The organism is Streptomyces mayonensis, assembly GCF_018982965.1.
Classification (GTDB): Bacteria; Actinomycetota; Actinomycetes; order Streptomycetales; family Streptomycetaceae; genus Streptomyces; species Streptomyces mayonensis.
Genome location: NZ_JACBYP010000001.1, coordinates 115344 through 172895, shown reverse-complemented (window position 1 = coordinate 172895; position 57552 = coordinate 115344). Strand labels below are relative to the sequence as shown.

Here is a 57552-nt window from a genome sequence, read left to right as displayed (position 1 = left end):
TGCACGCGGCGCACCGAAGGGTCAGCGCTTCTCATGTCAGGGGCAACGCGGTCGAGGACCGTTGCCCACTCCCCCACGATCGTCGCGACGAGCTCGGCCTCCTGCTCTTCCTTGGTGTCGTACGAACACCGGTGGAGCGCTCGGTGGATCGCATCCGCCTTGAGTCCGGGAAGAAGTGCCTCCCATACGTCGGTGCCAGGCGGTCCCGGATGGTCGGCCAGGATATGCCCGAGTTCGTGCAGGACGATGTGGTCCTGATGATGCGGAGTCGTCTCCTTCTGGAACACGATCACATCGCTCGCCGCCATCTCGAGCCACGCGCCGAGCGGCCCGCCGCTCTGCAGCGAAAAGGCCCGGAGTTCGATAGGCCGGCCCCGGCGACGAGAGAGCGCCGCACACAGATCTGGCACGCTCAACGGCGGCTGCACATCAAGCGAGCGCAGCAGTCGACGAATTCGCCGCTCCAGGACACGGCCTCGGACGCTCCCCTCGGGGTGCCGCTGCAGCTGCCGCAGGCCAGGGAGTGATCGCGCCGAACTACCGCCCTCCGAGCCCTGCCTGTCGGGCAGACTCTGCTGCGAATCGGTTCTGGCTGTACGCCACCACATGGACATGGCCGGTCAGGCTCCCTCACTCACGCTGCTTTGCATAAGTAATCCTGCACAGCCACTTCCGCCACTAGCGGTGGCGCTACCGAAAGCACCCATCCCCGCGATGACCTACGCGCGCTCGGGATGTCGCTCTCCGCATATGCCAGCCCGCACAGATAATTGGACATAGCACTCATATATGTCCGTTCGAGAGGTAGGAAACACCAGCACGTGAGTGACGCAGCCCACACACGTAAGCATTCGCTGTCCCCCGAGCTCGGCCCCTTGCTCCGCCGCTGGCGCGAACGCCTGGACCACCGTCGCATTCCCGGTATCGATTCGACGCGCAGGCGCTTGAAACCGGGTTTGACCCAGGATGAGGTAGCTTCCCTCACCGGCGTCGCGAGCTCTTGGTATCGCCAGCTGGAGGGCGGCAGCCCACGCCCCGTGTCGGAGCAGTTCGTGCAGCGTCTGGCCATGACGCTGAGGCTCGAAGATGCCGAGCGAGTGGTTCTCTACCAGCTGGCACTGGGACACGCTCCGCCTCCGCCCGAGGCCGGCCCTGACCAGCAATCCGACATCCACTTGCAGGCGGTGCTGGATTCGCTGCTTCCACACCCTGCTTACGTCTCGAATCTCTGTTGGGACATCGTCGCGCACAACCAGCCGCAGGAGGACTGGTTCCCATGGCTCCCCTATGAGCGCAACCTGATGCGCTTCGCATTCCTGTACCCAGAGGCACGAGACCAGCTCGTCAACTGGCGCGAGGACTGGGCCATTCCCTTTCTCGCGCAGATCCGGTTCGCCATTGCAACACACCCCGACAACCCGGAACTCCCCCGGCTCCGCGACGACATCCTTGAAGGGAACACCGAAGCACGCGAAATCTGGTCCACCCATCAGGCGCAGGCTCACCCCGATGGCGATGAACGAAGATTCTCCCTGCCCTACCACGCTGGCAGGGAGATCACCGTTCGCATCATGGCGTTTGCTCCAATGAGCAAGCAGGACCAACGTCTTGTCGTGCTGTTGCGCCTGTAGGACAACCCGCAGAGCCTCCGTCGCACGCCTGTCGCACCATTCCAGGCCGGATGTGGCACCGGCTTGGGTCGCCACCGAAACCGTCGGAGCTGATCGGACTGGGTCGATGTATTTCGCACTAGCCCCGAACGGGGCACGCTGCGGCGACAGCGTCTTTGGCTGCCGAGTACCCGGCGCACCCACCTTGCCCGGATTACGCACAGCTCCCCCGACGATGGGCAGGGGCGAACGACCGCCACAGAACAGCGACGTCATGTTCCCCTGTCAACGATCGGCAGGGTCGAACGTGGAGGCAGCGGCGAGTGTCCGCGTCGCGCCGATGTGCGCCACCGTCGCTGCCCGGCTGGCTGCCATCCAGCCGAGGGCATCGGAGAAGATCTCGACGCAGACGTACAGGGTCGAGATCGAGGGAGCGCGGCCAAGAGGCCGACGAGATCACCGGCCCCGGGGCCTGAGAGGAGCCGGTGATGGCGTGATTCCTCGCGGATGTCGGGCCCTACTGGGAAGCGGATGTCGTTGAGCTGTAGGGAGACCACTCTGGCCAACTCGAGCTCACGCAGGGCGTCGTGTGGGGTATCGGCGCGAAAGACCTGCGAGGCGTCCATGGCGAGCCCAAGATGGGGTGCCCGACTCGTATGACGAGGTCGACAGCGTGGCCGAGGTGGCTTTGTTCACGAGTTGTGGCTCTTCTGGCTCAACTTCTGGGCTCTGTTGCTGATTTGGGGGCAGTGGCGGGCTGATCATGGCGAAAGCAGAATGCAGCGTCGCAGCAGGTCGAAATTGGCCCGCCCGTACATCTGTCTCTTCAGCAACTTGATCCTGGTGACGCTGCCTTCGACCGCGCCCGAGGTATGGGTGGTGGTGAGGGCCGCGAGGGCGGCGGCCCGCTCGCGCGGGGTGAGCGCCGCACACCGGGGCGGCGTCGGCGATGACACGTGCGTCGCGGGCGTCGGTCTTGCCGGAGCCGGGGTGCAGGTCGGCCAGCCGCCGCATGGACAGGCCCGGCAGATAGGCCACTTCGCAGCCGCTCGCGCGGGCAACGGTGACCGTCAGGGTGCCGATGGAGGCCGGCTGGTCGACCACGACCAGGACCTTCCCCTTGCGCTGCAGGCGGGCGAACAGCTCGCGCGACTTCGGCTCGCCGTTAGGCAGTGGCTTGTCGAACGTGGTGCGGCCGTCCCGCAGCAGGGCCGTGCCGTGATGTTCCGTCTTGCCCACGTCCAGCGCGCAGAACACATCGATCGAGGCGAAGTCGTTGCTGGTCACCGGGTGTTCTCCTTCCCCGGAGTGGCAGCCGGTGGCCCACCGGGCACCGGCGATCGGCAGCCACATTACGCAGCCCTGCCCGAAGGCGGACATGCTTCCATCAGCGACCCACCGGTGCCGCCAGGACCGGCGACAGCACCCCCCGGATCATCAACAACAGGGGCAACGAGCCATACCGACCCCGGAGGCCACAAACCCGAACCGGGCTCTACTTGGAAGGTAATGGGCACGGGGGTCCTTCTCAGGTGAGGATGCGGGGATCCGCGTGCGTGCCGTGGCACGGGTCCCCCGGCGGCTGGTGCGGGCATGAGACGGTGGGGGCGCGGTAGCCGCCGAACCTGCCCTGGTAGAAGACCCGGGGCTCGGCGGGTCCCACGTCCATGCGCAGGGCGCGGCCGATGACGATGGTGTGGTCGGTCGCCGCCGTCAAGCTCCTGCTCGATCTGCCCCAGGCGGCACAGCCGAACAACTGCGGGGAGCCCTAGGGCGAGGCCACCGTCTCGACGGCCTCGAACTTGTCGCCGGACTTGCGCGAGAGCGCCCTGCACACGTCGCCCTGGTGCTCGCCGAGGACGGAGGCGCTGAGGACACCGTCGCTCTGCGCACCTGTCGCTCCCGCGAGCGCGATGATCTTCTTGTCGCTCATGGCAGTTCTACCTCTCCGTACGGATGACGCATCACCCGGCGCGCACATGAGTTGACGCATCATCCTTTTGGCGATGAGTCACGTACGCCGAAGTGGACCGAAACCGTGGGCGCCGGCGCACCCTCAATACGCCGGCGCCCACTCACCCCCTGTCCGGGGCGGCTTTACTCGGAACGGCTCAGTTGTGGGCGCCCCGAATCCGGTCCATGACGCGTACGGGCTCCAGCGGAGCGGTGTCTCCACGCCAGGCGACATGCTGGTCAGGGCGGATGAGAACGAGGTCGCGCTCGTACAGCGCACGGGTGTGTACGTCACGCACGTCGACGACCTCCAGCGGCACGCCCCGCTCGGCGGCGGCGGCGGTGAGCGCGGTGACGTCGTGGTCGGCGAACCGCAGCAGGGTGAATCCATGGTGGTGGAAGAGGTCGAACAGAGCCCGTCCGTCCTGGAGAAGAACGCTCGGGGGGCGGGCCCCCGGCCAGGTGCTGGGTGTGTACTCGTCCATCGTCTGGCGCGGGGGTCGGCTTGCGGTCTCATGCCACATGACGGGTGAGGTGTCGTAGCGATAGCCGAGTTCGATGCCGAGGGCCTCGTTCTCCAGGTTCCCGAGGTCTCTGATCTCCCGCCCGAGCTGCCTGCGGGCACGGGCCCCGACCCAGCGTTCGCTGTGCACGTCGGTCCTGTACGCGGCCTTGACCGCTCCCCGTATGACACTGTGCCGGGCGGCGGCCGTGCGGTTGCGCAGCGCCACCCCTCGCCGCTCGTGTTCGTAGGCGCGCAGCAGACCGGGGGTGCCCCAGCCCTGGAGCACCGCGGCGAGTGCCCAGCCGAGCCCGATCGCGTCGCCGACACCGGTGTTCATTCCGTAGCCCCCGGTGGGGGGCACCTGATGCACTGCGTCGCCGGCGAGCCATACCCGGCCGCTGCCGTACGCGTCGGCCACGGTGAGACGCGGTGTCCAGGCGTTGGCGACCAGGACGTTCATCTCGAAGCGGCGGCCGATGCGTTCGTAGACGAACTCGCGGGGGTCGATGCGGTCGGCGTCGATGCCCATGCCGAGCGGGGCGTGCAGGGTGAAGGTGTCGCCGTCGTTCTGCGAGATCACCGTCCAGCCCTCCGGAGACTGGAGGTGCCAGACGTTTCCGAATCGCCGGAAGATCTCGGGTTCGGGCGTCGTGAAGTGCACGAGGTAGATGCGGCCGTCCATCGGCCGCTCCCCCGTCGCTCTGAAGGAGCGGGCCAGCATCGCGGCGGTGCGCGGAAGTCCGAGTTCCTTGATGAGCATGCGGCGCAGATCGGTCTCGTCCAGGCTGATGCCGAGCTGTCTGCGGGTGCGGCTGCCGGCGCCGTCGCATCCGGCGAGATACTGCGCCCGGACCGTACGCCGACGGCTGCCGTCATCGGACATCAGGTGGGCGGTGACCCCTTCAGTGTCCTGCTCGAAGCTCTCCAGCGTCCAGCCGTACTGCACCCTGACGTGTTTCGCGCGGGCTTCCAGTACTTCCCTCAGCGCCGGCTCCAGGACGACCTGGGATACTCGCATCCAGGGTTCCAGTGGGAGGGTGCCGTCGTTGCACTCGCGGATCGTCTCGCGCATCTCGTCGACACAGGGGTAGTCGAAGGAGGCGAGCTTCCACCCCACCGCGCTCGTCGCCCACGTCACGCTGGTGGGGTGGTCAGCCGGGATGGCGATCTTGCGGAGCTCGTCGGCGACTCCGAGCCGCCGGTACAGCTCCATGCTGCGCCCGTTGGTGACGTCCATCTTCGGGTGCCGGGTTGTGGAGAGGTTCCTCTCCACAAGCAGGGCCTCCACGCCGTGATGTTCGAGTTCCATGGCCAGCGTCAGGCCGACAGGGCCGGCGCCGACCACCAGCACCGACGTTGTCTCGACCGTCTCGGCTTCGGGTGCCTGCCCTCGTTTCGGGGGTGCCTGCTTGCTCATCTTGCGGCCCATTTCTCGTACGACTGTCTTCTACGGCGATGATCTAGAGGAGGACGACCAGGTAGCCCGCTACCAAGGCGGCCGAGACAACCACCGGCGCCACGCCGAGCACTCGGTCCCCGGCACGCAAGTGCGCCAGGGCCGCACCGGCGAGCAGCAACAGGAATCCCGCCGCGGCGGCGATGCCGACGCCCGTCACCGCCCATCCGGCGAACAGGCCGATCACACCGATGAGTTCGAGCAGGCCGATGCCCCTGTAGGCGCCGACGCTGAACCCGACATGACCCGCTCGCTCGGCCATCGCGGGGATGGCCAGGACCTTTGCGGCGCCCATCAGTCCGAACCAGACAGCCAGGACGAGGGTGAGGATGGTGAGTGACATGTCAGGCGTCTCCTGGTTGCTTTGTGACGATGCGGCAGGGCACGGTGTAATCCACCACCCTGCGTTCCACTTCGGCGGTGGTGAGGGCCGACGCCGAGGCGCGCAGCCTCACCGTGGCTGTCACCGCACCTGATTCGGCCTCGGCGATGACCTGCTCGACGTCGTCGATGTCCCGCAGGACGTCGGCCAGCACACGGCGTGTGGCATCAGCGCGGAGCGGAAGCTTGTACGGCTTGCCCACGGCGGTGAGAGGCAGGGTGTCCTGGACGCGGACCGCTTTGGGGGCGGCTGCCGCCTCGCTGACGTGTGCGGCGGCCCAGGCGCGGAGTTCGTCCTCCGTTACATCGCGGTCCGCGACGGTCACGTACGCCACCGGCACCTCACCCGCCCGACGGTCCGGCTGGCCCACCGCTTGTGCTCCGGTGACCGCAGGGTGCGTGAGCAGGGCGTCCTCGATCACCCGGGGGTCCATGTTGTGGCCCCCGCGGATGATGAGGTCTTTCGCCCGCCCGGTGAGGTGGAGAAAGCCCTCCTTGTCGAGGTAGCCCAGGTCGCCGGTGTCGAGCCATCCGTCTACGACCTTTCCCAGGCTGTCGATGTGGTATCCATGCTCGTCACGGCCCTGGACGTAGCCGGGAAAGACGGTGGGGCCGCTGATGAGGACCGTGCCGACCTCGCCGGCCGGCAGCTCGGCGGCCAGGACGCCGGGCACGGCGTCGACGTCGACGATCTTGATGTGCTGGTACGGCATCCGCTGCCCGACCGAGCCGGGCCGTCGCACGTCCAGGAAGCCGCGGACGCTGGCGCACGTCGCCTCGGTCAGTCCGTACCCTTCGAGGAGCGGGATCCCGGTCGCCGCCTCGAAGCTGTTCCGTACGCCCTCCGGGAGCGCGGAGGCGCCGACGACCAGGTAGCGCATCGAGCTGATGTCGGCTCCGTCGACCGGACACGTGGCCAGGGCCGCGTACACGGTCGGCACGGCGCTCATCGTGGCGACGCGGTAGTGCTCGACGATGCGCCAGAAGTCCTTGAACAGCGGGATGTCGCGGTAGCCCAGCGGTCCCGCCCACACCACCTGCTGTCCCTTCAGCAGCGGTGAGAGGAGCGTGACCACGAGGGCGTTGACGTGAAACAGCGGCAACGCGGCGAAGACGACCGAGTCCTCGTCCGCCGCGGTGTTGGCGCCGATCATCCAGGCGTCGCTGACCTCGTTGGTGTGGGTGTGCGCCGCGAGTTTCGGCAGTCCGGTGGTACCACCGGTGTGGAAGACGGCCGCGATGTCGTCGGCGGTGGGCGCTGTCCCGAGGAACTCCTCGCCCGGGAACGGCTCCGCCGCTTCGGACAGGTAGCCGACCACGACACCCTCGATGGACGGCAGCGGCGGCGCCGCGCCGTCCGCTCCGGTGGGCCGCAGGGCGACCAGGGCACGCACCGCTCCGCCACGCGCCAGCTCAAGGGCCGCCGCCCACAGCGCCTCGTCGAGCTCGGGGCCGGCGGCCACCAGAACCCGGGCGCCCGAGAGCCGTAGCAGCTCCCGCACGTGGGCCGGGTTGAGCGCGCCGTTGACGGGGGCCGCGACACCGGCGGTTTCGGCCGCCAGCGTCGCGACGATCAGGTCCTGGCAGTTGGGGGACAGGAGTGCGACGGCGTCCTCGCGCCGGACGCCGAGGCCGTAGAAGAGGTTCGCGACACGGTTGACGTGTGCGTGGAGCTCGGCGAACGTCACCGTGACGGGCTCGCGCCAGCGCGCGGCCTCGGGCATCACCGAGAGGGCCGTGCGCTCCGGCCAAAGGCCGGCGGCGCGGCTCAGCACGTCGTATGTCGTGGCAGGCAGGCCGCGGGCAGCCAGAGGTACCGCTTCGATCGCGGCCAGGTCCTCGGGGCGGTCGTACCGTTCGGGCCAGAACTCGGTCACAGTGAAGCCTTTCGGTAGCCGTACCAAGCCCACGTCGCGTTGAGCGCGTCCCAGGCACCGAAGACCAGCAGTCCGGCCGGCAGCCAGTCCGCGATCACGATGACGGTGGCGAAGCAGAAGAAGAGGTAGCGCGAGTAGATGCACCAGCGCACGAAGGCCGCGGGCAGGTCACGGGCCATCGGGAAGTAGACGAGGCCGAGGTTGAGGATCAGGGCTCCGAAGACACGGATCCAGTTGTCCTCGATGTCGGGGAAGCCGAACAGGCCGATGAGCTGGTTCGGCACCAGGAAGAGCAGTGCCCCGACGGTCATCATGTAGCAGCCCCAGACCCTCAGGGACAGGCGCAGCGGTCTCGGGTCGCCCTGGGCGGTCTGTGCGGTGTGCGCGGTCGTCGACATGGTGTTTCCTTCGGTGCTGCCGCTCAGGTGAACCGAACGACGGTGTGCTGGGTGCCGAGGTCGATGGCGCCGTCGTCGGTGGCGACTCCGGCCTCGATGACGTCACCGTCATGGAGATAGCGCGGGTTGCCGGCCTGGCGCTTGAAGAAGGCCTTCCACTTCAGGTGAGCGGGCAGGAGCGAGGCGATGAACTGCACCGCCTTGGGCGGAGCGCCGAGTGCGGTCCCGATGGGCGTACCAGTCAGGAGCAGATCGCCTGCGTCGAGACGCTGGAAGCGGGTGAGGGCCTGTAGTGCCTCAAGCGGCTGGAACACCATGTCCCCGGCGACCATGGCGTCCTGACGGACCTCCCCGTTGACCTTGAGACGAAGCCTGAGGTCGGTGAACCGCTTGAGTTCGTCGGCGTCGAGAAGGACGATCTCCGGTCCGACTGGGGTGAACGTCGGATAGGACTTGGCCTCGAAGAACTGGGTCTTGGGCAGCTGCACGTCGCGGGCGCTGACGTCGTTCGTGACCACCAGGCCCGCGACGTAGTCCGCGATGTTCTCCGCCATGATCCTCGTGCCGACCGGCATCGACCGGCCGAAGACGATGCCGATCTCGACCTCGTAGTCGAGGAACTGGACGTGGGCCGGCTTGACGACGTCGTCGAACGGTCCGGAGATCGAGCCCGACGTCTTGCGGAAGAACGTCAGCGGCACGGTGTCGGGGTTCATGCCGGCGTCCGCGATGTGTGACCGGAAGTTGGTCATCTGAGCGACGACCCGGCACGGCGCGGTGACGGGGGAGACGAGACCGAGGCGCTCGACAGGGACCGTCCCCTCGCTCGCCGCGGCCTTGTCGATCGCCGCACGGTCGGCGAGGAGCTCTCCGGTGGTGGCGGCGCTCGTTTCGATCTTCGCCGCGCCGGTGGGCGTACGCACCCACCATGCGTCGTTGGTACGCAGGACGGAAATGCTCATGACGTAGCCACTTTCAGCAGGCCGCGCAGGCGCGACAGGTCGAACTCGTTGTCTTCACGGAGAGCGGTCACCATCGAGCGCAGCTCGCGCAGGGACTCCCGGCCGGGGTTTATGCCCAGGAAGTCCTTGGTGGCGGGAGGGCCCCACTGCGCCAGGCGGGATGCCGTCATCGGCGCCCAGCCGGGCTCCAGAGTGCTGTCGAACATGTCACCGTCGGTGAAGTGCTCGACGAGGAAGCCGTCGGGGTCGCGCCAGTAGTCGAAGATCTGGCTGCCCTGGTTGTGTCGGCCGATGCCCCAGGAGCGGAAGTACCCCTGATCGAGCAGGTACTGGCCGCCGGCCGCCAGCACGTCGAGGTCGGTCACCTCGTAGGCCGAGTGGACGTAGCGGTTGGACGGCCCCAGGGTCAGGGCCAGGGTGTGGTGGTCGGTCAGAGTGTCGCCCCGGTCGCAGCGGACGAAACTCATGGTCGGGCCTCGATCGCGCTGCCCCTCGTAATAGAGGAAGTCGCTGACGATGAGGCCGAGGTGCTCCAGGTACCAGTTCAGCGTCCCCATGTAGGTCGTCGACTGCAGAACCACATGCCCCAGGCGCCTGACGCCCGCCGGCTCGCGGGGCGGCCGCTGGATGCCGTTGATCCGGTCGAGCTCGCCGCCGAAGTTGAAGCGCAGCGGCTCCTGCGCCGAGAGGGCGGGGAGCTCATCCGTGTCGGCGACGACCCGGACCCGTAGACCGTTGGGGTCGAGCAGATCCACGACAGAACCGCCCAGCGTCTTGGGCAGGGCCTGCACCCGGGTACCGAGGGTGTCGCCGAGCCGCAGCAGATCGCGGGTGTCGGCGGCGCGGAAGGCCGGACCGAGGAACCGCGACCTGCGCCCCTTGTGGATGATCACGCACGGGGCCCCCGCCTGCGTCCCCCGCAGATGCAGTTCGCGCCCGTCACGGTACGACGTGACGAAGCCGAACGCCCGGCCGAAGGCCTCGGCCCGGTCCAGGTCGGGCTTGACGAACTCCAGCCACGCGATGTCGTGAACCTTGATTACCGGGTTCGCCGCCCGGCCGGGATGCTCCCCGACCAGGGCACCCCGCTCGGAGTGCAGGTCATTGTGCGTGCCGTGATGGCCGTCGTGCGTACCGGCTCCGGCGCTGGGGTGAACAGCCATGGTCACCACCTCCTGAAGAAATATTCACTAACGAAGCTGACGTCAGTCAATAGAACTGAAGAAATATTCAAAAAACAAGTCGCAGCGGCTAGAGTGCAGTCAGAGCACGTACGGGTGGGATGGAGGACGCGATATGGCCGACAAGACCGTGGCCGAGAAGAGCGCACCCCGGCGCATCGACCGGCGCCGGGCACGGACACGACAGGCACTGGTGTGCGCGGCCCAGCGCATGCTGGCCGAGGGACGAACCGACGTCCCCATCCTGGAGATCACCGAACTCGCCGACATAGGAGTCGGTTCCTTCTACAACCACTTCGACAGCAAGGAGGAGCTCTTCCGCGTCGCGGTCGAGGAGGCACTGGAGTGGTGGGGTTCCCTCATGGACCGTCTCACGGCCGATGTCGACGATCCCGCGGTCTCGTACGCGCAGAGCTTCCGCATGACGGGCCGCCTGCACCGCCGCCACCAAGAGCTGAGCAAGGTCCTCCTCAATCACGGGCTTGAGCTGGCCCACTCCAACCGGGGCCTGGCTCCACGCGCCCTCAACGACATCCGTGCCGCGGTGGACGCCCGACGATTCGAGGTGGAGGACCTGGACCTCGCGCTGGCGATTACGGCGGGCGCCGCGCTGGCGCTGGGCGCACTGTTGCACGCACAACCGGACCGGGACGACGGCAAGTCCGCGGATCGGGTCGCCCGCGGCCTGCTGCTCCAGTTCGGCATGCCCGCCGACGAGGCCGAGCGGATCTGCTCGCTCGACCTGCCGGATTTCGATCTTGTCGACACCATGGTCCGCTGACCGAAGCGCCCGCCGGACCGGCAAGCGCTGTCGCCACCCCGGCGGCGATCCACGGTCGGCCCACCGTCTGCACGGACTGGAGATACACAGCTATGACCAGGGGGCTTACGGACCGGAAGCAACGCGCCAACGGCGCGGAGTCCCGTCGCCGCATTCTCGATGCCGCGGTGGAGATCGCGGGCGAGCGCGGCTACGACGGCACGTCCATCGCGGCCGTGAGCGCCAAGTGCGGACTACCCGCGAGCTCGATCTATTGGCACTTCAGGGACAAGGACGACCTGATCGCGGCAGTGATCGAACGCGGCTTCAAGAGCTGGCTCGCGGCCGTCGCACTGCCTGGAGAGGAGACCGGGACACCACTGGAGCGGGTCACCGCCATGGCCACGAACGTGGCGAAGGCGCTCGCCGACTCACCCGACTTCCTGCGCCTCGGCCTCATGCTCGCCCTCGAACGCCGCCCCACCGAGCCTCGCGGCCGAACCGTGTTCCTGCAGGTCCGCGAGATCGCCCACCGGAGAACCGTCGATGTGGTCAGGACTCTCTTCCCCGACCTGGCCGACGACGCCTCCGAGACCCTGACCACCTACGCCATCGCCGGCGCCGACGGCCTGTTCGCACACCGGGAGATCACCGGTGACACCGTCGACCTGGTGACGTTGTTCGAGCTGCATGCGCGACTGGTCTACGACGCGGCGACCCGCATGGCGGAGAGGGCACAACCCTGCAGCTGACCCAGCGCGCTCGACCACCGCCTCGATCCTCAGCTCGCGGTAACCGGCCTCGCCAAGCTCGGCAATGGTCGCGTCGATGACAGCCCGGCCGACCCGCGCGGTTCGCCCTCCGGGCCGAACCGTCGCGCTGTCAGCGCGCATGTGATCGAACTGTCGCCTCCGCGAGTCCGTAGCCACACCCCAACGATAAGTGGGGCAGCAACACTAATGCGACACACCGATGCCTTGGGTTCGCGAGCCCCGCGGCGCTCCAGGATGCCGCGCAGCAGACCTACAACGTGGACGCGATCTGTCCGTCGACCGTGAGGCGCCAAGCCCGCACGACCGCCAGCACGGACATCGAGCGGCGGGCTGGCCCGGGACATACGAACACGCCGCACTGGGGTCCTCTGTCTCGGGCCCCCTGCCCGTCACCCATGAAGCGCACGGTAGGCGGCAAGCGCCCCGGGGTGCAGTGCGACGCCACCCGTGCCGATCAGGCTGCGGACGTCGAGGAACTGGGCGCCGACGGCGTTGCCGGGTACGAGTGAGGTGGCGCGCATCACGAGCAGACGGGTGACCGCTTCGGCGACATCGTGACGGAGGGTGGGGCGGCACACCAGAAGGTTGGAGACGCCAATGGTAGCGACACCGCCCGCCATGCGGTACGCGCCCTGCGGCAGCGACACCTGTTCCAGACCCGCTCCGGCGCGGCTTTCCCGACCGCCAAGGCGAGGCAGCAGCTCGGCCAGCGGCAGAAAGTGAAGTCCGGGGCGCTCGTCGAGTTCCTTCAGCGCAGGCAGAGGGACGCCGCCCGCCACGAGCAGTCCGTCGACGGTGCCGGCCGCCATGGCGCTCGCCCCCTCGTTCAGCGGCAGATGACGCACTCGGACATCGGAGCGGGACGACAAGCCGGCCGCGCGCAGCAGCCGTTGCCCGAACACGGCCGCCCCGGAACCCGGCGGGCCCAGCGAGACTACGTGTCCGCGCAGGTCGGCCACCGTTCGCACGCCTGCGTCTGCGCGCACGGCGAACTGGAGGTACGTCTCGTAGACCCGACCAATCGCCCGCAGCGGTACGGGCCGGGGGAACACGTCGGTGTCGGCGGCGTCCCGGGCAGTGGCGGTGAGCGTGAGAGCGAGGTCGGCCTGGTGGGCACGGAGCAGTTCGATGTTGTCGACGCTGCCCGCGGTGGTTCGGACGCGGCAACGCAGGCCAGGGTTCGCCGACGCGAGCTCATCGGCCAGGAGATGGCCGAAAGCCTCATAGAACGCGCTCGGTTCCCCGGTTGCCAGGCGGAGCACGCCGCTGAGTCCGGCGGCCTGCCCAAAGCCGTCCCGCGCGAGCGCGCCTCCGAGCGCGACGGCAGCCGCAGTGCCGAATCCAGCGCGCAGTGCGGTACGGCGGTTCACCGGGCCACGTCCGTTTCGGCGAGCCGAGGCAGGATCGCACGCGCACACAGCCCGCGCGGCCGAGCGGGGCGCAGTTCCAGCCGGCCCCCGCGCCCCGCGAGGAGTTGTTCGGCGATTGCGAGGCCGAGGCCGGTGCCGATGGTCGTGCCGGTCTGGCTGCCCGAGCGCCAAAACCGTTCGGTGGCCCGGGTGAGTTCCTCCGCCTCCAGACCGGGGCCATCGTCGGTCACCGTGAGAACAGCGTGCGGGCCCACGGCTGCGCAGCGGAGTGTGATCTCGGCGGACCGACCACCACTGGCCGCGTATTTGATGGCGTTGTCGAGGAGGACATCGGTGACCTGGGCGAGTTCGTGCTCGGTGCAGGCCGCCATCGCCGGAGCGTCAGCCCGGAGGGTGAGGCGTGCCCCCACCCGGCGGGCCACCGGCTCCCAGCGCCGGTGTTGGTCGGCCGCGACCGCCGCCGCGTCGCAGGCCGCGAACTCGTCACCTGCCATGGTCAGTTCACCGGCGCGGTGTTCCGCCGTCGCGAGGGCCAGCATGTCGTCGAGCAGCGTTTCCAGGCGATCGAGTTCCGTGGTGACCCCGGTGTACGTGCGTTCCGCCGATGCCGGCAGGTGGCTGTGCAGGGCGTCCACGCGGAGCCTGAGCGCCGCCATGGGATTGCGCATCTGGTGCGAGGTGTCGGCGACGAGCCGCCGCTGCTGTTCCAGGGCTGCGGTGACCGTGCTCGCCATCCGATTGAAGCCGATGGCCAGCTGCCGCAGTTCGGGCGGTCCCGAGGCCCGAGTGTGCTCCGGTGGCAGCCCCGCGGCAAGCTGGCCGACGGCGCGGTCGAGGAGGCGCAGCGGCCGGACCACCCAGCGGGTGACCGCGCGTGCCAGGGTGGTGCAGGCGAGGGCGACCAGTGCCGCGGCGGCGAGGACGGCGGCCCAGCGCCACGTGATGTCACCGGCCGCCGTGCTCACGGAGGCCCGCAGTACGACGGCGCCGGAGACCCGCGTGCCGGTGCCCGCGGGCTCGGCGAACATCCGGTGCCCACGCGACCACGGGGTCAACGAACCCTTCGGATGTGCGGTCTGGTTGCGCAGGGCCGCATCGATCAGGTGGGACACCGCCGGGTCGGCGGCCCGCATGCCGCCGGTCTCGACGACGGGCCGGTGGCGTGTGTCGGTGACCACGAGCGCCTCCCCGTACAACCGCGTGTAGCGGCGTGCCTCGGCCACCACTGCGGAGGTGTCACCCGTCGTCGCGGCCTGGTCCATGAGCGAGCCGAAACGGTCGAGGTCGGAGCTGCGGGCCAGCACCAGCTCCTGCGTGCGGTCCGACGCGGTGACGACCAGCAGCGGCACGGCGAACGCCGCGACGGCGAGCACCACGAACGCAAGGAGTGCTGCCTGGACCCGGTTGCGCACGAGGTGGCTCCTCAGCCCGTCGCGTCGCCGAACCGGTAGCCGAAGCCCCGGATCGTGGTGAGCAGGTCGGGGCGGCTCAGCTTGGCGCGGAGCTGGGTGAGGTGCACGTCTAGGGAGCGGGACACCCCGTGGTGGGCGTCGCCCCACACCTCGTCGAGGACCTGCTCGCGGCTGACGGCGATGCCGGTGCGCGCGGCGAGTACCGCGAGGATGTCGAACTCCTTCGCGGTCAGCTCGATGCCGGTGCCCCCGGCGGTGACACGGCGTGCGTCGAGGTCGATCTCGACGTCCCCCACAGTGACCTTGCGTGCCTCGGGTGCGCTCAGTGCCGCCGACCGGCGGGTGACTACCTCGATCCGAGCGAGCAGTTCGGCGAGACGTACCGGTTTGACCAGGTAGTCGTCGGCTCCGATTCGCAGCCCTCGCACGACTGAGCGTTCGTCTCCCCGGGCGGTCAGCACCACCACCGGCATGTCGCTCACCGCCCGGAGGGAGCGAAGTACCTCCAGCCCGTCGACATCGGGCAGTCCGAGATCGAGGAGCAGCAGGTCGGAGCTGCGGTGGTAGGTCAGTACGTCCTTGCCGTGCGTGATGCGCCTGGTGACATGGCCGTGGTCGTACAGGACCTCGAGGAGCGCGCCGGCCACCCCGTCGTCGTCCTCGGCCAGCAGTATCTGCACGTTTCACACCTCCCATCAGCGGTGTCTGCGCGGATACCGCCCGCCTCCGAATGTAGACCACATCCCTGTGACACCTACCTGGGGTGATCGCCGAGGGCGAATGTTAAGGGATGGTTAGTTCCGTGCACGGGCCGCTCGGCTGGTGCACGGGTGGGGTGAGGCTGCAGCCGTCGACGACGAGCCGCACCTCGAAGGACCTCACCATGATCATCGACTGTCACGGCCACTACACGACCGCACCGCCGGCGCTCGCTGCCTGGCGCGAGCGGCAGATCGCCTCGCTCACCGATCCCACTCTGGCTCCCGCCCGCGCGGACCTCAGGATCAGCGACGACGAGCTGCGAGACACCATCGAGCCGAACCAGCTGCGGCTCATGGACGAGCGCGGCATCGACCTGACGGTCTTCTCGCCGCGCGCCTCCTTCATGGCGCATCACGTCGGTGACTTCGCCACCTCCGCGGCATGGGCATCGATCTGCAACGAACTCTGCTACCGGGTGAGTCGGTTGTACCCGAAGCGCTTCGCCCCCGCGGCGATGCTGCCGCAGTCCCCGGGCGTCGACCCGGCCACCTGCGTCCCCGAACTCACCCGCTGCGTGGAGGAGTTCGGGGCAGTCGCGCTGAACCTCAACCCGGATCCTTCGGGTGGCCACTGGACGGCGCCGCCGCTCACCGACCGCTCCTGGTACCCCGTCTACGAGAAGATGGTGGAGTACGACATCCCGGCGATGGTGCATGTCAGTACGAGCGTGAACCCGGCCTTCCACACCACCGGCGCGCACTACCTCAACGCGGACACCACGGCGTTCATGCAGCTCGTCCAGGGCGACCTGTTCACCGACTTTCCCACGCTGCGGCTGGTCATCCCGCACGGCGGCGGCGCCGTTCCCTACCACTGGGGTCGCTTCCGCGGCCTGGCGATGGCGCTCGGCAAGCCACCACTGGAGGAGCACGTCCTCGGCAACGTCTTCTTCGACACCTGCGTGTACCACCAGCCGGGCTCGGACCTCCTGTACGACGTCGTCCCGACCCGGAACATCCTCTTCGCCTCCGAGATGATCGGCGCCGTCCGCGACATCGACCCGTGCACCGGCCACCACTTCGACGACACACGCCGGTACGCGGAGGCGGCACGGCTGCCCGCGCAGGATCTGGCAGCCGTCCAGGAGCACAACGCCCGCGCCGTGTACCCGCGCCTGGACGCGCTGTTGAAGCGCCAGGGCCGCTGACCACCGCACACCCGGGAGACGAGATCGTGCACACCCTTTCCCCCAAGACACCCGGCTGGCTCGACTGGTACCGGAACCCGTCCACACCCGCCTTCCGGCTGCCCGCGGGCGCCGTGGACACCCACTGCCATGTCTTCGGCCCCCAGGCCGCCTTCCCCTTCGCCCCGGAACGCAAGTACACGCCCTGCGACGGGGGCAAGGAAGAACTGTTCGCCCTGCGCGACCGGTTGGGCGTCGCCCGCAATGTCATCGTGCAGGCCACGTGCCACGGCGCGGACAACTCCGCCATGGTCGACGCCGTGCGCTCCGCGGGCGGCAGGGCACGCGGCATCGCCACCGTCCGCCCCGACATCACCGAGGCCGAGCTGCGCGAGCTCGACGCCGCAGGGGTGCGCGGCGTGCGCTTCAACTTCGTACGCCGACTGGTGGACGCGGCGCCCACGGAAGCACTCACCACGATCGCACGGAAGATCGCCCCGCTGGGCTGGCACATCGTCCTCTACTTCGAGGCCACCGACCTGCCCGACCTGGAGGACTTCTTCGGCTCGCTGCCCACTGCCCTGGTCATCGACCACATGGGGCGTCCGGACGTGCGTGAGCCCGTGAACGGCCCGGAGTTCAGCCGCTTCCTGCGCTTCGTCGACCGCAACGACGCGTGGGTGAAGGTGACCTGCCCCGAGCGCCTCACGGTGACCGGCCCCGCCGCGCTCAACGGGGAGCGGCGGCCGTACACGGATGTCGTCCCCTTCGGCCGCCGCGTGATCGAGGAGTTCGGCCACCGCGCACTGTGGGGCACGGACTGGCCGCACCCCAACCTCACCGACCACATGCCCGACGACGGCCTCCTGGTCGACCACGTGCCGCACGTGGCGGTGACCGAGGAGGAGCAGCGCAGGCTCCTGGTCGACAACCCGATGCGCCTGTACTGGCCGGACGAGCCCCGCTGACCCCCGTACCGCTCGTGAATCCACTCATCTGACGAAGGCGTCACATGTCCCCCTCCAACGCACTCAACCGGATCGACAGGCTGCCGATATCCCGGTTCCACAAACTCACCCTGCTCGCCGTGTCGTTCGCCTACTTCTTCGAGTTCGCCGACATCAACAGCTTCGCCACCACGGCACCGAAACTCGTAGACGTATGGGGCGTGACGGTCAATCAGATCGCCTATGTCACCTCCCTCTCCTTCGTCGGCATGTTCATCGGCTCCGTCGTCGGTGGCGCCGTCGCGGACCGGTGGGGACGCAAACGGGCGCTCGTGCAGACCACGCTGTTCTTCGCGTTCTTCTCGTTCACCTCGGTGTTCGCCTGGGACCTGGTGTCCCTCGGCGTGTTCCGCGTCCTGACATCGGCCGGCCTGTCCGCGATGACGGTGGTCGCCGTCGTCTACGTCAACGAGATGTATCCGGCGGCGGTGCGCGGCAAGTACCAGGCCTACGCGATCGTCATCGGCATCTGCGGAACCCCGGTCACCAACCTCATCGCCAGCGCCGTCGTCCCGCTCAGCGACTGGTCGTGGCGCCTGGTCTACCTGTGGGGTTCGCTCGGCATCCTGCTGGTCCTGTTCACCCGCCACCTCAAGGAGTCGCCGCGCTGGCTGGAGAGCCGGGGCGAGCACGCGGCGGCGGACCGGGTGCTGCGCGAGATCGAGGAGCGGGTCGCCGCGGAGAAGGGCCCGCTCCCTGAGCCCGCCCCGCCCGTTGCGGAAGTCCCGGCCCAGAAGGCCCCGTTGAAGCTGTTCCTCCAGAAGAAGTACCTCCTGCCCACCCTCCTCCTGACGGTCCTGTGGGTGACGCAGACCATCGGCTTCTTCGGCTATTCGAGCTGGGCGCCGACGCTGCTCGCCAAGGAAGGCATGAGCGTCGAGAAGTCCGTGTTCTACGTGGCGCTCACCACGGTCGGCGCACCGCTCGGCTCGTACCTGGCGTCGCTGGTCACGGACCGTTTCGAGCGCAAGTGGTCGCTGACGGTGTTCGGCACGGTCATCGCGGTGTGCGGTCTGCTGTACGGGCTCACGTTCAGCCCGGTCTTCATCGTCGTGTTCGGCTTCCTGGTGAACTTCTTCGAGCGCGGCTACACGGCGCTGGCGTACGCCTACTCCCCCGAACTCTTCGACACCCGCGGCCGCTCCCTGGGGACAAGCGTCTCCTACGGTCTGGGACGGCTGTCGAACGCCGCGGGGCCGCTCATCGTCGCAGCGCTCTACAACAGCCACGGCTACCGGAGCGTCTTCTACTTCATCGCCGGTACGTGGATGGTGGGCGCAGTCGCCCTGGCAGTATTCGGCCCCCGCACTCGCCAGGCTCGCCTCGCCTTGGCCGAAGCACGCGGCGAGGCCGCCACTTCCGGCTCGCGAAAAGAGGTCAACACTTAGAGTCCCCTCTCGTCCCCGGATGCAATTCCATCACTCACGCATTCCCTACCGCCTCGGTTTACACGACGCCACCGCCCTCCAGCCCCGGACCACTCCCGTGCCCGGCGGACAGGGGCGGCGGCGACCCAGCCGCAGGACTTCGCGCGCCCATGCCCAGAGGCGAAGTCTTAAGCACGGGTTAGATCTGCCCACGAAGCCTTGGTTGCCCGGCGGACAATCGGTCAAGCTGCCTGCGAACTGCGGTGATGCGGGATCACTTCAGGAACCCACACCAAACAGACGGGAGAGCTCTGTGTCCACGACAGGCGCGCGGGCCGCTACACGCAGTCCGTGGAAAGCCATCATCGGTGGCTCGGTCGGCAACATGATCGAGTGGTACGACTGGTTCGTCTACTCGACCTTCTCCGTCTATTTCGCTTCGGCGTTCTTCCCCGAAGGTGACGCGACGTCCCAACTCCTGCACACCGCGGGCATCTTCGCGGTCGGCTTCTTCATGCGTCCAGTCGGCGGCTGGCTGCTCGGACGCCTAGGCGACCGCAAGGGGCGCAAGACCGCTCTGAACGTCACTGTTCTCCTGATGTCGCTCAGTGCCCTCCTCATAGCCGCCGCCCCCACACACGGCCAGATCGGCTACTGGGGCGCGGTCATCCTGCTGCTGGCACGGATGCTCCAGGGTTTGTCCGTGGGTGGGGAGTACGCGGCCAGCGCGACATACCTGAGCGAGGCGGCCCCGGACCATCGTCGCGGCTTCTTTTGCAGCTTCCAGATGGTGTCGATGAAGGTCGGCCAGCTGATCGGGCTGAGCCTGCAGATCGTGCTCCAACGGACCATGTCGGACGAGACGCTGTCCTCCTGGGGCTGGCGCATCCCCTTCATCCTCGGCGCTCTGGGCGCCGCGGCCGTGTTCTACCTCCGCCGCAGTCTGGTCGAGACCGAGTCCTTCGAGCAGGCCGTCGAGGAGACGGGCCGGGAGAAGGAGCGCGGCACGCTGCGCGGCCTGTGGGAGTACCGGCGCACGGTGGCGCTCGTCGTCGGGTTCAGCATGGGCGGCACTCTGGCTGACTACACGTACTCGACGTACATGACGAAGTACCTGTCCAACAGTGCCGGGCTGAGCAGGACCGAGGCCTCCCTCGTGAGCTTCGTCGCGATCCTGGTCTTCATCGGGGTCCAGCCGCTGGCCGGCGCCCTGTCGGACCGGATCGGCCGTCGGCCGCTGCTGATCACCTTCGGTGTCGGCGCGATGCTGTTCACCGTCCCGCTCATGACGGCGCTGGGGCATGTCTCGACGATGAGCGGCGCACTGCTGCTGATGATCGCCGGGTTGCTCATCATCAGCGGCTACACCTCGATCAGCGCCCTGGTGAAGGCCGAGTTGTTCCCGGCACGTATTCGCTCGCTGGGTGTTGCCCTGCCCTACGCACTGGCCAACGCGCTGTTCGGCGGCACGGCGGAGTATGTGGCGCTGTGGTTCAAGAACGCCGGCATGGAGTCCGGATTCTTCTGGTACGTGACCGGCTGCGCCGCCATCTCACTGGTCGTGTATCTCACCATCCGCGAGACGAAGGGGGTTTCGTTCTCCAAGGCCGAGGATCCCGGGTCCCGTACGGCTGAAGTCGCGGCATAGCCTGGTCGCCATGCGTGTGCGTGTGCTGCTGATCGAGGACGACGAGCGGCTCGCCGACGCCCTCTCCTTGGCCCTCTTCGAGCGCGGCTACCTGGTCGAGCGGGTGGTACGCGCCGAAGAGGGCCTGCGCCGCAAGGACATGGCGGATTTCGTGCTCCTCGACCTCGGGCTTCCCGACATGAACGGCCTGGACATGCTCAGAAGACTGCGCCGTGTCTCGTCCATTCCCGTGATCGTGCTGACCGCGCGAGGTGACGAACGGACCGTGTTGCAGGGCCTGAGTTCCGGGGCCGACGACTACCTCACCAAGCCGTTCCGCGTGAAGGAACTCCTCGCCCGCATGGAGGCGGTCCGCCGCCGCATCCGGCAGGCTCCGCCGACCGTGCAGGAGGCCGAACCTCAGACGGTGGAGGTGGGGGACGTCCTGATCGACCTGGCAGCCCGTACCGTCACCGTGGCGCATCAGGGTGTTCCGCTGACGGCCCGTGAGTTCGACGTGCTCGCGCTGCTGGCCCGCGCCCCCGGAGTGGCCCGGGGCCGCGAGGAGATCATGGATGCCGTCTGGGGCGACGCCTTCCTCGCCGCCTCGCGTTCGCTGGACGTCCATGTGTGGGGCATCCGCACCAAGACGGGCCGGCCCGATCTGATCGAGACGCTGCGGGGCGTCGGCTACCGCCTGGCACAGTGATGCGTCGTCGGCTCCTGGTCACCTATCTCACCCTCATCGGCGGGGTGCTGCTCGCCCTGGTCCTGCCGTTCGGCCTGGCCTACGCCCAGGAACGCACCGCCGAGGTGCTGCTCTCGAGGCGCGCGGACGCCACGCGCATCGCCGACCTGGCCGAGCAGGCCATTCAGGAAAGCGACACGACCGTACTGCGGTCCGAGGTCTCCCGGTACACGGCGCTCTACGACGCTCCGGTCGAGGTCCGCCGCGGCAACGGCGGCGTCCTGGTCGAAGCGGGCGGAGGCGTGGCCGACAGTGCGGGGCCGTTCCGGCGAGCGCTGGCCGGCCGGACCACCGAACACCTCCCGCTGATCACGTTGTTCGGACCGGGCCGGGTAGTGATCGCCGAGCCGGTGGGCAGCGACGCACGGGTGACCGGCGTGCTGTTGCTGGCCGCGCCGACCTCCGATGCACGGTACGACGTGGCCCGTGTCTGGCTGCTGCTGGCGGGCGGCATGTTGACGGCCTTCGCGGTGGCCGTCGAGGCCGCCCGTCGGCTCGCGCGCTGGACGCTGCGGCCGGTCGCCGAACTCGACGCTGCCACCGAGGCCATCGCGCGCGGGCGCATGACCGCACGCGCCTCCGGCTCCGGTGGCGGACCGTCCGAACTGCGCCGCCTGGAGAACCGTTTCAACGACATGGCCGATGCCGTGGCCGCCGCCATGGAAAAGCAGCGCGCGTTCGTCGCCGACGCGTCCCACGAGCTGCGGACACCTCTGGCCGTGCTGTCACTGCGTCTGGAAAATCTGCGGGCGCACGTGGCCGCCTCCGGTGCCGAGCGCTACGACCAGGTGATGCTGGAGATGAACCGGCTCGAGATCCTCCTGGAGGATCTGCTCACACTCGGACGGATCGAAGCGAACGGGCCGGCGCAGGCCGGGCATGGGGAACTCGTGGCCGACCTTGAACGCCGACTCGACGTATGGCAGGAGGTGGCTGACGCCCGCGGACTGAGTCTGCGGACCGAACTGCCGAGCGCGCTCCATCGCCGTGGCCCGGCCGAGACCCTGGGACGGATCACCGACATCGCCGTCGACAACGCGATCAAGTTCGTTCCTCGCGGCGGGCACGTCAGCGTCACCCTGCGGGCCGGAACCGCCGCCCACGGGGAGTTGGTACTCACGGTGGCAGACGACGGGCCGGGGCTCGATGAAGAGGAGCTCACGACCGCGCGGAACCGCTTCTGGCGCTCCTCACGGCACGGCGGCATCGACGGCAGCGGACTGGGCCTGGCGATCGCCGACGAACTGGCCCGCGCGGCAGGCGGCACCCTGGACCTGTTTCCGGCCCAGCCCCAGGGCCTGGTAGTCCGGTTTCGGCTCCCTGGCCGCCTCGACTGAGCGGACATCAGCCGTAGACGGCGCGGAAGTAACGCGCCGCACCCGCGTGCAGCGCCACCGGAGTGGTACCGATGGCATACCTCTCGTCCAGATAGGCACCGGGCACCTCGGGCCCGGGCAGCGTCAGCCGCGCAGCGAACATCGCTCTGGTGACACGGTAGGCCACCTCGGCCGGCAGACCGGCCCGGGCCATCAGATAGGTGGCCACCCCGACCGTCGGAACTTCCGTACGCTGCCCGTAGGTTTCTGCGGGCACGGACACGTCGACGTAGGCCGGCCCGTGCTCGTGTCGCAGGACCCTGGCCAGCCCGCCGAGCGGCACGAGCACGCCGCGCCGTTCGGCAGCCAGATCGCGCACCGCGCGCGCAGGCACCGCACAGGATGCGAAGAACGCGTCGATCTCCCCGTGCCGCAGGGCACCGGCCGAGTCGTCGAGCCCCAGATAGCACAGTTCCCGGGGCTCGACACCGGCTGCCGACAGGACCCGCTGCGCGACCGTGACGGTGCCCGATCCCCTCACGCCGACCGACACCCTCAGTCCGGCGAGGTCGGACACGGTGCCGACCCCTGCACGCGTATCAGCCACTAGATGGGTGTAGTTGAGGTAGAGCCGGGCCAGCGCCGAGACGGGTTCCGCCACAGGGAAGGCGCCCGCCCCCTCGAAGGCATCCACGGCGCTGTCGCCGAGGGCCAGCGCCAGATCGGCGTCGCCGGTGCCGAGCAGCCGTAGGTTGTCGATGCTCGCGGATGTATTGCGGACGCGAAGGTCCAGGGACCGGTCGTGCGCGTTGATTTCCCGCGTCAGGCGCCTGCCGAAGACTCCGTAAGGCGCGCCCGTCACCCCCGTGGCCATGACGATCGGGCGCCGACCGTGCCACGAGGGCCGTACGGCAGGAATGGACGCGGCACCCACTGCCGCCAGGACAAGCAGCGAGCGCCGGGCTGTCGGGGAACGAGCGGTCACGCGGTGAGCGTAGCCCTGCGAACCGGTGCCCTCCCCCTGTGGGTGCCGAATATTACGTCGATGCAGTTCAGCCCTGCTATCGCGCCGACGACAGCGGTCGGCAATGGTCTCTGCCCATGCTCGTACGCCTGGCCTGCATCGCCGTCTCCCACGCCTTCACCGCCCTGCGGCTGATCCCGATGAACGACCACGACAAGGACATCGAGATCCTCGCGCTGCGTCACCAGCTCGCCCCACTGCCACGAACCGCCCTGCGCCGGCTACACAAGGTCCTCGACACCCTGCAGGACCTCCTGAGGTGATGGACCGGTACCTGCACCACCTGCGGCCAACCACTCACCAGAGCAAGAACCTAACGAAGCACTACTTAGGCCCGACACCGCGCAGCTTCAAGATCTTCACGGCAGTACCCACCCGCAGCAATCAAGCACGCACCCACAGAGTGCAAACAAAATCGTTGACAATTCTGTTCGCCTAGATTTAGCGTCGACACGCACTCACTCAGGGAGGGCACATGCCGGAGGAAGCCCGTCCGGGCTCCGGGGAGCAGGCCAAGCAGTACGCGCTCGATCAACTGCGGAAGGCGATTCTGCGCGGCGAGATGTCACCGGCCCAGCGGCTGGTGGAGAACGAACTCGCCGAGCAGTACGACGTGACGCGGGCGAGCATCCGGGCGGCGCTGCTCGAACTGGCCTCGGAGGGCCTGGTCGAGCGGATCCGCAACCGCGGCTCGCGGGTCCGGGTCGTCACGGTCGAGGAGGCCGTGGAGATCACCGAGTGCCGCATGGCGCTCGAAGGGCTGTGCGCGGCCAAGGCGGCTCAGGAGGCCACCGACGCGCAGCTCGACGAGCTCACCGGGCTCGGGGACGCCATGTCCAAGGCGGTGGAGAACGGTGACCCGCTCACCTACTCCGACCTCAACCACGAGTTGCACGCCCGCATCCGGGAGATCTCCGGCCAGCACACGGCCGTAGGGCTCCTGGAGCGGCTGAACGCCCAACTGGTGCGGCACCGCTTCCAGTTGGCGCTGCGGCCGGGGCGTTCGCAGCAGTCCCTGGGTGAACACCTGGCCATGATCGAGGCGATCAGGGCCAGGGACCCGCAGGCGGCCGAGGCGGCCGTCCGCGCCCACCTCCGCAGTGTGATCGACGTGTTGAGCGCCGACTGACGCTGCATCGGGGGCGGGTGCACACCTGTCACCAAGGAGATGCAGCATGACCAACGGCCACGCGCCCGCCACCGGGACACCACGATCGACCCTGGTGGTCACCGCGCACGCCGGGGACTTCGTGTGGCGGGCCGGCGGCGCCATCGCGCTCGCCGCCGCCCGCGGCGAGAAGGTGACCATCGCGTGCCTGACGTTCGGGGAGCGCGGCGAGTCCGCCAAGGCCTGGCGCGAGGGCAGGAAGCTCGACGAGATCAAGGCGCTGCGCCGCGACGAGGCGGAGCGCGCCGCCGCCGCCCTCGGCGCCGAGGTCCGCTTCTTCGACGCGGGCGACTACCCCCTCGTCGAGACCGCCGAGCTGACCGACCAGCTGGTCACCGTCTACCGAGACACCCAGCCCGACGTCGTCCTCACCCACCCCGCCGAGGACCCGTACAACGGCGACCATCCGGCCGCCCACCGCATGGCACTCCAGGCCCGCATCCTCGCGCAGGCCATCGGCTACCCCGGCGAGGGCGAGATCATCGGCGCCCCGCCCGTCTTCTACTTCGAGCCGCACCAGCCCGAGATGAGCGGCTTCAGGCCCGAGGTCCTCCTCGACATCACCGAGGTCTGGGACACCAAGCGCAAGGCCATGGAGTGCCTGGGTGCCCAGCAGCACCTGTGGGAGTACTACACCGACCTCGCCGTACGCCGGGGTGTGCAGCTCAAGCGCAACGCCGGGCCCAACCTCGGGCTCGCCCACACGACCATGGCCGAGGCGTACATGCGCCCGTACCCGCAGATCGCGAAGGAGCTCGCCTGATGCCCGGCGTCATCGTTACCGGCCCGCCCAAGGCCGAGCCCAAGGACGTCGAGGCGCTCGCCGGGTACGGGGTCGCCACGATCCACGAGGCGATGGGCCGCACCGGCCTGCTCGGCCACCACCTGCGCCCGAACCAGCAGGACACACGTATCGCCGGCACCGCGGTCACCGTGCTGTCCTGGCCCGGCGACAACCTCATGATCCATGCGGCCGTGGAGCAGTGCGGGGAGGGTGACATCCTCGTGGTCACCACCACATCCCCGTCCACGGACGGCATGTTCGGCGAACTGTTCGCGACCGCGCTCCAGTACCGGGGTGTGCGCGGTGTCGTCACCAACGCCGGGATCAGGGACACCGCCGAGCTGCGCGAGATGGGCTTCCATGCCTGGTCGGCGGCCGTGTCCGCGCAGGGCACGGTGAAGGCGACCGGCGGCAGTGTCAACGTTCCCGTCGTCATCGGGAGCCAGACGATCCGGCCCGGTGATGTCATCGTCGCGGACGACGACGGTGTCGTGGTCGTGCCGCGCGAGCGCACCGCCGAGGCCGCCGAGAAGTCGCGGGCCCGCGAGGAGAAGGAGGCCGCCACCCGTGCCGCCTTCCTGGAGGGCCAACTGGGCCTCGACCGCTACGGGTTGCGCGACACGCTCGAGCGGCTCGGCGTCGAGTACCGCACGTACGAGGAGCACACCTCGTGACCAGGACCGAGCGCCTGCGCTGCATGCTGATGCGCGGCGGCACCTCCAAGGGGGCGTACTTCCTCGCCGACGACCTGCCCGCCGACCCGGCCGCCCGCGACGAGCTGCTGCTGCGCGTGATGGGCAGCCCCGATCCGCGCCAGATCGACGGCATCGGAGGCGCCCACCCGCTCACCAGCAAGGTCGGCATCGTCAGCGCCTCGCAGGACCCGGCCGCCGACGTCGACTACCTCTTCCTCCAAGTCGGCCTCGACGAGGCCGTGGTGTCGGGGCGTCAGAACTGCGGCAACATCCTCGCCGGCATCGGCCCGTTCGCGGTCGAACGTGGCCTGGTGCCCGCGGACCAGGACAAGACCTCGGTCCGTATCCGCATGGTCAACTCCGGTGACCTCGCCACGGCCACCTTCCCGACGCCCGGCGGCCGGGTCGAGTACCGCGGCGACGCGGAGATCTCCGGCGTGCCCGGCACGGCGTCCGCGGTGGTCATCGAATTCCCGCCGGGCGAGGGCGCGCTGCTGCCCACCGGGAACGTCCGCGACATCCTCGCCGGTGTCGAAGTGACCTGCGTGGACAACGGCATGCCGACTGTGCTCGTCCCCGCCCGATCCCTGAAGGTCACCGGCGACGAGGACCCCAAGGAGCTGGAGGCGGACGAGGAGCTGGCCGCCCGGCTGCGCGAGATCCGGCTCGCGGCAGGGAAGTCGATGGGCCTCGGCGACGTTTCCGACGCCACCGTGCCCAAGCTGACCCTGCTCGCCGCACCCCGGGACGGCGGCGCCGTCACCACCCGCACCTTCATCCCCGTGCGCTGCCACACCTCCATCGGTGTGCTCGGCGCGGCCAGCGTCGCGGCGGGCCTGCGGATCGAGGGCAGCGTGGCGGACGGCATCGCGAGCGCGCCCGAGAACACCGACCGGCTGCGCATCGAGCACCCCACCGGCTTCACGGACATCGAGACCAGCCTCACCACGGGCCCCGACGGGCTGCCCACGCCGCGGCGCACGGCCGTCGTCCGCACGGCCCGCAAGCTCTTCGACGGCACGGTCTTCCCGCGCTCCGTCGACACTGCACCCCTCCCCGCACAGAACTCAGGAGGTCCCCGATGACTCCGCCGCTCGGCGACATCGCGCACATCGGCCACGCCCAGCTGTTCACCCCGGACCTGGACGCCAGCGTCGGCTTCTTCACGGACTTCCTGGGCCTGACCGTCTGCGGCCGAAACGGTGACAGCGTCTACCTGCGCACCTTCGACGACTACGAGCACCACAGCCTCGTCCTCACCGCCCGCGACCAGCCCGGCCTCGGCCGGATCGCGCTGCGCACCTCCAGCGCGGACGCGCTTCAGCGCCGCGTCAAGGCCGTCGAGGACGCCGGCGGCACCGGCCACTGGGTCGAGGACGAGCCCGGCATCGGCAAGCTCTACGTGACCACCGACCCGGACGGCCACGAACACGCCCTGTACTGGGAGAGCGAGCACTACCGGGCCCCCGACGAGCTGAAGCCGGCCCTGAAGAACCAGCCGCAGGCCAAGCCCAACCGTGGTGTCGGCGTGCGCCGCCTGGACCACATCAACTTCCTGGCCTCCGACGTCCTCGCCAACGCCGAGTTCCAGCAGCAGATCCTCGGCGCCCGGCCCACCGAGCAGATCCGCCTCGACACCGGCCGCGTCGCGGCCCGCTGGCTGACCTTCACCAACAAGTCGTACGACGTCGTCTACACCGAGGACTGGACCGGCGCCAACGGCCGCCTGCACCACATCGCCTTCGCGACCGACAACCGCGAGGACATCCTGCGCGCCGCCGACCTCGCCATCGACAGCGGCGTGTTCATCGAGACGGGCCCGCACAAGCACGCCATCCAGCAGACGTTCTTCCTCTACGTCTACGAGCCCGGCGGCAACCGCATCGAGCTGTGCAACCCGCTCACCCGCCTCGTCCTCGCCCCCGACTGGCCGCTCATCACCTGGACCGAGGAAGAGCGCAAGAAGGGCCAGGCCTGGGGCCTGAAGACCATCGAGTCCTTCCACACCCACGGCACCCCGCCGATCAAGCCCTGACCCGAGCCTTGGCCCCAGGGGCGGTGGCTGACTGCCCCTGGGGCCAAATCGTTGCCGAGATTGTCAACAAAACCGTTGACGAAGCGGTCGTGGCTTCCTAACGTCTACGCCACAGCGAGCTCGAGGCTCCCAGCGGAGTCAGCAGCTCAGGGGCACGCTCCGGCCGTCTCGCATCCGGCCGCGCGAGCCGCACCGCCACGCTCCCTACGCCCTTGCAGCCTGGGACCAGGCCTCGTCCTGCCGTCCCGCACGAGAGGAAACAACGATGTCCTCCTCCGCCACCTCCCCGCTCGCCCAGGCGAGCAGGCCAACGGCCCGCCGAAGCCGAAACGCTGTCGTCGCCCTGTGCTGGGGACTCGTCCTCCTGGACGGCATCGACACGTTCATCTATGGCTCCGTACTCCCCAAGATGCTCGGCAGCCACAGCCTCGGGCTCGCACCCGACGTCGCAGGCACGATCGGCAGTTGGTCCAATTTCGGCATGCTGCTCGGCACGATCCTGTCGGGTATGGCGTCGAACTGGATCGGGCGTCGCGTCACCGTTTTCGCCAGCGTCGCAATTTTCACTCTGGCCACGCTCGGCACCGGCTGGTCACAGTCCACCGGCCAGTTTGGCTTCTTCCGCTTTGTGTGCGGCTTCGGCCTCGGCGCGCTGCTGCCGATCGCGATCTCGTACGGCATGGAGTTCACCTCGCGCGGCCGCCGCGCCCTCGCCACCGGCATCATCATGACCGCACACCAGACCGGCGGAGCCCTGGCCCCGCTGATCGCACTGTGGCTGGTCGAAGACTTCGGCTGGCGCTCGGCCTTCATCGCCTCCGCGATCCCGGCCCTGATCCTGCTGCCGATCGCCTACAAGATGCTGCCCGAGTCGCCCACCAACCTGCTCACCCGCGGCCGTCACGCCGAAGCCGGGCAGCTCGCCGCCGACTTCGGCACCGAGCTGCCCGAGCCGAAGGAGCGCAGCACCGACAAGCTCGACGCCCTGAAGAATCTGTTCCGCGGCGGCCAGTGGACTACGACGCTCTGCTTCTGGCTCACGTCCTTCGCGGGCCTTCTCCTGGTCTACGGGGTCGGCCAGTGGCTGCCGAAGATCATGGTCGACCTCGGCTACGACACCGGTGACTCGCTCCTCTTCTCCACGTTCCTGAACGTCGGCGGCATCTGCGGCATGCTCATCGCGGGCCGCACAGCCGACAAGATCGGCCCGCGCAAGGTCGTCATCGCCTGGTTCATCCTGACCGCGGTCTTCGTCTACCTCATGGGCGTCAAGATGTCGATCGGCCTCCTGTACATGGTCGTCTTCTTCGCCGGGCTGCTGCTCTTTTCCGGCCAGACCATGGTCTACGCGACGGTCGGCACCCACCACAACGACGAGGACCGCCCCACCGCCCTCGGCTGGGTCTCCGGAATGGGGCGCTTCGGTGCCATCTTCGGCCCGTGGATCGGCGGTGCGCTGATCGCGGCGGGCAACGCCGACATCGGCTTCACGATGTACGCCTGCGCCGCTCTGATCGGCGCTGTGATGATGGCGCTGGCCGCCCTCACAATCAGGACGCGCTCGGCGCAGCGCTGACGCCGCATGGCGGGCCGCGTCACTTCAGCGATCCACCCGACGGAGCCCGCAGCGCCCGCTCAAAACCAGTGAGACCGCTGCCGCAGATGCCCTATCCGGAACCTCCGCAAAGCCGCCCCGGATCGTCGAATCCGTGGTCGAACCCTCGCGATGCGAACCGGTCGGCGGCGACGCGCCCCTGAGCCGACCGCGCCCCCTTGAACAGGCGTCGTCGAACGCGAGCGCTCGGCCACTGACGCCGACAGCACAGGTTGCGCCCGCCACACCACCTCCCGTCCGGGTACGCCGGAGGGCAGTCGGTCCACCTCGATTCGAGGTGAGGTCGGGTTTGAGTGCGGCCAGACGGTGCCGTCGGCGTCCCGCCGTTTCAGATTGCCGGCCCAGCCCGGCATCACCCCTCATCACGATCGCCACCTCCACCGTCTGCAGACGCGGCGAGGGGAGCCCCTCGGCCAGGTCTCCTCGCCCCTCGGTATCGCGACCTCATCGGCCTTCCTGAGAATGTAAGCACAATTGTTGTGCAGATTGTTAACAAAGCTATAGCGTGCACGACGCCTTGCACCCGAGGCATCCGGCGAACCACTCGCTACTCAATGAGGAGACTCCATGCGGCGGCTCTCCGCGTCCCCACGACGCACCGCTCTTGCCCGCACAAGACGTCAGGAGGGGCACACTCCGACCCGCAAGCGCCGCCTGCGCGGTATGGCGATCGTCGGCTCGCTCGCGCTGACGACACTCGCGACGCCGGCCTCCCTCGCGGTCGCGTCCGACTCGCACGAGCGCGGCCATGTCGTGGACTCACAGGACGCGGCGCTGGCGTTCGACAGGAGCGCCTACACGACGATCACCGTCACGGTCGACGACCAGCCGGTGAAGGTGCGTTGGTACAAGGAGCTCTGCTACGTCGACAACCCGGTCGCCGCCGCAGCGCAGCAGCCCGGGATGGGCGGTACCACCACCATCAGCAACACCCGTTGCGGCTACGAGAGCATGAACGTGTTCGTGCCGGAGAGCGCCTTCAGCAACCAGCGGGCGCCGATCTACTTCGCAGTGAACAACAGCGGCTGGATGGCCAGTTACGTCAAGTCGAGCGTGACCGCAGGCGCCACCTATAACAGCTCGACCAGCAACGTCGGTGCGGCGCTGAAGGCCGGCTACGTCTTCGTCGACGTGGCGAACCGCAGCCGCGGCCTCGTGGGCGCGGATGGTTCGTCGCCGGGCAAGGCACCGGCGGCTGCGGTCGACGCGAAGGCCGCGGTGCGCTATCTGCGGCTCAACGACGCCGCGATGCCGGGCAGCGCCGAACGGATCGTCGTCAACGGCACCAGCGGCGGCGGCGCCCTCTCCTCCATCCTGGGCGCCTCCGGCAACGACACCGAGTACGACTCCTACCTCAAGGCGATCGGTGCGGCCGGCATCGACTCCAAGGGGAACAGCACGCTGCGCGACGACGTGTTCGCGGTCAACGCGTACTGCCCCATCACCGACCTCGGCAACGCCGACGTCGCCTACGAGTGGCTCTACAACATTCTCGGCAGCCGCGACGCGACCGGCTCGAACGCGCACCCGGCCGACGCGGCGTCGATCGCGGCCAAGTTCCCCGCGTACGAGAAGAGCCTCGGTCTGCGCAACCCGGACGGCTCGAAGCTGTCGGCCGGCACGATGCTGGACACCATTGAGAAGGAAGTCGTCCGCTCGGCGGAGACATATCTGAAGGCCGACCCGGCCCACACCATCCCGGCGCTGGGCGAGAACTTCGTCATCACCTCCGGCGGCCCGGGCGGGTCCACCACGAAGTCGTACGTCAACGACTGGCTGGACGTCGACAACGCCGCGAACAAGGTGCGTTCCGTCGACATGACGAAGTACCTGAAGTTCGTAGCCACCCAGGCCACGCTGAAGTCGACGCCCGCGTTCGACGCGGTGGGCGTGTACGGCGACACCACGAGCGGCACCGAGACCAACCTGTTCGGCTCGTACGCCCAGAAGTACATGAACTACACCGAGTTCAGCTGGGACCACAACAACGTCCCGGGCGACGGCAGCGGCCTGGACGACACCGGACTGACCTGGAAGCAGTACACCGCCAAGAAGTCCACCACCGTGGACGATCAGATCCACCTGATCAACCCGATGGACTTCATCGGCACCAAGAACGCCGACACGGCGCCGCACTGGTATGTCCGCAACGGCACGCGGGACCGCGACACCTCGTTCATCATCGGCATCAACCTGGACCGCGCGCTCAATGCGGACCCGCAGGTCGGGGATGTGGACTTCCAACTCGCCTGGAACCAGCCGCACGCCGGCAACTACGACGTGCCCGAGGCCATGGCCTGGATCGACAAGGTCGTGAAGAAGGCCGGCGACCCGCTGACCGACGGGCACCGCGGGTAGGACCGGTGCTCGGCCGGGGAACCGGCCGAGCACCTCTCGTCCCGTCAGGCGTCGGTCCAATCGGGCAGGAACCGTGTGACGTCGACGTCCTGGAACGGGGCGCGGACGAACTTGTCGCGCAGTTCCCAGGGCACGGTGCAGTCGAAGATGACCTTCGTCGAGATGCCGTGGTCGGCGTTGGTCCACAGGAACTCCGGGTCCGCCGACGGATCCAGTGGATGGCAGCGGACGCCGGGGATCGGGATGACGGAGCGCTCGGCCTGGAACCGCGTCGTCATCGCCCACAGGACGTCGTCGGTGTCGAAGATGTCGACGTCGTCGTCGACCAGGATGACGTGTTTCATCTCCGGGAACGCCCCGAACGCCACGATGGCGGCCTGGCGTTCGCGGCCCTGGTCATTGTGGTCGCGCTTGTGGATCTGCAGGATCCCGACGTACTTGCCGCCGCCGGCGGGGTGGGCGTACACGTTCTTGACGAGGCCGGGCAGGGCGTCGTCGAGGGCCTGGGTCAGGGATCCCTCGGTCGGGATGCCGGCCAGGCTTACGTGCTCCTCGCCGGGGCCGACCAGCGTCTGCAGGATCGGGTCGGTGCGGGTGGTCACGGCCTTGACCTTGACGACGGGCAGCGAGGGATTGGCCACCCCGTCGTAGCCGGGGAACTCGGGCATCGCGAAGCCGGTGCCGGAGTGCTGGTCCTCCGCGACGCGGCGGCCGGGAAGGATCTCGCCCTCGATGACGATCTCGGCGGACGCGAGGGCGTACTCCTCGACCGTCCTGGCCTTGACCAGTTCGACGGGCGAGCCCTTCAGGCCGCCAGCGAACTCGAGCTCGTCGAACCCGTACGGCGTCGACGGCGGCTCGAACGAGATCGCCATGTACTCGACCGGCGAAATGCCCATCGAGATGGTGATCGGCATCGGCTTGTCCATCGCCTCGTACTTCTCGTACATGAAGCCGATGTGGCGCCCGGTCTGCATGAAGACCGACAGCTCGTCCTTGTCCTGCACGCACAGCCGGTGGATCGTCACGTCGTGCTTGCCGGTCTCGGGGTCCGTTCCGCGCAGCACCGCCATGCAGAAGTACGGGCCGGAGTCCTCGGGGGTGTTGGTGGGCGCGGGCAGGAGTGTACGGATGTCGAAGCCGGGGTCGGAGGCGAGGTGGACCTGTTCCTGGCACGGGGCCTCGTCGACGATGAGTGGGTCCTTCGCGTGCTGCATCGCATGGAGCATGTGCCGTCCGAGCTGTTTCACGTCCGCGCCCAGGAACGTGGCGATGCGTTGGCGCGCGGCGAGCACGCCGACGATCACGGGGATGTCGTAGCCCTTGACGTTCTCGAACAGCATGGCCGGGCCGACCCTGGTGGGGCGGGTCACCGTGCCGCCCGCGCCGACCTTCTTGTAGACGCCGGCGAGTTCGGCGGTGGGGTCGACCTCGACGGAGGTGGAGACGAACTGGCCCGGCTGCCGCTTCAGCAGCTCGATGCCCTCACGCAGGTCCTTGATCGGTGCCTTCGGCGCGGGCGCGGTCCTGTCGCTCATGCGTCCAGCCTTTCCGTGAGAGAGGTCAACTGGTCGAAGAGCGTGGCAAGTTCGCCGTCGCGCCGTTCCAGGGGTGCGAGGGCGTCCTCCGCGAAGTCGGTGAAGAGCGAGAGCGCCACGCAGGCGCGGACGTCGAGCATCTGAAAGTTGGCCACGATCTGACGCCACTGCTCCACCGCGCGCACGCCGGCATCGGCGCCGTACGAGACGAAGCCGACCGTCTTGCCTGCCCACTCCGAGCCGAGCGAGTCGAACGCGTTCTTGAACGACCCCGGCACCCCGTGGTTGTACTCCGGAGTGATGAATACGAAGCCGTCGCATGCGTCCACCGCCCGGCTCCACCGGGTCACGTGGGGGTCGTCATACTGCTTGTTCGCCGCACCGGGAACCGTCGCCGAGGTGAGCGGCGGGACGCCGAACTCCTTGAGGTCGAGGAGTTCGTACTCCGCGTCGGCGCGCTGGGTGACATGCGCCTGGACCCAGTCGGCAACCGTCTTGCCCCTGCGTCCTTCGCGGACGGAACCGATGATGATCCCGATCTTCATGCGTCCTCCCCCGCGGGCTCGCCCTGCGGGCCGCTCCTTCGGGCGCTGTCCCGCAGGTCCTGGTCCCAGCGCGGGAAGACGTCAGTGCGCAGACCGAACTGGTCGAGGGCACGGCCCACGGTGTGGTCGACGATCTCCTCGATCGTCGACGGCCTGGAGTAGAAGGCCGGGACCGGCGGGAAGACGGTCGCTCCGGCCTCGGTCACGGCCGTCATGTTGCGCAGGTGGATCAGGTTGAGCGGCGACTCCCTGACGAGCAGGATCAGCGGTCGTCGTTCCTTCAGCGTCACGTCGGCGGCGCGCGACACCAGCGACGACGTCACCCCCGAGGCGATCTCCCCCAGGGTGCGCATCGAGGTCGGGGCGATCAGCATCCCCGACGTCTGGAAGGACCCCGACGACAGCGGCGCACCGACGTCCGTGTGGTGGTGGACGACGTCCGCACGTCCTTCGAGGTCGTCCTTGCTCAGGTCCGTCTCGTAGGCCCGCGTCAGCGCGGCCGACTTCGACACGACCAGGTGGGACTCGATGCCCAGCTCACGCAGGATGTCGAGCGCCCGCACGGCGTAGACGATGCCCGTGGCGCCGGTGACACCGACTACCAATCGGGTGGGTTCCTCGGTCCTGGCCACCATGCGGCGCTCCGTTCTCGCTGGGTCGGGCGGCGTCCACCGCACCGGGGCGAGGAGCGGAATCAGCCACACCCACCTTGTCCATATTTACCCCACTTCTTCAAGGCGGGCGTGCGGGCATGTACGGAGCGGGGAGCTCCCGAAGGGTCAGATTCCGGCCGACCCCGCGCACGAAGCACCGCCGCTCCCCCTGCCTCCGGGTACGGCGGTGGGGTCGGCGAGGATCCGCGCGCGACCCGCGGCGATGGCACCGTGCAGCGCCGCATCGGGGCCGAAGACGCCGGGCGAGACGGCCACGGGAAGCGTGGGGAACGCGGCGCGGCGGGGATCCATGCGGACCTTGATGCCCGGCAACAGCCAAGGCAGCCACTCGGCGAGGTGACCGCCGAGGACAATGCGCTCGGCGTCGACCATGCCGATGATCGACTGAATCGCGGCACCCAGGGCACGCCCTGCCCGATCCAGAGCGGCCAATGCCCGAGGCTCTGCGGATTGCAGGCGTCGGCCGAGTTCAGCCAGGGCGGCGCCACTGTCGTGCGGTGCGGCAAGGTCGCCGAGCCCGGCGGCATCGAGGACGGCGCGCGTACTGATGTATGTCGTCAGGCAGCCGGTCGCGCCACACCGGCAGGCAGGCCCGTCGAGGGTGACCGGGATGTGGCCGAGCTCCCCTGCCAGGCCATAACTGCCGTGATGAATACGTCCGTTGATGATCAGGGCCCCTGCGACACCGGCGTCGGACTTGACATAGGCGACAGTGCCGCCGGGATCGTCGCCCGCCGCAGCGAGGGCGTGCTGCTCGGCCAATGCCGCCATGTTGGCGTCATTGACCACATCGACGGGGCAGGACTGCCCGGACAGCCGGTCTGCGACGAGCGCGGCCAGCTCCGGCGCGTGCCAGCCGCGGCCGGGGTCGTCAGCGCGTGCATCCGTGACCGGCCCTGCCATGGCGATCACCAGGCGACCGTGGTGCACACCGGGGGCCGCGGGCACGGACTCCGTGACAGCGGCAGCGATGGCGTCGGCCATCCCCTCGCGCGGCCCGAACGGCCCCTGGTGATGCGCCAGCTGTCGAGCGCCGCCGGGCGAGCCCGCGAGGCCCGCCGTCATTACGGTGATGTGCTCCCAGGTCACGTGAACAGCCGTAGTCCGTACCCTTTCGGGCACCAGGCGCAGCAGTCGGCGCGGCCGACCCCGGGCGCCCGTGACGGCAGCACCCACCTCCTCCACCAGCCCGCGTGCGACGAGGTCGGCGACGAGCGCGGTCACCGAGGCGTGCACCAGGCCGGTGCCGGCCGCGACCTCGGTGCGCGCGCAGGGGCCGTGGTCGGCGATGTGCCGCAGGACCAGGGCGAGATTGCCGCGGCGGACGGCCGCGGAGTCGGCGGGGATGTTCACGTCCTCGATTCTGCCTGCTCGCGGCGGGCGCGCGTACCTTCATCGTCTTCTAATTTTTCAACCATTGAAAATAATGGGCTAGGTTCCGCACACTCGACTGGGACGGGCTCAGTACCTCCGTCCCGGCCGCACATCGTCCGACCCATGTGACCCCCGCACACGCAGCAACGCGTTTGCCGCGATGAGGAGACAACCGTGAAGCACAGGGCAGTGAACCGCAGGACCGTCGTCATGGGGATCGGCGCCACCGCCGGTGTCGCAGCCATCGGCGGTTTCGCCCTGAACGCGCAGGCGGAGAACAGCGACACCGCGAGCGGATCCGACGCCTCGGGGGCGTCGGACGCGCTGGTCTTCGACAAGGATGACTACACCGAGAAGACCGAGACCATCGCCGACGCCTCCGGCACGGACCGCGAGGTGACCTACCGCTTCTACAAGCCGCGCAACTACGTCGCCCATCCGGTCGACGACACCCACCAGAGCCTGTGTGTCAGCGTTCCGGTGAAGGTCGACGGCAAAGCCGTCGACGCGAGTCACGCACCCATCGTCCTCGCGAACGCGGTGGGCGCCTACATGTCCTCCAGTGTCGCCGAGGCGACCGGCGTGGGGCAGAACGCGTTGGAGATGACCGGCATGGGCGGCTCGTCCGGCGGGATGCCGAGCGGTATGCCCAGCGGGATGCCGTCCGACGGTGCCGGCGGCGGTCCGGGCGGCGGCGCCGGGGCCGTCAACGGCATGGTCAACCTCGCCAAGCTGGCCCTCACGGCCGGCTACGTCGTCGTCGAGCCCGGCGCCCGCGGTCGCAGCCTGACCACGTCGGACGGCACGTACTACGGAACCGCGCCGGCCGCCATCGTCGACCTCAAGGCCGCCGTGCGCTACGTACGCTTCAACAAGGGCCGCATCCCCGGGAACACCGACCGGATCGTGTCCACCGGCACCAGTGCGGGCGGCGCCCTGTCCGCGCTGCTCGGCGCCTCCGGCGACAGCAAGCTCTACGACAAGTACCTCAAGGACCTCGGCGCGGCCCGCTCCTCCGACGCGATCTATGCGACGGGCGCGTGGTGCCCGATCACCGACCTGGAGCACGCGGACGGCGCCTACGAGTGGAACTGGGGCAGCAACGCCACCCAGTCCACCGGCAAGGCCGTCGACCAGACCGTCTCCAAGCAGTTGCAGTCCCAGTTCGCCGAGTACCAGGCGTCGCTGAAGCTGCACGGCCTGCACGGCTACGGCCCGCTGACGGCCCGCAACTACGAGGACTACCTGCTCAACCAGTACATCCAGCCCTCAGCCACGGCGTACCTGGAGGGCCTGTCCGGCTCCGACCGTGCCACGTACCTCGCCAAGAACACCTTCATCACCTGGAAGAACACCAAGGCGACGTTCACGTGGCAGGACTTCCTCACGCACGTGGGAGCGCGCAAGAAGACCGCGCCGGCCTTCGACGCCTTCGACCTGTCCGCCGGTGAGAACAACGAGTTCGGCTCGAACACCACCGAGTCCCGCCACTTCACCGCCTACAGCCAGAAGAACGACACCACCGGGCTCACCGCCAAGCGCGTCGACAGCGACATCCCGGCGCTGCTCGATCTGATGAACCCGATGCACCACCTCGGGAAGAGGAACCCGGGCCGCTCCAAGCACTGGTGGATCCGGCTGGGCACGAGCGACACCGACACCGCGTTCACGGTGTCCGCCAACCTGGCCGCCGCCGCGGCAGGCCTCGGCGACACCGTCGACCACTCCTTCTACTGGGACAAGGGCCACGCCACCAATGAAGACCCGGGAGACTTCCTCACCTGGGTCGCCCAAGTGACCGGCTACCAGGGCTGACCTGGGTACGGGTCAGGCTTCGCCGAACGACCGAGCGATCACCAGGGCCGACCGCACCGCATGCGCCACGCTCGTGAGCGTGGGGTTGCCGGCGGTCGGCGTCGGGATGACGCCATTGCCTCCCACGAAGAGGTTGTCGAAGCCCCAGACACGGCAGGAGGGGTCGCACACCGACGTGCCGTCCTCGGCGACACCCATGCGGAACGTGCCCTGGTAGTGCAACGAGGACCCCGGAGGCATGAGCATGGGCTCGCGCCCCGGCGCGAACCGGCCGAGCGCGTCGGCGACGCGTTGCTGCACGGCCGTGACGCGCGCGATGTCGGCGTGGTCCTTCTTGGTGAGGGTGTATTCGGTGTGCACCTGCGGGAGCCCGAAGCGGTCGGTCTCCGTCTCAGAGAACACCAGCCGATCGTCGGCCGAGATGTCCTTCGGCACGAAATAGCCCATGCCGATGACCTGCGTGCCGTCGTCCTTCGCCCCGTCCGCGAGCGCGATCGGCGAGAGGTCCATCTGCATGAGCTGCCCGTGGTACGGGTGTGCCTCCGAGTACGGAACCCAGTGCACGCCGACCAGCGGATCGGTCACGCGGTTCGCCGCGTAGGCGCCCGGTACCTTCTCCGGGTCGAGTGCCACCCCCGCCATGACTTGCGTGTGGTCGTTCAGATAGCGGCCCAGCGCTTCCGGGCGGATACCCGAAGCCCACAGCAACTGAGGGGTTCGGATGCCGTCACAGGCGACGACCACCACCTTCGCCTCTTGCGAGTAGGTCTCCCCCGTGCGCAGGTCCTTCAGGCGCGCACCGGTCACCCGGCCTTCCTCGACGAGGAGGGAGCGGCACAGTGTCTCGCTGCGCAGTTCGAAGGTGCTGGGCGGGTCGGTCGCGAGGCGGTCAAGCACGATGTCCGTGCCCGTCCAGTACAGCGTCCCGTCGGGCTTGACCGTCACGGCCAGTGGCATGGGCTGCACCCGGCGGTCGAGGGGCAGTTCGGCGTCGAACTCCTTGGCGAGCGCGGAGCACACCGCCTCGCCCACGGGGCTGGTGGCGAAGGCGTCCTGGGTCACCTGCAGGATGTGTTGGGCCCGCTCCAACGCGGTGTCCCATTCCTGCGGGTCGATGAACTCGGGCATTTCTGTCCCCTGCGGCCACGGGCACGCGCCGGTCCAGTGCGCGGCCATCCCGCCGACGCACGTCGACATGGCGGCGGCGTGCATCGCGGTCGGCGGCATCGCGGCGGCCGCACTCGGATCGAGATAGGCGGTGCCAGGACGGGCTGTGTCGGGCGTCGGCGGTTTGCCCTCCGTGGCGATGATGCGCGCAGTCTCCGCCTCATCGGCGTGCTCGGACTGGGACATGGCCTGCGCCCGACGGCGCCGTTCGATCCCGGCGATGTTCTTCACGTGCACGCCGGGCACGGACGTGAGCTGCGGACCGGCGTCCACGAGCAGGATCGAGAGATCCGGGTTCTCCTCCGTGAGCACGCGGGCATAGGTCGATCCGATGGGACCGCTGCCGATGATGAGTACGTCCGGCATGAGGCTTCTCTCTGTCCGACGGGTGAAGGGGACTGTTGCAAGTTCAGGCACGCAGCAGCCCGCGCATGAGGGCGTGGTGGCGACGTACTTGCTCGCAACTGTCGACCTCGAAGGCGTCCTGGATGAGGCGCTGGCCCTCGTACTCGCTGTCGAGTGAGCCCGTGTAGCCGCTCGCGGCGATCGTGGACAGCACGTCGGCGTACGGAATCGCCGCCTCCGCCCCGTCCTCGATCTCGTAGAACTTCGCGTGAACATTGCCGACGTAGGGCATCAACGCCGTCAGGTCCGCGACCGAGTTGGTGCGCGGGCCGAACGCGCCGGAGTGACCGGCGAGGGTCAGCGCCACCTCGGTGCCGCCCATCTCCCGTACCCGCGCGACGACTTCGCCGGTGGGTCGTGTCTCGGCGAACGCACCGGTGATGTAGTCGAGGATCTCCTCGCCGACCCCGCGGCGGCGCGCCTGGGCGAGCAGCGCCTGCGGCATCCGCTGGCAGAACACGCCGAGGTCGAGCGTGAAGCCGAGGTGCTTCGTGCCGGTCTTCTCTATGAGGTCGACATAGGACGTCGTGAGCGGGCCGCCGAGTCGTACCGGTGCGTGGATCTCCGGGAGGATGCGGATGTCGAGGCGTTCCGCGTCCGGCAGCGCGGCGCGCACGAGTTCCGGCGCGGCGTCCTCGACCGGCCCGGTCGTCGGACGGATGGCCCGGAACCCGAGCCGCTTCGCGAGTTCCATCTGGGTCACGAGCCGGCCAACCGCCTCCTCGTGCGGGAGTGCGCGGTGACCGGCTTGGGCCACGTCGACGAAAGTGTCCATGACGGTCGGGGTGAGGCCGTGCAGCTCGATCAGCCGATGCCACTCGTCGACCCACGCGGTCGACGGCTGCGGGTAGCCGGGCATCATCTGCTCAGGCAGCAACTGCACGCCCGTGGCGCCGATCGCGGCGACCTCCGCGACGGCATCCGCGAGCGTCATCCGGCCAAGGAAGTACTCGTACTGGTAGCTGTAGAGGCTCACCCCGAGGCGCTGGGTGGTCGGCTCCTGCACGGGGTCGACGATCGTCATCGTCCGCTCGCCGTGACTGACGAACCCGGGGGCCGGCATGTAGGAGGGGAACACCGTCTCCGACAGACGGATGTCGTGCGGTCCGGGCGGGAGCGCCGTGCCGCTGAGCACACTGATCGTGGCCCGCGCGCCGTACTCCCAGCGCACCTGCTCCTCGCCCGCCATCTCATCGAGGGTGTACTCGCGGCCGTCGACGGTGAACCGGATGTCCTCGCGGCGGCACGGCTCTCCGTCGACGCTGACCGCCAGGTTGCTGACGATCGTCAGCGGCACGCCGCGGTAGTAGCCAATCCGGGCCTCGAAGGCAAAGCCGACCACGCGTCCGTCGCGCGTGACCGGGCGGAAGCCCCGGGTCTCGATGAGGTGGTTCTCGTTCATTTTCGGCTCCTGGTGAGTGTGTCGGCTCTCCGTGCCTCCGCGGACGACCTGCGCTACACGTCGTCGCCCGCAGAGGCACGCATCGCTTCGAGCCGGGCGGTGTTGGCGTCGTTGCGGTCCTCGCTGATGCGGTAGAACGCGAGCGGGACCACGGCGAGGATGAAGGCCGCGGCGGGGAACACGTTCGCGACGACGTTGATGCCGTCCAGCACTTCCGCTGTGGGATGCGCGCCCGCGGCGTAACCGAACGCGCCGAGCAGAGCGACGCCGACGGACGCGCCGACCGCGGTTCCGACCTTCTGCGCGAAGCTCACGCTCGCGTAGCCGGTGCCGTCGCTGCGGATGCCCGTGCGCACCTCACCGTCGTCGATCGTGTCGGGCACCATGCTCATCATGATCGCGATGCTGAAGTTCGCGATGCCGTAGACAGCCGACAGGATGACGACCACCCACAGGTTCGACCAGCCGACGACCGTGAGCAGCAACAGTGCCGCGGCCGATCCCAGCGAACCGATGATCGCGAGGCGCTTCTTGCCGACGCGGCGAGCGATGGCGGGATTGGCGAAGGCGACGATGCCAACCACGCCGGCCAGCGACGGCACCATCATGAGTGGGCCGATGAGGTCGGGCCTGCCCACGTTGTTGATGAGGTAGTAGATCACCGTCGACATGCGGCCGAAGAAGCCCAGCATGACGAGGAGGAAGGCGACGGCGAGCGCCAGCAGCGAGCGGTTGCTCATCAATGCCGTCAACGTGGACTTCGGCGTCGCGCGTTCGCGGCGTACCGGCGTGACGACTTCCTTCGTGCGGAAGAACAGCGCAAGGAACAGCACGAGCGAGAGCACGCCCATGACGAGCGCGGTCAGCGTGTAGCCCCTGACCGTCATCGCCCCGCCCTTGCCACTGAATTGGATGATGAGCGGCGCCGAAACGAGAGAGATAAGCACCGCTCCGACGTTCGTCCCGATGAGCCGGACCGAGTTGAGGGCGACACGGTCCCGCGTGGACGGTGAGAGCACCATCGAGAGCGAGCCGTAGGGCACGTTGACGACGCTGTACACGACACCGAGCACCATGTACGTCCCGATCGCCCACCCGAAGCCGGCTCCGCCGTTGCCGAACGGTGCCGTGAAGGTCAGCACGACCATGACGGCGAGCACTGGCGAACCGAACAGGATCCACGGGCGGAAACGCCCGAACCTGCTGCGGGTGCGCTCCGAGAGCCCGCCGATCAGGGGGTCGACGACGGCGTCCAGAATGCGCGCCGCGAGCATGAGGACGGCCACCGCGCCCGTGGCCAGGCCGACCGAGTCCGTGTAGAAGACCGTGAGGTAGCTCGTGCCCAACGACCACGCGAGCTGGCTCGCGACGTCACCCAGCCCGTAGATGGCCTTGGTGCCGAAACCTAGATATGCCCGGTCGTTCACATCTGTTGAAACTCGGCCTTCGTCGGCCTGGCTTTCAATGGTCATTGACCTCACCCCATTGTGGTCGCGTTACCGGTTTCGGACGCGTAACTGTCAATTCCGATGTCTCGCCCGGGCCTGGACGCAGGACGAATCCGCGATCCATCCGGGCGCCTTCCGGCATGCCGAGGAGAACGGCATGCGGAACAAGGCCGGGATTCCGGCACACGCATTTGGTGGATTTCCGCCGACGGCGGGCTATCGCCGGGCTTCGATCAGGCTGAGTTGTTCGAGTATCGATCCTGGTCTTTTGCGCCCCATGAGGCGCTGTAGGAACGAGGTGCGGTCGAGGATCAGGTCCCGGAACGGCCGCAGCGGGGCAGACGTGTGATGAAACAGGCGCCCGTTGCGGTAGGCCAGTTCGGTCTGCCACGCAGTGTGCGCCTTGCGGGGTTCCTCGTACTCCGTGAGCGCCGCCGCCACCTGTGCGAGGTCGGTCAGGTTGCGGCCCGCGAGAGCCCTTCCGAGGAAGTAGCCGTCCTCGATGCCCATGCCCGCGCCGTAGGCGGCGTACGGAGAGGTGGGATGTGCGGCGTCCCCGACGAGCGTGACGCGGCCGAGCGACCATGTGGGGATCGGTGGCCGGTCACGGAGCAGCCACGTCTGCACGCACGTGCTGTCCGTGGAGGCGACGAGCTCCGGCATCGGACCGGGGAAGTTGCTCATCAGCCGCGCGGCGTGGCCCTTCAGGTCCGCCGGAGCCGGCTCTGCGGGGTCTTGGGCGCCGACCACCCACCACTGAAAGCCGTCCCGGCCCTTGTGCCGGATGCTCGTGTGGGACCCCTGCACGGCCCGGTCGTGCATGATCACCGCTTGACCCGGTACCGCGCCGGTGTCCTCGGCGAAGGTGTAGCCGCCGATGAGGCGGAGCCGGTGTTCGCGCACGGGGCCGTCGTTCCAGAGTGTCTGCCGCACGATCGAGTTGATGCCGTCCGCGCCGACCAGGACGTCGAATTCCTCGGCGGCGTCGTCCTCGAAGTGGAGCACCACCTTCGCGGGGTCCTGCTCGACGCGGACGACGTTGCGGCCCGTGTGCAGGAGGCCCGAAGGGAGCGCCGCGAGCATGCGCTCGTACAGCTCCGGGCGGAGCAACCCGATGAAGGTTCCCCCGAATTCGCGCTCGATCTCGGGCGGAAGTTCCACCTTCGCCCTCAAGTGGCCGCGAGCGGACCGCAGCTCCTGGCGGCACGGCGCGCCCAGGTCGTCTGTGTCGACGCCGAGGATCTCGAGCGCCTTCAAGGGCGGCGGCCAGAGGTTGAGAATGTTGCCGGCCGGTTTGGCCTCGGGAAAGCGCTCGAAGAGCGTGACATCGTGGCCCGACTGCGCAATGGACATCGCCGCTGCCATTCCCGCCGGCCCGCAGCCGAGGACTGCTACGCGCCCGGATGCTTCTGAGGTGCTCATGGCGGCTCCATGTCGGTGAAGTTTCCGGGAACTTACAAAGCCGGCGGTTCCCCGACTATCCCGAACGTGCGGCACCTGGCCACATCCTGCAGTGGTGTCCGCCCAGTGCTGCCGGGCCGCGGTGACTCCGTCAGGCCATGGGGCGCAGCCGCTCCGGAGGTTCTCCGTTGAAGGCTGCCGTCAGGATCCTGTCGAGGCTGTCGCCGCTCACGCGGCGCGGGTTGGCGTAGGGCGCGGAGAGCGCCTGCTCCCTGACCGTGGCCAGGCCCGTCGGGTCTGCGCCCAGCTCGCGCAGGGAAGCCGGTACTTCGAGCTCCTGGTTGAGCTGCCACAGCCTCGTCGATGGATCGTCGTGGCCCAAGGCCTGCCCCATGCGGGCACGGGCTTCCGGTGCTTCCTCCAGGTTGAAGGCCAGGGTGTGTGGCAACAGCACGGCATGGGTCTCGGCATGAGGCAGGTCCAGGCTGCCGCCCAGGGCGTGGCACAGCTTGTGGTGCAGGGACATGGTCGTCAGACCCAGGCATGTTCCGCTGAGCCACGCCGCGTAGAGGGCTGCTGACCGGGGCCCGTCGGCCGTCGGGTCGGCGACCACGGCCGGGAGGGCGGCGGCCATCGCGCGCACCGCTTCCTGGGCCATGAGATCGGTCAGCGGGGAGCGGTCGGGGGCGTAGAGGGCTTCGGCGGCGTGGGCTATGGCGTTGAGTCCGCTGGTGACCGACACGCCGGCGGGCAGGGAGTGCGTCAGGTCGGGGTCGTACAGCACGGAGACGGGGCGCACTCTCTCGGCGCGTCCGGTCGTCTTGGTCTGCCCCTCGGTGATGCCCCACACGGGTGTCATCTCGGATCCGGAGTAGGTGGTGGGGATCGCGATGTACTGGAGATTCGCCTCGAGTGCCAGGGCCTTGGCCAGGCCGATCGCCGAGCCGCCCCCGACGGCGACGCATGCCCTGGCTCCGAGGGAGGCGGCGGTCTTCCGTGCGGCCTCGACCGTGGGCCGCGGCACGTGCATGCGTGACTCGTCGAAGACGCCCACGACCGTATCGGGAAGTTCGGTCGCAAGCCGGTGGGCGAGTTCGCGCCCGCTGTTCGAGCACAGCAGGAGTACGGGGCTGAGCACCGATACGGCCAGTTCGTCGCCGAGCGTGCTCAGGCTCCCCGCGCCGAAGACCACCTGCGTGGGCTGTGCGGGAACGGTGAAGTGGCCGCCACCGACATCCCGGTTCATGCGGACTCCCTACCCCGGGCCGGCTCGAGCACCAGGTCGATCTCGGCATGGGCGAACGGCCCGGCCAGGCCGTGCCGGGCGGACTCTTCCGCGTCGTCGATGCGCTGGAACTCGCGGATCAGGCTGCTCTTGACCGCGAAGACCGCGTCCGACTCCAGGTAGGGACTGTCCGCCACGAAGATGTGGGTGGTCACGGGAGAGTGGCCGTCGGCCGTCGCGATGAAGTGGATGTGCGCCGGGCGGTAGGGGTGGCGGTTGGTGGCCAGCAGAAGTTGGCCCACGGGGCCGTCGGTGGGGATCGGGTAGTGGGAGGGGACGACCGTGCTGAACCGGAACCGTCCCTCGTCGTCCGTGGTGAACAGGCCCCGCCCGTTGCCGGGCGGCAGGACGTCCGGGCGTTGCACGTCGTAGAAGCCGTCCTCGTCCGCCTGCCATACGTCCACGCTCGCCCGCGCCAGGGGCGTGCCGTCGGCGGACAGGACGCGCCCGGTGACGAGACACGGCTCGGCCTTGCCGACCTCGTCGATGCTGGCCCCCAGTTCCCGCCGAGGCGACTCGGTCATGTGGAAGGGGCCGAGGACCGTGGCTTCGGTGGCTCCGGACGACTTGCGGTGGTTGATGTTCTCCACCAGCGAGGAGACACCAAGCACATCGGAGAGCAGCACGAACTCCTGGCGGGTGTCGTCGCAGGTGTGTCCGGTGGCCGTGAGGAACTCGACGGCCCTTTCCCATTCGTCGAGGGTCGGTTCCATCTCCCGGATCGCGGCGTGGAGGTGTTTGACGAGGATGGACAAGCAGTTGCGGAGCCTGGGGTCGGGTGTGTCCCCGAAGCTGGCGATGGTGGCGTCCGTGAGGGTGGTCTCGTCGAGGTCGGCGGACGGTGCGGACCCGGTCATGGGGTGTCTCCTGTCGGTGTGCTGGGCGCGAGCCGGCCCGCACCGCATGCAGGGGAGGCCTGGCAGAAGCGGTGCGGGCCGGCGGTCCTACATGGGCGGCGCGACGAACAGGCCGGGGTCGACGTCGTTGAAGGAGCGGCCGGCGACGAACTCGTTCATCTGGTTCGCCGTGCCCCACTGATCGATGATCTCGGGGTTGGTGAGGTCGTGGATGGAGGGGTGCCAGGTGTCCTCGTCGACGAGTTCGAGCTCCGTCGTGTACTCCACGGTGTTGCCCACCGGGTCGAGGAAATAGCTGAAGGTGTTGTCGCCGGCGTGGTGGCGGCCGGGGCCCCACACCTTCTCGACGTCGCCGCGCAGCATGCGGCCCGTGCCGCGCATGAACTCGTCGAGGCCGCGCAACTCGAACGACGCGTGGTGCAGGGCGACATGCGGCCCGCGTGCGATGGCGAAGCTGTGGTGGAGCGCGTTGCAGCGCAGGAACCACATGAACTCGCCCTTGGAGCCGATGCGGAGGGTGTCGGACAGCCGGAACTCCAGGTGCTTGACGTACCAGGCGACGGTCTGTTCCGGGTTCGGGGAGTTCATCACCACATGCGACAGGCGTACGGGGATCGACTCGCGTTCCTCGATCTTGCGGTGCTTGCGGGTCGCGACGTCGGCCGATACCTCGACGACGCGGCCGTCGCCGTCGAAGAAGCGCACCCCGTATCCGCCACCGGGGGTCGTGAGGGGCCGCGGTTCGTGCACCATCTTGACGCCCTGGCCGATCAGCTTCTCGGTGAGTGTGTCGACGTCTGCGGGGGTGGCGGCGCCGAACGAGACCAGGTCCATGCGCTTTTGGGCGTCGCGCCGCAGCCGTACCACGTACTGCTCGGGCGAGCCCTCGGCCGCGAGGAAGGAGACCCCGTTGTCGTTGTGGGTCTCGGTCAGGCCCCACGTTCCGGTGTAGAAGGCGTGCTGGGCCTCGAAGTCCGGCATCGCGATGTCGATGTGCCGCAGGTGTGTGATCAGGTGTTCGGTGCTCATCTCAGGAGCCTTCCTTGGTCAGACGGGCGGTGAGCCAGTCGGTGATGGTCGGCATGACCGGTCCGGTGCCCATGTGGCCGCCGGGGAAGAGTCGCGCGGTCTTCGGGTCGCCGTGGCGCAGGCTGAGGTGGATGTCCTCGGCGCTGTTCTGCCGGTCGTCGATTCCGTTGACCAACAGCAGCGGGGCGCAGGGGCGTTCGAGGATGCCCTGGTCAAGGAGGGAGAGCTGCGGGCAGGCCGCGACGTAGTCCTCGAAGGTGCGGCCGCCGAAGATCCGCGAACGGGCGGCCATCAGGTCCATGAGGTACGAGGAGGCGTTGCGGGACTTCTCCTGCCACTCGGGCTGGAAGGTGAGGTGCACTCCCCCGCCCCAGTTGACGGCCGCCGTCAGCCGCTCGCGGTGGGTGTGGGCCAGTTTCATGGCCCAGTAGCCGCCGAAGGAGAGCCCCAGTGCGGCGCAGCGCGACGCGTCCAGGTCGCTGTTCTCCAGCCAAGCGAAGACCGGGTCCCACTGTCGTTCGGCGTCGGGACCGGCCAGGACCGGGGACTGCCCGACGCCCGGCTTGTCCATGTGGAGGGTGGCGAAGCCGCGCTCGCGCAGCTTCCGGCCGCGGGCGTACGTCTCTTCCTTCCAAACGTCGATGCCGCCCCACATCATCACCACCGGCGGCCGCTCGACGCCGCGGGGCCGTGCCACGAAGAAGGAGACGGTGTCTCCTTCGTTCTCCCCTCCCTCGAAGGGGACCGTGACGTGCTCGACCGGCGGGTCGTCCAGTGCTGTCGCGTGTGCGAAGTAGGCCCGTGCCTGCACGTAGGCGTCGAGCTTCGCGGGGTGGACGGGAGAGGGGTAGCGGCCCAGGAAGGCGAACTGGTAGGCCTGCCACCATGCTTCGCGTGCTTCCTTCAGGTCACCGCTCTTCTCCTGGCTCCCGGCGCGGTCGGCGAAGTCGGCGGCGATGCCGGTCCAGTGCCCGGCCCAGGTGACCGGGTCGGTGCCGGGAAGGGTGTCGATGGCTCGGCGGGCCGCGGCCTCGTCGATGGCATTGAACGGGTTGCGGCGCTCCGCGAGATGGGTGCGGAGCCAGTCCTGCGCGTCGTGCAGGGTCCGGGTCAGGTCAGCGCTCACGAGGAATCACCGGCAGCAGCAGTCGGGACGGGTAATGGGTGTTGTGGTGGACGTGATGCAGCGTGGTTCGGGAGCTGCCGACGTGGTACGGCACGTACTCGGCGTTGGTGGCCCCGGCCACGCCGGTCGGGGTGTCCATGCTGGAGATCTCCAGGCAGATCCGGTGCCCGCGGCGGAACTCGTTGGCGGTGGCGAGGATCTCGATGTCGTACTCGACGACCTCCCCCGGCTCGACCGGTCGGCGTGCGGCACGGGTGAGCTTGTGGAACGGCTTCCATTCCGTGGAGCGCTGCTCGTCCAGGGCGCGGTTCGACGCCTTGAGCCAGCCACGGGTCAACTCCCGCTTGGGCAGGTTCTCATCGATGTCCCGCTCGCCCTCGCGGACCGTGCGCACCGAGGGGTCGGGGCCGACGTCGGAGAGGGTGACGATCCAGTTGGTGTCGTCCTGGTCGATCGCGGCGAACAGTTTCAGCACCGCGGGTCCCGCGATGGTGAGGTCCTCGCTCAGCGGCTCCGACAGGTAGCGAAGCGTCGACACCTGTCGGGTGTGAGTGAGGGGCATCTGCACGAACGAGTCGGGCGGGACGGTGTCGTCGGCGGAGGCAGGCGTGAAGGGCGTGGGCTTCAGCCGCTCCCAGCTGTTGAGGTAGAAGGGCGTCCACTGTGTCTCGGGCAGTGGCCAGTCCTCGCCGGTGCGCCACTCGTTGGCGCCCGTAACCCAGTAGCGAACGGGCGGCTCGTCCATGACGCCGGTGTCCATGCCCTTGAGCCAGTGGTCGTACCAGCGCAGGATCTCGCCGTGCAGGCCGTGGAAGGGGCGCTCCAGGTGGGCGGGGCCCGCGAAGAGCATCTTCTTGGAGGACGTGTCGAGGTGGCGCCAGTAGGTCTGCGCTCCCTGCAGATGCGTCTTGTACGTGTACGCGTACCAGCCGGACCCTGTGTAGACGGGGATGTCGATGTCGGCGATCTCGCGCTCGCTGCGCTCGACGGTGCCTTCGGGCTCGTACGGGTCGATCAGCACGTTGAAGTAGGCCGGCAGGTGCTGGCCCTTCATCGTCAGCACGTTGTACAGGTGCGGGTGGAGCTTGTAGTCGTCGTTGTTCATCGCCTCCTTCCACAGACTGTGCTTCTCGGCGGTCAGTTCACCGGGCGCGCCCTTGTCCTGGTGGAACACGCCGAAGTGGGAGACGAGGTAGCGGAACAGGTGGACGACGCCGCCCGGGTACTCCTCGCGGAAGCCGCCCAGCGTGCCGTACGCGCCGCGCGGGTCAAACGGGAAGATCGCCTTCAGGTGCGGGGGCCGCTGTCGGGCCACGTACATCTGCTCGGCGCCGAAGCCGGAGATGCCGACCATGCCGACCTGTCCGTCGCACCAGGGCTGGGCGGCGATCCACTCGATCAGGTCGTAGGAGTCCCACGTCCGCTCCCCGCCGCCCTGCGACTTGCCGACGGCCCGCGGCGAGCCGATCACGTGGATGTAGCCGCGGGAGGTGAGGAAGCGGGTGTCGCCGGCCTCCTGCGGGCCGCACCACAGCGGGGACCAGGAGGGCTGCGGAGGAATCGTCTCCGCGATGTCCGGGCCCTGCAGGTCCTTGTTGTAGATGGCGAAGGCCAGCAGGGCGGGCAGCGGCGTCTCGGTACGCGGGCGGTAGATGTCCACGCAGAGTTCGACGCCGTCGCGCATCGGGACCCGCACGTCCCGCTCGGCGATGAAGTCGTCGTAGTCGGCGGGGCGGTCGTAAGTCGTTGGCAGGGTCTCGGAATTCAGTGGCAGCGCGACTGGCCGGTGCGAGGCGGTCATGGGTAGTACACCTTCATTTCTACGGTCCCCGGGCGGCGGGGCTGACATCGGCTCGAAATCAGATGGGCTGAGCCATCACCTGGTGGCAGCGGTCCTGCACCTTGTGGGCCTCGCCGTGGTGGCCGTCCCGCTCCAGCTCGGCCACCTGCACCGAGGTCTCCACCACGAGTCGACACCGTTCCCGGCGGCGTTGCTCGAACGCTTCCAGCGCGGATTCGACGTCCTCGTGCGACCCGAGTTCCTCGGCCAGCACGAGGCTGTCCTCGATCGCGAGTGCGGCGCCACTGACCAGCTGGGGGGACGGCGCGTGCGCCGCATCTCCGATGATCACCACGCGGCCCTGGTGCCAGGGGGCACTCACCACACCGGCCTGCACCGGCCTGCGCACCACGAGCTCGGCATCCTTGATGGTCGCCGCCATCTCGGCGACCTTGCCGGAGAACACGCCCAGCAGATCCCGCATCCGGTCGGCCAGTTCGTGCTGCGGAAGGACACCCTGGTCCGCGTAGTTCTCCGTGACGAAGGCGTATGCCTGGTCACGGGAGATCGGGATCAGTCCCGCGTTGTGCACGGGACCGGCGAAGGTGTGCAGCATGGTGGCCCATGCCGGGCGGGGCACGATCGCGCGCCACACCATCTGGTCCGTGTACTCGGCCTGGGACGGGATGCCGAGCATGTCGCGCACCTTGGACCGGATGCCGTCCGCGCCGATCACCAGGTCGACGTTCCGGACGGTGCCGTCGGTGAGCCGCACAGTCACACCGTCGGCGGTCTGGTCCATGGCGTCGACGCTCATGCCCGTGTGGAGCACGGCGCCCTTGGCGGATGCGGCTTCGCGCAGGATCTCGTGCAGCGCCCCGCGGCTCAGACCGGCAAATGCCGGCAGCTCGGGCCCCAGCAGCAGCGGAAGATCGATGACGCCCCGGGCTTCGCCCGCGGCGTCGCAGTTCGCGATCTGGGTGATCCCGAATCCGCGGTCGATGCAGGGTTCGGCAAGCCCGAGACCGTGCAGCGCCCGCAGCGAGGGCCCCGTGAGGCTCAGGCCCCAACCGGTCACGGACCAGTCGGGGTTGCGCTCCGCCACCTCCACGGAATGACCACGGTCGGCCAACGCGATGGCCGCGGTCATCCCGGCGATTCCCCCTCCCACTATGAGGACTTGGCGGCGTGCGTCGTCGCGCGGATTCATTCGGCCTCCATCGGCTGATTGCTTGATGGGGTGACCGTAGAACCGCGTGAGCGTCACAACTATCCGGATCGTGTGGCGGCTGTCCGCATCGTGCGCCGAGGTTCCCTGCCCTCTTTGCGCAGGTCAGAGCAGTAGCGAGGAGCGACTTCCCCCTCTGGCCGCGCTTACGCGGGAACCGGAGCAGTGCCGCACATTCGGGATAGCGGGGAATTCGTGCCCGATGTAGCGTCTCGCCCCGTCCATCTCATCTGGAGGCTCTGTGCATGCTTCGCCATCCCACGGCACGAAGCTCCCGGAAAGCCCGGGACACGTTCCCGTCACGCCTTCCGAACGGTGTCCGAAGGCAGGACGCCGTAGCGTTTGCGATAGACGGCGGAGAACCGGCCCAGGTGGGTGAAGCCCCAGGCGAAGGCGACATCGGTCACCGAGCGGCCGCTGGTGCACAGTTCCTCGTGCACGTGTCGCAGACGCTGTTCGCGGACCCACCCCATCGGAGTGTCGCCCACGCCCGCCTGGAAGTGCTCGTGGAGTGTGCGGACGCTGCACCCCACGGCCTCGGCGATGTCCGAGACGGTGAGTGGCTCGGCCAGGTGCCGCTCCGCGTACTCGAGCGCGAGGCGCAGGATGCGCGAGCGGCCGGACGAAACGGCCGGTCGGGCCAGCGCGTCGGAGTAGTTGTGCTGATGCATGGTCAGCAGTGCGGCCACGAGCGTGCGGATGTGGTGCAGTTGCACAGTCGGCTGGTCGAAGAGGCCTCCGGGCAGCTGGCTGGCCTGGGAGAGCATGAACCGCACGAGTGCCGCGATCCCGGCGCCGGCGGTGCCCGTCAGGTCCAGCGCGGGAGCGAACTGCACGGGGCGCCTGGGCTCCCTGCCGAGCAGTGCGGTGAGTTCGGCGTCGACAACGGAGCGATCGATCTTGATCCCGATGGACTCGGTGGCGTGCGCGCCCGGTGTCAGCCGCTGCCGGGCGCCGGCCGGCATGATCACCGCTGTGGTCGGGTCGTTGACGATGCGCGCGTCTCCGACCTCTGACAGCACGGCTCCGCTGGGGGCGAGATTGAGGTAGTAGGGGCCGGTGCTGGCCGGCGGGGCGATGCTCACCGCCAGACCTGAGCGGAGGTACCCGACGGTGAAGCCCTCACCGACTATCGCCCGCAGTTCGTACTGCTGCCCCTCGCAGCCGGGCGCGGTCAGCGCCACGGTCGGCGCCCCGTATGCCTGGTTGATGGCCGCGACGAACTGCTCGGGGTCGGTCGAGCGCACCAGGGGGAAACGGCCGAGGATCTCGGTGCCCGTGTCGGGACGCTCCGTCGGCAAGTGCGCGTAGGCGTTCGTCATCGGAACTCCTGTGGTGCTTCTGCGTGCCGAGGCGACAACCGTTGTACTGCGATTCGGTGCCGCGACTCCTGGAGAGCGTGTTTCAAGCAAGTTATGCTGTTAATAAGCGCAAGTCAACGAAACAGAGACGGAAGCCTCGCGAGGGGCCGACGGACGGACCCGCCCCATGCCCCTTCAGACCGCAGGATCACGGGCTGTCTCCCGACGCCTCACGGCTCGCATGCTCGAGTACATTCGCGCGGAAACGGCCACCACACGCGGCGAGTTGGCAGAGCTCACGGGACTGAGCCGCTCCAATATCGCGGAGCGTGTGGGCGAACTGGCCGCTCTGGGCCTGGTCGTCGAGGCGGGCACGGCGCGCTCGACGGGAGGCCGCGCTCCCGTTCGGCTCCGGTTCAACCACCTGGCCGGCTGCGTCGCCGCCGTGGATATGGGGACCACCGGGGTCAGAACCGCGATCACCGATCTGCACGGTCGCACCCTGGTCGACGACCTCTTCGAGTGCAGGGTGTCCGCGGGGCCGCAGGCATCGCTGGCCGCGATCGAGAAGTCCCTCGAGTCCCTGCTCGAAAGCAGTGCCGTGGCGGGGATCCCGCTTACGGGCATCGGTCTCGGCTTCCCTGGGCCCGTCCAGTTCGCCAGCGGACACCCCACCTCGCCGGCATCTGCACCTTCCTGGGACGGCTATCCCATCCGTGAACAGTTGGCCCGGCGATTCGAGGTCGATGCGTGGGTCGACAACGAGGCCAACATGCTCGCACTGGGAGAGCTTCGCCTCGGTGCCGCCCGTCGGGCCTCGGACGTCGTCGTCGTCAAGTTCGGCACCGGCATCGGGGCGGGCCTCGTCTCGGGCGGACAGCTGCAGCGGGGGCACCTCGGAGGGGCCGGGGACATCGCGCACGTCTCGGTACCAGGGGCCACGTCCGCCCGCTGCTCGTGCGGCAGGGCTTCGTGCCTCACCACGGTCGCCAGCGGTGCGGCCCTGGGCCGTACGGCCGTGTTGCTGGCCGAGTCGGGCGCCTCACCCACGTTGCGGGAGCTCGTGACGGCGGGCCGTACGCCCACCGTGGACGACCTCGCGCAGGCCGCGGCCGGCGGAGACCTTGCCTGCATTCGGGCCATCGAGGCGTCGGCAAGCCATCTCGGCCACGTCCTGGCAATGCTCGTCAACGTGCTCAACCCCGAACTCGTCCTGCTGGCGGGCCGGGTGATGGAGTCCGCCGACCTCGTTCTGCCGGTCGTACGGCGGACGATCTATGCCGAGAGCACGCCACTCACCACACGGGCGCTGCGCATCGAGCGCTCGGCGCCGGACGGCCATTTCGGCATCTCCGGCGCGGCCTTGACCGTCGTGGACAAACTGCTGGAGCCCGAGCGCTTGGGGGCCTGGCCCGCAGCGCGGAGCCAGACCCTCGAAGCGATCAATCACTGAGCATCCGTGGTGTTCCCCACCGGCTCCGCGGGCGCTGCCCCACCGTGCCCCGGCTCTACCTGCGCGTTCACCGACAACGGACGGCGCCGCAACAGGAACACGGCCGCGACACCTGCCAGCAGGCCCGCGACGGCGCAGCACTTGATGGCACCGTCCAGCCCACCGGGCACGGAACCCAGCGCCCCGACGGCGATGGGCGAGAGGAACTGGCCGAAGTAGAAGGCCGAGGTCCAGGCCGCCGTACCCCTCCCCCGCTGATCGAAGGAGAGCCGGGCGGTGGTGCCGATGAGCAGGGACGGGAGCAGAAAACCGCAGCCGACGCCGGCCACGAACGCTCCGACCGTCACCGTGGCCCAACTGCTCCCTTCACTGATGAGCACAAGCCCGAGAGGGCCGACGACGAACGCCGCGATCAGGAAGCGCCCCGCGCCGTGCCGGGCCCACCGCACGAAGGCCAGTGAGCCGGCCACCACTCCGGCGTTGGCGATGGCCGCCGAGGCCCCGATCGAGCCACTGCCGACGTCGAGGTCGTCGAGCACGAAACTGAGCTGCACCTGCAGCACGAAGAACAGACAGGCCGCGCCTACCACGGTCAGGACCAGCAGCGGAGCCAGGCTGCGCCAGGGAAGGGCCCCCACCCGACGGCCGGTCGCCCCGGTCGCGGCGCGACCGGGGCGGGGCTCGCGGAGTGTCAGCACCATGGCGGCGAAGAGCGGCAGTGCCGCGGCGTAGACCCAGAAGGGAGTGCGCCACCCCGAGGCGCCGAGCGCTCCCCCGACGGCGAGGATGCCGACCGCGGCGACGGACGTGATCACCGAGTGCCAGGACATGCAACGGTCCCGCCGCGCACCGGTGAAGTAGTCGCCCAGCAGCGTCATGGAGGTCGTCATGACCGCCGCCTCGACGACGCCGAGCAGCAGCCGGCTGAGAAGAATCAGCGGCAGGGAGTCGAGCCACAGCGGTGCGGTGCCGACGATCGCGTAGGCCAGCAGGGCACCGAACAGCAGCCGCGTCCTGCCAAACCGGTCCGTGACCGATCCGGCGAGCGGGCCGAGCACGGCGATGCCGAGCGCCGGCAGGGTCATCAGCATGGGAGCCAGCGTGTCGATGCCCGGTGCGTCGGCGAAGGCGCGCTCGAACTGGGGCAGCACCGGGGCTATCAGCAGCGACCCGAGAACGGATGCGCAGGCGGCGGTCAGGAGAAGGGCCGCGTGCATCGTTCCCGGCCGCCAGGCCGGCGACGAACGGGCGGAGGGGGCTTCGGACGGGCTCATCGGCTGTGGCTCCTCGAGGACGGGCTGTTCAGGCGAGGGGCGACAGTAGGAACGCGGCGGCGTGACCACTATCCAGGGCGTGCGCCGAGTGGCCGATTCCTGCGAGCACCGCAGCCGGGCCCGCCGCGGGTCCCCGGTATCGGACTCCGTCGGCAGCCATGAGGTCGGGATTCGACACTATGGCGCCGAATCTTCATTGACTAATGCCGCGATGCGGCAATAGTCTTCCGCAAGACAGCGTAAGAGGCCAGGGAATGTACCCGCCCTCGATCCATCGCACAGATGGCCATCGGCCCCGCAGGCAAGCGCCACACCGGCGCCACCCCGCATCGAGCCGCCATACGCCGCTAGGGAGCAACCCGATATGACATCACCGCACTCCGCGCAGCGCGGAGTGAGCACCGCCGGCCCCGCACAGCCCGTCGAGACTGTCGACGTTCTGATCGTCGGCAGCGGGCCGACAGGGTCCGCGTACGCCCGCGTCCTGGCCGACGAGGCGCCCGGCGCCCGCGTGCTGATGGTCGAAGCAGGCCCCCAGGTCTCGTCGCCCCGGGGCCGCCACGTCAAGAACATCACAGACCCCGAGGCGCGCGTCGCGGCACAGACCGCCTCCCAGGGACCCGACCGGAGCGCCCGCGACGGCGACCCGGTCCACTCGCGCCCGCCCGGTGTCATGGTGCGGCCCGGCACGTACCTGCTGGGCGACAAGGCCTCGGGGGTGCCCGGCGAGGACGGTTCCGCCGACGGCACGGTGGGGATGCCGGGGGCCTCGCTGTCGACCAACGTCGGTGGCATGGGGGCGCATTGGACATGCGCCTGCCCGCGCCCCGGCGACGGTGAGCGCATCACCGACATTCCCGCCGCCGAGCTGGACACGGCACTGGGGCGAGCCGATGAGCTCCTGAACGTGACCACGAGTGCGTTCACCGACGCACCGTTCGCGGAGGAGGTGCGCAAGCGTCTCGGTGCCGAACTCGACGCGGGCCGGAAGCCTGAGCGACGGGTGCGGACCATGCCACTGGCGGTCGACACCTGGTCCGACGGCAGCAGGCACTGGTCGGGCACCGATGTCATCCTCGGCGATCTGGCCGAGAAGGACACCGCCTCCTTCGAGTTGCGCCCGGACACACTGTGCCGCCGACTCTTGCTGGAAGACTCGGCCGCGGTCGGCGCCGAGATGGAGCACCTGCCCTCCGGCCGCCGGACAACGGTGCGCGCACGGTGGGTCGTTGTCGCCTGTGATGCCCTGCGCACCCCCCAGCTGCTGTTCGCCTCCGGTATCCGGCCGACCGCGCTGGGGCGCTATCTCAACGATCAGCCGCAGATCGTCGTCGCCGTCCGGTTGGACCCCACCATCCTGGCCGCGGCCCGCGAGACGGCGGCCGCTGAGCGCCCGGACGCCACCTTCAATCCGGTCAGCGGCGTCAGCTGGGTCCCGTATGACCACGAGACCCATCCGTTCCACGGCCAGGTCATGCAACTCGACGCCTCCCCCGTCCCGTTGGACGAAGAGGTCGAACCCGGCTCCATCGTGGGTCTGGGGTGGTTCTGCGCCAAGGACGTGCGCGCGGACGACCGGGTGGAGTTCAGCGCGACGGAGGTGGACGGCTTCGGCATGCCGGCGATGACCCTCCACTACCAGTTGACCGATGTGGACCAGGAACGCATCGAGGCCGCCAAGACCGCCGCCGCGCGGGCGGCACGGCTGCTGGGCACCTTCCTCGACCCCCGCGGGCCCCGGCGCCTGCCCAGCGGATCGTCGCTCCACTATCAGGGCACCGTGCGCATGGGGCCGGCCGACGACGGCACGTCCGTGTGCGACACGTACAGCCGCGTGTGGGGAACCGACAACGTCTATGTCGCCGGGAACGGTGTGATCCCCACCGAGACCGCCTGCAACCCCACTCTGACCTCGGTCGCCCTGGCGGCCCGAGGCGCACAGGACATCGCCCGCCGGTATCGCGAGGAGAACGCCCATGTTTCCTGACCGCCTCATCGTCCCGGAAGAACTGGGAGTCGAGGAAAGTACTGCCGGAACCACCGCGGTCACTTTCCGGGTACGACTGCCGTGGTACCGGGCCCTGCCCATGGACGGCCTGCACCTCTCGGGCATCGCCTTCGACGGCCGGCCGGTCGGGCCCGGCCAGCTCGACGTGGAGATCGACGGCGCCTGGATGCCG

50 protein-coding genes and 1 pseudogene (2 of these 51 running past the window's edge) are annotated in these 57552 nt (G+C 68.9%); 21 read left to right on the top strand and 30 right to left on the bottom strand.

From position 1 onward, the window contains the following. Nucleotides 1-614, bottom strand: the 5' portion of a protein-coding gene (locus HZS56_RS00750; RefSeq protein ID WP_253913484.1) for a type 2 periplasmic-binding domain-containing protein. Its footprint begins 34 nt before the window's first position; 614 of the gene's 648 nt are visible here — the first part of the coding sequence; it begins with the start codon at nucleotides 612-614; its stop codon lies beyond the left edge, outside the window. Between the two features lie 207 nt (nucleotides 615-821). Here HZS56_RS00750 and HZS56_RS00745 point away from each other — a divergent pair, with 207 nt between their 5' ends. Then, nucleotides 822-1631, top strand: coding sequence for a helix-turn-helix transcriptional regulator (locus HZS56_RS00745; protein ID WP_216718636.1), 810 nt, complete (start codon nucleotides 822-824; stop codon nucleotides 1629-1631). Nucleotides 1632-2546: 915 nt separating this feature from the next. Here HZS56_RS00745 and HZS56_RS00740 read toward each other — a convergent pair. The 9 genes and pseudogenes from HZS56_RS00740 to HZS56_RS00700 form a co-directional block, all read right to left on the bottom strand. Beyond that, nucleotides 2547-2897 (bottom strand): annotated as a pseudogene (locus HZS56_RS00740) (IS110 family transposase); the annotation flags it as partial. A 241-nt stretch (nucleotides 2898-3138) separates the two neighbouring features. After that, the gene (locus tag HZS56_RS00735) at nucleotides 3139-3327 is read right to left on the bottom strand and encodes a hypothetical protein (protein WP_216718635.1); all 189 of its coding nucleotides are present in this window, start codon (nucleotides 3325-3327) and stop codon (nucleotides 3139-3141) included. 51 nt (nucleotides 3328-3378) lie between these two features. Beyond that, nucleotides 3379-3543, bottom strand: a complete 165-nt coding sequence (locus HZS56_RS00730; RefSeq protein ID WP_216718634.1) for a hypothetical protein — start codon at nucleotides 3541-3543, stop codon at nucleotides 3379-3381. Between the two features lie 178 nt (nucleotides 3544-3721). Continuing rightward, on the bottom strand, nucleotides 3722-5485 hold the full coding sequence (locus HZS56_RS00725; protein ID WP_216718633.1) for an FAD-dependent monooxygenase: 1764 nt from the start codon (nucleotides 5483-5485) through the stop codon (nucleotides 3722-3724). A gap of 43 nt (nucleotides 5486-5528) precedes the next feature. After that, complete coding sequence (locus HZS56_RS00720; RefSeq protein ID WP_216718632.1) at nucleotides 5529-5867, bottom strand: DoxX family protein; 339 nt, start codon at nucleotides 5865-5867, stop codon at nucleotides 5529-5531. Between the two features lies 1 nt (nucleotide 5868). Beyond that, nucleotides 5869-7782: an acyl-CoA synthetase gene (locus HZS56_RS00715; RefSeq protein ID WP_216718631.1), complete on the bottom strand. Its 1914-nt coding sequence runs from the start codon at nucleotides 7780-7782 to the stop codon at nucleotides 5869-5871. After that, on the bottom strand, nucleotides 7779-8180 hold the full coding sequence (locus HZS56_RS00710) for a hypothetical protein (RefSeq protein ID WP_216718630.1): 402 nt from the start codon (nucleotides 8178-8180) through the stop codon (nucleotides 7779-7781). The genes HZS56_RS00715 and HZS56_RS00710 overlap by 4 nt, the downstream gene beginning before the upstream one ends. Nucleotides 8181-8203: 23 nt before the next feature. Next, nucleotides 8204-9142: a fumarylacetoacetate hydrolase family protein gene (locus tag HZS56_RS00705; protein WP_216718629.1), complete on the bottom strand. Its 939-nt coding sequence runs from the start codon at nucleotides 9140-9142 to the stop codon at nucleotides 8204-8206. Next, nucleotides 9139-10305, bottom strand: a complete 1167-nt coding sequence (locus HZS56_RS00700; RefSeq protein ID WP_216718628.1) for a VOC family protein — start codon at nucleotides 10303-10305, stop codon at nucleotides 9139-9141. Before HZS56_RS00700 ends, HZS56_RS00705 begins: the two co-directional genes overlap by 4 nt. Before the next feature lie 133 nt (nucleotides 10306-10438). Between HZS56_RS00700 and HZS56_RS00695 the strand changes: the two genes are divergently transcribed. Together HZS56_RS00695 and HZS56_RS00690 are read left to right on the top strand one after the other, a co-directional pair. Continuing rightward, nucleotides 10439-11104: a TetR/AcrR family transcriptional regulator gene (locus HZS56_RS00695; protein WP_216718627.1), complete on the top strand. Its 666-nt coding sequence runs from the start codon at nucleotides 10439-10441 to the stop codon at nucleotides 11102-11104. A 92-nt stretch (nucleotides 11105-11196) separates the two neighbouring features. Beyond that, nucleotides 11197-11835, top strand: coding sequence for a TetR/AcrR family transcriptional regulator (locus HZS56_RS00690; protein ID WP_216718626.1), 639 nt, complete (start codon nucleotides 11197-11199; stop codon nucleotides 11833-11835). Between the two features lie 410 nt (nucleotides 11836-12245). Here the strand turns inward: HZS56_RS00690 and HZS56_RS00685 are convergent, their stop codons facing one another. Genes HZS56_RS00685 through HZS56_RS00675 form a run of 3 tightly spaced genes read right to left on the bottom strand, consistent with a single transcriptional unit; the run spans nucleotide 12246 to nucleotide 15318 of the window. Continuing rightward, nucleotides 12246-13226, bottom strand: coding sequence for a TAXI family TRAP transporter solute-binding subunit (locus HZS56_RS00685; protein ID WP_216718625.1), 981 nt, complete (start codon nucleotides 13224-13226; stop codon nucleotides 12246-12248). Further along, nucleotides 13223-14638, bottom strand: a complete 1416-nt coding sequence (locus tag HZS56_RS00680; RefSeq protein WP_216718624.1) for a sensor histidine kinase — start codon at nucleotides 14636-14638, stop codon at nucleotides 13223-13225. The genes HZS56_RS00685 and HZS56_RS00680 overlap by 4 nt, the downstream gene beginning before the upstream one ends. Nucleotides 14639-14649: 11 nt before the next feature. Beyond that, nucleotides 14650-15318, bottom strand: coding sequence for a response regulator transcription factor (locus HZS56_RS00675; RefSeq protein ID WP_216718623.1), 669 nt, complete (start codon nucleotides 15316-15318; stop codon nucleotides 14650-14652). Between the two features lie 203 nt (nucleotides 15319-15521). On the opposite strand from HZS56_RS00675, the gene HZS56_RS00670 reads away from it, so the two are divergent. From HZS56_RS00670 to HZS56_RS00645, 6 genes are all read left to right on the top strand, one after another. Further along, nucleotides 15522-16547 (top strand): amidohydrolase family protein, encoded by a 1026-nt coding sequence (locus HZS56_RS00670; protein WP_216718689.1) that lies wholly within the window; start codon nucleotides 15522-15524, stop codon nucleotides 16545-16547. A gap of 26 nt (nucleotides 16548-16573) precedes the next feature. Then, nucleotides 16574-17494 carry an amidohydrolase family protein gene (locus HZS56_RS00665; protein ID WP_216718622.1) on the top strand — a complete coding sequence of 307 codons (921 nt, stop codon included), beginning with the start codon at nucleotides 16574-16576 and terminating at the stop codon, nucleotides 17492-17494. Nucleotides 17495-17538: 44 nt separating this feature from the next. After that, the gene (locus HZS56_RS00660) at nucleotides 17539-18921 is read left to right on the top strand and encodes an MFS transporter (protein WP_216718621.1); all 1383 of its coding nucleotides are present in this window, start codon (nucleotides 17539-17541) and stop codon (nucleotides 18919-18921) included. Between the two features lie 364 nt (nucleotides 18922-19285). Next, on the top strand, nucleotides 19286-20548 hold the full coding sequence (locus HZS56_RS00655; protein ID WP_216718688.1) for an MFS transporter: 1263 nt from the start codon (nucleotides 19286-19288) through the stop codon (nucleotides 20546-20548). Nucleotides 20549-20564: 16 nt separating this feature from the next. Continuing rightward, entirely contained in the window at nucleotides 20565-21236 is a 672-nt protein-coding gene (locus tag HZS56_RS00650; RefSeq protein WP_216718687.1) for a response regulator transcription factor, read from the top strand. Nucleotides 21237-21280: 44 nt separating this feature from the next. Next, complete coding sequence (locus HZS56_RS00645) at nucleotides 21281-22612, top strand: sensor histidine kinase (protein WP_308407949.1); 1332 nt, start codon at nucleotides 21281-21283, stop codon at nucleotides 22610-22612. Between the two features lie 7 nt (nucleotides 22613-22619). Here the strand turns inward: HZS56_RS00645 and HZS56_RS00640 are convergent, their stop codons facing one another. After that, entirely contained in the window at nucleotides 22620-23576 is a 957-nt protein-coding gene (locus HZS56_RS00640) for a TAXI family TRAP transporter solute-binding subunit (RefSeq protein ID WP_216718619.1), read from the bottom strand. A gap of 116 nt (nucleotides 23577-23692) precedes the next feature. Between HZS56_RS00640 and HZS56_RS00635 the strand changes: the two genes are divergently transcribed. The 8 genes from HZS56_RS00635 to HZS56_RS00600 all read left to right on the top strand — a co-directional run bounded on the left by HZS56_RS00635 (nucleotide 23693) and on the right by HZS56_RS00600 (nucleotide 32270). Next, nucleotides 23693-23878, top strand: coding sequence for a hypothetical protein (locus tag HZS56_RS00635; protein ID WP_216718618.1), 186 nt, complete (start codon nucleotides 23693-23695; stop codon nucleotides 23876-23878). Nucleotides 23879-24090: 212 nt separating this feature from the next. Then, nucleotides 24091-24744: a GntR family transcriptional regulator gene (locus tag HZS56_RS00630; RefSeq protein ID WP_216718617.1), complete on the top strand. Its 654-nt coding sequence runs from the start codon at nucleotides 24091-24093 to the stop codon at nucleotides 24742-24744. A 46-nt stretch (nucleotides 24745-24790) separates the two neighbouring features. Further along, nucleotides 24791-25546, top strand: coding sequence for a PIG-L deacetylase family protein (locus tag HZS56_RS00625; protein WP_216718616.1), 756 nt, complete (start codon nucleotides 24791-24793; stop codon nucleotides 25544-25546). After that, nucleotides 25546-26241, top strand: a complete 696-nt coding sequence (locus tag HZS56_RS00620; RefSeq protein ID WP_216718615.1) for a 4-carboxy-4-hydroxy-2-oxoadipate aldolase/oxaloacetate decarboxylase — start codon at nucleotides 25546-25548, stop codon at nucleotides 26239-26241. The genes HZS56_RS00625 and HZS56_RS00620 overlap by 1 nt, the downstream gene beginning before the upstream one ends. A 23-nt stretch (nucleotides 26242-26264) precedes the next feature. After that, nucleotides 26265-27347 carry a 4-oxalomesaconate tautomerase gene (locus tag HZS56_RS00615; RefSeq protein ID WP_216718686.1) on the top strand — a complete coding sequence of 361 codons (1083 nt, stop codon included), beginning with the start codon at nucleotides 26265-26267 and terminating at the stop codon, nucleotides 27345-27347. Further along, nucleotides 27344-28297, top strand: a complete 954-nt coding sequence (locus HZS56_RS00610; protein ID WP_216718614.1) for a catechol 2,3-dioxygenase — start codon at nucleotides 27344-27346, stop codon at nucleotides 28295-28297. Before HZS56_RS00615 ends, HZS56_RS00610 begins: the two co-directional genes overlap by 4 nt. Nucleotides 28298-28562: 265 nt before the next feature. Then, nucleotides 28563-29873, top strand: a complete 1311-nt coding sequence (locus tag HZS56_RS00605; protein ID WP_216718613.1) for an MFS transporter — start codon at nucleotides 28563-28565, stop codon at nucleotides 29871-29873. A gap of 606 nt (nucleotides 29874-30479) precedes the next feature. After that, nucleotides 30480-32270: a subtype B tannase gene (locus HZS56_RS00600; protein ID WP_216718612.1), complete on the top strand. Its 1791-nt coding sequence runs from the start codon at nucleotides 30480-30482 to the stop codon at nucleotides 32268-32270. A gap of 44 nt (nucleotides 32271-32314) precedes the next feature. Here HZS56_RS00600 and HZS56_RS00595 read toward each other — a convergent pair whose 3' ends face one another. From HZS56_RS00595 to HZS56_RS00580, 4 genes are all read right to left on the bottom strand, one after another. Further along, a complete protein-coding gene (locus HZS56_RS00595) occupies nucleotides 32315-33808 on the bottom strand; it encodes a UbiD family decarboxylase (protein WP_216718611.1) in 1494 nt (497 codons plus the stop codon). Next, the gene (locus HZS56_RS00590) at nucleotides 33805-34353 is read right to left on the bottom strand and encodes an NADPH-dependent FMN reductase (RefSeq protein WP_216718610.1); all 549 of its coding nucleotides are present in this window, start codon (nucleotides 34351-34353) and stop codon (nucleotides 33805-33807) included. The genes HZS56_RS00595 and HZS56_RS00590 overlap by 4 nt, the downstream gene beginning before the upstream one ends. Then, nucleotides 34350-34988, bottom strand: a complete 639-nt coding sequence (locus tag HZS56_RS00585) for a UbiX family flavin prenyltransferase (RefSeq protein ID WP_216718609.1) — start codon at nucleotides 34986-34988, stop codon at nucleotides 34350-34352. Before HZS56_RS00585 ends, HZS56_RS00590 begins: the two co-directional genes overlap by 4 nt. Nucleotides 34989-35132: 144 nt before the next feature. Next, nucleotides 35133-36380, bottom strand: coding sequence for an ROK family transcriptional regulator (locus HZS56_RS00580; RefSeq protein WP_216718608.1), 1248 nt, complete (start codon nucleotides 36378-36380; stop codon nucleotides 35133-35135). Between the two features lie 231 nt (nucleotides 36381-36611). Between HZS56_RS00580 and HZS56_RS00575 the strand changes: the two genes are divergently transcribed. Next, a complete protein-coding gene (locus HZS56_RS00575; protein ID WP_216718685.1) occupies nucleotides 36612-38216 on the top strand; it encodes a subtype B tannase in 1605 nt (534 codons plus the stop codon). A 12-nt stretch (nucleotides 38217-38228) separates the two neighbouring features. On the opposite strand, the gene HZS56_RS00570 is transcribed toward HZS56_RS00575, so the two are convergent. From HZS56_RS00570 to HZS56_RS00520, 11 genes are all read right to left on the bottom strand, one after another. Further along, nucleotides 38229-39749, bottom strand: coding sequence for a GMC oxidoreductase (locus tag HZS56_RS00570; protein ID WP_216718607.1), 1521 nt, complete (start codon nucleotides 39747-39749; stop codon nucleotides 38229-38231). Between the two features lie 43 nt (nucleotides 39750-39792). Then, nucleotides 39793-41190, bottom strand: coding sequence for a C-glycoside deglycosidase beta subunit domain-containing protein (locus HZS56_RS00565; RefSeq protein ID WP_216718606.1), 1398 nt, complete (start codon nucleotides 41188-41190; stop codon nucleotides 39793-39795). Nucleotides 41191-41243: 53 nt separating this feature from the next. Next, nucleotides 41244-42662 carry an MFS transporter gene (locus tag HZS56_RS00560; protein WP_216718605.1) on the bottom strand — a complete coding sequence of 473 codons (1419 nt, stop codon included), beginning with the start codon at nucleotides 42660-42662 and terminating at the stop codon, nucleotides 41244-41246. 192 nt (nucleotides 42663-42854) lie between these two features. Continuing rightward, nucleotides 42855-44060 carry an FAD-dependent oxidoreductase gene (locus HZS56_RS00555; RefSeq protein ID WP_216718604.1) on the bottom strand — a complete coding sequence of 402 codons (1206 nt, stop codon included), beginning with the start codon at nucleotides 44058-44060 and terminating at the stop codon, nucleotides 42855-42857. 130 nt (nucleotides 44061-44190) lie between these two features. Continuing rightward, a complete protein-coding gene (locus HZS56_RS00550; protein ID WP_216718603.1) occupies nucleotides 44191-45285 on the bottom strand; it encodes a maleylacetate reductase in 1095 nt (364 codons plus the stop codon). Further along, on the bottom strand, nucleotides 45282-46181 hold the full coding sequence (locus HZS56_RS00545; protein WP_216718602.1) for an intradiol ring-cleavage dioxygenase: 900 nt from the start codon (nucleotides 46179-46181) through the stop codon (nucleotides 45282-45284). The genes HZS56_RS00550 and HZS56_RS00545 overlap by 4 nt, the downstream gene beginning before the upstream one ends. An 87-nt stretch (nucleotides 46182-46268) precedes the next feature. Further along, on the bottom strand, nucleotides 46269-47210 hold the full coding sequence (locus tag HZS56_RS00540; RefSeq protein WP_216718601.1) for a VOC family protein: 942 nt from the start codon (nucleotides 47208-47210) through the stop codon (nucleotides 46269-46271). A gap of 1 nt (nucleotide 47211) precedes the next feature. Beyond that, complete coding sequence (locus HZS56_RS00535) at nucleotides 47212-48336, bottom strand: alpha/beta hydrolase family protein (RefSeq protein ID WP_216718600.1); 1125 nt, start codon at nucleotides 48334-48336, stop codon at nucleotides 47212-47214. Further along, nucleotides 48326-50137 (bottom strand): CocE/NonD family hydrolase, encoded by a 1812-nt coding sequence (locus HZS56_RS00530; RefSeq protein WP_216718599.1) that lies wholly within the window; start codon nucleotides 50135-50137, stop codon nucleotides 48326-48328. Before HZS56_RS00530 ends, HZS56_RS00535 begins: the two co-directional genes overlap by 11 nt. 58 nt (nucleotides 50138-50195) lie before the next feature. Then, complete coding sequence (locus tag HZS56_RS00525) at nucleotides 50196-51326, bottom strand: FAD-dependent oxidoreductase (protein ID WP_216718684.1); 1131 nt, start codon at nucleotides 51324-51326, stop codon at nucleotides 50196-50198. Nucleotides 51327-51643: 317 nt separating this feature from the next. Then, entirely contained in the window at nucleotides 51644-52666 is a 1023-nt protein-coding gene (locus HZS56_RS00520; RefSeq protein ID WP_216718598.1) for a helix-turn-helix transcriptional regulator, read from the bottom strand. A gap of 220 nt (nucleotides 52667-52886) precedes the next feature. Between HZS56_RS00520 and HZS56_RS00515 the strand changes: the two genes are divergently transcribed. After that, nucleotides 52887-54098 carry an ROK family transcriptional regulator gene (locus tag HZS56_RS00515; protein WP_216718683.1) on the top strand — a complete coding sequence of 404 codons (1212 nt, stop codon included), beginning with the start codon at nucleotides 52887-52889 and terminating at the stop codon, nucleotides 54096-54098. Here the strand turns inward: HZS56_RS00515 and HZS56_RS00510 are convergent. Next, nucleotides 54092-55372 (bottom strand): MFS transporter, encoded by a 1281-nt coding sequence (locus tag HZS56_RS00510; RefSeq protein ID WP_216718597.1) that lies wholly within the window; start codon nucleotides 55370-55372, stop codon nucleotides 54092-54094. The two genes, HZS56_RS00515 and HZS56_RS00510, sit on opposite strands and share 7 nt — an antisense overlap. Before the next feature lie 364 nt (nucleotides 55373-55736). On the opposite strand from HZS56_RS00510, the gene HZS56_RS00505 reads away from it, so the two are divergent. Together HZS56_RS00505 and HZS56_RS00500 are read left to right on the top strand one after the other, a co-directional pair. After that, on the top strand, nucleotides 55737-57359 hold the full coding sequence (locus tag HZS56_RS00505; protein WP_216718596.1) for a GMC oxidoreductase: 1623 nt from the start codon (nucleotides 55737-55739) through the stop codon (nucleotides 57357-57359). After that, nucleotides 57349-57552, top strand: the start of a protein-coding gene (locus HZS56_RS00500; protein ID WP_216718595.1) for a C-glycoside deglycosidase beta subunit domain-containing protein. It continues 216 nt past the right edge of the window; 204 of the gene's 420 nt are visible here — the first part of the coding sequence; it begins with the start codon at nucleotides 57349-57351; the stop codon falls past the right edge of the window. The genes HZS56_RS00505 and HZS56_RS00500 overlap by 11 nt, the downstream gene beginning before the upstream one ends.

Coding starts and splice junctions, on each gene's coding strand:
- HZS56_RS00730 (WP_216718634.1), bottom strand. CDS start 3,543: ATGAGCGACAAGAAGATCATCGCGCTCGCGGGAGCGACAGGTGCGCAG.
- HZS56_RS00725 (WP_216718633.1), bottom strand. CDS start 5,485: ATGAGCAAGCAGGCACCCCCGAAACGAGGGCAGGCACCCGAAGCCGAG.
- HZS56_RS00720 (WP_216718632.1), bottom strand. CDS start 5,867: ATGTCACTCACCATCCTCACCCTCGTCCTGGCTGTCTGGTTCGGACTG.
- HZS56_RS00710 (WP_216718630.1), bottom strand. CDS start 8,180: ATGTCGACGACCGCGCACACCGCACAGACCGCCCAGGGCGACCCGAGA.
- HZS56_RS00705 (WP_216718629.1), bottom strand. CDS start 9,142: ATGAGCATTTCCGTCCTGCGTACCAACGACGCATGGTGGGTGCGTACG.
- HZS56_RS00700 (WP_216718628.1), bottom strand. CDS start 10,305: ATGGCTGTTCACCCCAGCGCCGGAGCCGGTACGCACGACGGCCATCAC.
- HZS56_RS00695 (WP_216718627.1), top strand. CDS start 10,439: ATGGCCGACAAGACCGTGGCCGAGAAGAGCGCACCCCGGCGCATCGAC.
- HZS56_RS00690 (WP_216718626.1), top strand. CDS start 11,197: ATGACCAGGGGGCTTACGGACCGGAAGCAACGCGCCAACGGCGCGGAG.
- HZS56_RS00670 (WP_216718689.1), top strand. CDS start 15,522: ATGATCATCGACTGTCACGGCCACTACACGACCGCACCGCCGGCGCTC.
- HZS56_RS00660 (WP_216718621.1), top strand. CDS start 17,539: ATGTCCCCCTCCAACGCACTCAACCGGATCGACAGGCTGCCGATATCC.
- HZS56_RS00655 (WP_216718688.1), top strand. CDS start 19,286: ATGATCGAGTGGTACGACTGGTTCGTCTACTCGACCTTCTCCGTCTAT.
- HZS56_RS00635 (WP_216718618.1), top strand. CDS start 23,693: ATGCTCGTACGCCTGGCCTGCATCGCCGTCTCCCACGCCTTCACCGCC.
- HZS56_RS00630 (WP_216718617.1), top strand. CDS start 24,091: ATGCCGGAGGAAGCCCGTCCGGGCTCCGGGGAGCAGGCCAAGCAGTAC.
- HZS56_RS00625 (WP_216718616.1), top strand. CDS start 24,791: ATGACCAACGGCCACGCGCCCGCCACCGGGACACCACGATCGACCCTG.
- HZS56_RS00620 (WP_216718615.1), top strand. CDS start 25,546: ATGCCCGGCGTCATCGTTACCGGCCCGCCCAAGGCCGAGCCCAAGGAC.
- HZS56_RS00615 (WP_216718686.1), top strand. CDS start 26,265: ATGCTGATGCGCGGCGGCACCTCCAAGGGGGCGTACTTCCTCGCCGAC.
- HZS56_RS00610 (WP_216718614.1), top strand. CDS start 27,344: ATGACTCCGCCGCTCGGCGACATCGCGCACATCGGCCACGCCCAGCTG.
- HZS56_RS00605 (WP_216718613.1), top strand. CDS start 28,563: ATGTCCTCCTCCGCCACCTCCCCGCTCGCCCAGGCGAGCAGGCCAACG.
- HZS56_RS00600 (WP_216718612.1), top strand. CDS start 30,480: ATGCGGCGGCTCTCCGCGTCCCCACGACGCACCGCTCTTGCCCGCACA.
- HZS56_RS00595 (WP_216718611.1), bottom strand. CDS start 33,808: ATGAGCGACAGGACCGCGCCCGCGCCGAAGGCACCGATCAAGGACCTG.
- HZS56_RS00590 (WP_216718610.1), bottom strand. CDS start 34,353: ATGAAGATCGGGATCATCATCGGTTCCGTCCGCGAAGGACGCAGGGGC.
- HZS56_RS00585 (WP_216718609.1), bottom strand. CDS start 34,988: ATGGTGGCCAGGACCGAGGAACCCACCCGATTGGTAGTCGGTGTCACC.
- HZS56_RS00575 (WP_216718685.1), top strand. CDS start 36,612: ATGGGGATCGGCGCCACCGCCGGTGTCGCAGCCATCGGCGGTTTCGCC.
- HZS56_RS00570 (WP_216718607.1), bottom strand. CDS start 39,749: ATGCCGGACGTACTCATCATCGGCAGCGGTCCCATCGGATCGACCTAT.
- HZS56_RS00565 (WP_216718606.1), bottom strand. CDS start 41,190: ATGAACGAGAACCACCTCATCGAGACCCGGGGCTTCCGCCCGGTCACG.
- HZS56_RS00560 (WP_216718605.1), bottom strand. CDS start 42,662: ATGACCATTGAAAGCCAGGCCGACGAAGGCCGAGTTTCAACAGATGTG.
- HZS56_RS00555 (WP_216718604.1), bottom strand. CDS start 44,060: ATGAGCACCTCAGAAGCATCCGGGCGCGTAGCAGTCCTCGGCTGCGGG.
- HZS56_RS00550 (WP_216718603.1), bottom strand. CDS start 45,285: ATGAACCGGGATGTCGGTGGCGGCCACTTCACCGTTCCCGCACAGCCC.
- HZS56_RS00545 (WP_216718602.1), bottom strand. CDS start 46,181: ATGACCGGGTCCGCACCGTCCGCCGACCTCGACGAGACCACCCTCACG.
- HZS56_RS00540 (WP_216718601.1), bottom strand. CDS start 47,210: ATGAGCACCGAACACCTGATCACACACCTGCGGCACATCGACATCGCG.
- HZS56_RS00530 (WP_216718599.1), bottom strand. CDS start 50,137: ATGACCGCCTCGCACCGGCCAGTCGCGCTGCCACTGAATTCCGAGACC.
- HZS56_RS00525 (WP_216718684.1), bottom strand. CDS start 51,326: ATGAATCCGCGCGACGACGCACGCCGCCAAGTCCTCATAGTGGGAGGG.
- HZS56_RS00520 (WP_216718598.1), bottom strand. CDS start 52,666: ATGACGAACGCCTACGCGCACTTGCCGACGGAGCGTCCCGACACGGGC.
- HZS56_RS00515 (WP_216718683.1), top strand. CDS start 52,887: ATGCTCGAGTACATTCGCGCGGAAACGGCCACCACACGCGGCGAGTTG.
- HZS56_RS00510 (WP_216718597.1), bottom strand. CDS start 55,372: ATGAGCCCGTCCGAAGCCCCCTCCGCCCGTTCGTCGCCGGCCTGGCGG.
- HZS56_RS00505 (WP_216718596.1), top strand. CDS start 55,737: ATGACATCACCGCACTCCGCGCAGCGCGGAGTGAGCACCGCCGGCCCC.